Genomic DNA, 57,671 nt, shown 5'->3' with positions numbered 1-57,671 from the left:
TAGAAACAACCGGCACGAAAGCTTCAGCGTGAGCGCGAGAAGCAATTTCCGGAATTACGCCACCGTAGCGCGCGTGCTCCTGCATTGAAGATGCCACCACATTTGACACCAGCGTGCGTCCGCGCACAATAGCTGCGGCAGTTTCGTCGCAAGTTGATTCAATTCCTAATACGATTGCTTCGCTCATTTTATTCCTCAGTTCCGTTATTTTTTGCGGTTAAATCAGCGCACATCGTGTACGCGTCCACGCCTTCCGGCTGATAGTAGCGTTTGCGCAAACCCATTTTCGTAAAACCAAAGCGATTATACAGCTCAAGCGCAGGAACATTGTCAACTCGCACTTCTAGCAGCATGCGTTTGGCACCAATTTTTTCTGCGGTTTTGATCATAGTTGATAAAAGTTCCGACGCTAGGCCTTTTCTTTGATATTTTTTCGCAACTCCGATTGTCATTATTTGCGCATCGTCGCCATCAAACCAGTATCCGGCGTATCCACATAAAGTATTTGAATTTTCGTCAATTTCTGCATAATACGCTCGCATAGGAGCTTGCAATTCTTGCGAAATCATGCGCTCATTCCACGAGCCTTTGCCAAATAATTCGGCTTCGATAGGCGCTATTTTTTGCGCTAAATCATCGCACGTAAAATCGCATTTCTGCACTATATTGCAATTTTCGACTACTGCTGGAAATTTAGAATGCGTTATATCAACAATCATAATTACTCAAATCGTTAAAACGCTTCTATTTTTCTTTGGCTTTATTTGCCACTCCCGAGCCAAGCACATGCTTAAGCGGATTCGGCACGGAAACGTCCGGACGGCGCAAATACAGCGGCTCAACAGCTTTTACGCGCTCATTCTCGTCGGAGCAATGCTCAGCGCATTCTAAAGCGCACTGTTCGAAAATTTGCAAACCTTGTATACCCAAGTCAAGCGCGCAAACTTCTGCAATAACGCCAACGTGAGCAATATTTTGCCAATCTTCAACGTATTTTTTAGAGCCGTGACCAAGCACGTCAACGCAATAATTTTCGCTAGTTTTGCTTGCTAAATACTCGTTTACGCGAGACACAACATTCTGCGGATAGTCAATATCCATATCGATTAACGCATTTCCTTCGCAGTCATACAAAGCCATGTACACTTGGCGGCGACGCGCATCGTTTAGTGAAAGAACGTAATGATGAACAGTCGAATCGCAAGAATCGCAAGAAGTAGCAGAATTCGTAAGTTTTAGTAGCAAATCCTTTTCTATAACGCCATTTTTGCGAGCTTTTTCAAACGCACCAGAGCGCATCATCAAACTTTGAGGAAGAAGACTATCGCAGCCCAAAATTTGTGCGTTATTTGCGAAAGCGATTGCTTTTGCTGCAACTAATCCTGCGCGAAGTCCCGTAAAAGGAGCAGGTCCTACTCCCACAACCACGCGATCAATATCCGAAGGCTTAAGCCCCGCATTTTCCACAACTTTCGCAATATTTACTTGCAAACGCTCAACGTGAGTGCGAGAGTCGGTTTCAACAATCGGCTCATTGCCCACAATTCCAACAGTAGAACCAAATGAAGTGTCAATAATCAGCGTATTACTCATGTTTATTCCTCGAAGTCACGTACCCGACTAGCTTACTCGCTTAGCACAACTTGCGTTATTTACTTGCGTTTATTGCGATATTTATTGCGCATTTCTAATTACAATTTTTCAATTCGATTAAGCCAATCTTTACCAACAGCTTTTAAAGTTACGATTCGCTCGCCGTCGCTAGTAAAGTCGTCAACTTGCGAAGCCTCAACAGGCCTTTCAATATGAACTTCTAAGCGCTCAGATGCCAGCACTCCAGCCATTTGCTCACCCCACTCCATAAGCACAACAGTGCCATCTCCCGGCTCTTCCAAAGCTTCGTCAAGACCCAAAGATTCAAGCTCGTCAAGCAAACGCGAAACAGTATCTTGACCCGGAGCAAAATCTTCGCCACCCAAACGGTAAGCATCAACGTGAATTAGCGTTGCAGGCTTACCATCCGCAAAAGTGCCGTGCAATTCGCGCGCAATCGTAAAAGTTGGAGACACAATCGGCTCGCTAATTGAAAGACCTGCTCCAAAACCTTGAGCAAAAGTTGTTTTACCAGCACCAAGAGGACCTGAAAGCAGCAGAACGTCGCCTTCTTTAACAAGTTTTGCTACAGATTTACCAAGCTCGCGCATATTAGTATCCGTAGGCACAGTACGCACTTTTTGCTGTTCTAACACCATTTTGTTAATGCTCTTTCTTTTACGTTTTTTATTTACGATTTTTATTTACGATTTACGATTTGCGATTTTTATTTACGATTCCTAATTTCCGTGAGACGCAATTAGCATAATGCTTTTTTCAAGCGCATAATTTGCGTCACTAGCACCACCTTTGCACTGCTCATCCGCCCATGCTAAGGATTGAAAACATTTAGAAATACCCTCACTATTCCACCCAGGAAGTTGACGCATTGCCATCTTAAGCGCCCACGGGTTTACTTTCGCTTCAGCACTAGAAATCGTGCCGTTACGAACCGCCATTGCGAGCGCAATAAAACGAATTTTTGCAGCCAATGAACCGATTAACGCTATTGGCTCCACTCCTTGCGAAACTGCAGTGCGCGCTGCAAGAACCGCAGATCCCGCATGACCTGTAACTGCTTTGTCTGCAACGAAAAAGCCCGTAACTTGCGGATCTGCAAGCAAATAGCGGTCAACAATATCAAGAGTTATTGGATTATCGTCATAATCGAAACATAATTGCGAGCATAATGCTGCAAGCTCTCCTGTTTTACCGCCCAAAACTGCCACAAGTCGTTGCGCTGCTTGAGGCTCAATATTGCGCTTATTTTTCTCAAATATGCTTACTACAAAATTAAGTTTTGCATCGTCTTTTTTAAGATCCGGCACAGTAATTGTGTTTGCGCCAGCTTTTGTAAGACGCGTAATAATAGATTTTCCTTTAAGACCACCTTCGTGGCGCGCAATAACCCAGGTTGAGGAAGATTCTGCAAAATTATTTTCGCTATTTTCGCTATTTTCGCTATTTTTCGCTTGTTTGCAGAATTTTTCGATTGCTTCTACTAAAGTTTCATCCGCACTTTGCAAATCGTTAATAAGCACAATTGTGCCGTCGCCAAAAAGCGAAGGACCTGTAGCTTCATCAAACGCATACTTATCTGCACTAGATGCGTCAAGCTCAATAATTTCAGCATCCGGAGCACTTTGCTGTATTTTTTCGCGCAAAGTTCGAGCGTTAAGCTCGTTTAAGTAATCATCCCCTCCAACTACAAGAGTCACAGGCATAACACGTTCCGCACGCTTACTACTTGCTGCCATAATGCTCCTTAACGCCCCTTAATTTCCAACTTTTACCAATCATAATATTGCACACGAATATGCGCGCATGTTCATTCATCGGCATATTCATTCCTCGAAAATTTTCGAAGCATCCTCCACCATGCGCTTTCCCGAAGAAGCCCAAAGTTGCCCAATTATGCTCATTCGCTGCACATAAGCTCGATTGTGAAAAACGCGAAAAGCAATCATAAAAGCAGCAAAAAGTGCCACTTCCACACCAACCATAAGCCAAGCACCTGCAGAACCTTTCATCCACGGGAAAACCCCAAAAGCCGCTTCATCGCACAAATAAGCGCATTTTTCCATAAAGTTAGTTCCAATTGACGAAGCTCTGGCAAAAATAAGCGACAATCCTTCACTAAAACTTGCGCAAGTAAGCGAAATTAATCCGCAAACGGTTGCCCAATCCATAAGAGGAGCAACGATTAAATTCGCGGGAACAGACATAAACGAAACTTCCGGTTGCATAAGAATTTGCACAGGCATTGTCCACAATTGTGCAGCAAAAGTTATAGAAAGTGCTGAAGAAATCCAGTTTGGCATATATTTCGAAAGTATTTTCGTAGCCGGCACTCCCATAACCACAATTCCCAATGTTGCTGCAGAAGAAAGCGCGAAGGCATAATCCCAAGCGTATGAAGGGTTCACCACAAGCACGCCTATAACAGTCCAACTTAGCGCACTTACAGACTGGTATGGTCTTTTGAAGCAAAACGCTACTGCGGCTATTATTCCCATAATTAGCGCTCTGAGCACCGATGCTGAAGGGTAAACTACTGCAGCTAAAAGTATTTGCAGCGCAATTTGCAAAAAAGATGTGAACCATCTAGGAAGCAGCAAGTAAGAGCAACATTTGTAAATAAGCATGCTTAATAGTAAAAAGTGACCGCCTGAAACTGCCATAACATGCATAATTCCTGCGTGCTGAAAATGGTTACGCGTCATCGTTGCGTAAGTTTCATCAATTGGCTCATGCGAACTTGTCTCTTCTGCCTCCACATATTCCTGCCCGAGCATTCCAACAGTTACTCCTGGAACCAGCATGCTTCCTTGCGCATCAAGCTTTCCGGTTACGTTATGAAAAGACTGCCATAATGCGGTTAAAGATTTGTGAAAAATATCCGCGCTTTTAGTAATTACTAAAGAATTTTGCGATTTTGAAATATAAATTTCTGGTTTATTGTAATCAAAATGCGAAGATTTAATGCTTACCGGCACGCGCACGCTAGATCCGTAATCGAGCCGCTTGCATATTGGCGAATACGCGTAAAATTTCGCTTGAACGTAGCTTATTTGCCCAGCAAATTTATGCACTTGAGCTACAGCTTGACAATCTCCCATAAAACTTTTAGAAGTGCGAAGTGGCGTAATTATTGTAAATTCAGCAACGCGATCAGATTTTTCGGCGCTACTTTCAGCATGTGCTGTTTTAACTCCAGTTTCCGCATGTATTTCGCGCATCACAACGTCATTAGAAATTACGCATTGCGTTACGTAAGTAATTGCGCATGCGGCTATGCAAAAGCATGCAGTAAGCGAAATTGTGCGATTCCAAGTGAATAATTTACAGCGCATACTTTTTAGCAAATTAACCAGTGTTGTAGTGCGCCTGTTAGCACAATGCTTCACATTCTTAGCAAAAATACGCAATAATATCCACGCAAATGCCAACAAAATAAGTATTACTACTGCGCTAGCAATAATTACGTTCGCTCCGTAAAAACTATAAGTTTCCCAGAAAAACCTTCCAAGCAAGCAGCCAGCCCAGCAAGCGATTGCCACCGGCAGCATGCGAAAATCGCGGCTTCCGCGAACTCGTTGCAAATCATCACACATAATGCACCTAACTCACATACACAATTCCGCGAAACTTGTTCAAAGTTTTAGGACCGATGCCCTTGATTTGCAGCAAATCTTCTAAACTTTTAAAACTTCCTACTCTTTTTCGCTGAGCAATAATTCGTTCAGCAGTTTTAGGTCCCACTCCTTTTAAAGTTTGTAGTTGCGTAAGCGTTGCAGTATTTAGATTGATGCGAGAATTGTTGTTTTTACTAAAAGCAGATTTGCTTTCGCTGCTTTCGCTGCTTTCGCTGCTTTCTTTTCTTTCGCTGCTTTCTTTGCTTTCTATAGCTTCGCTGCTTTCGCCACTATCTTGACTTTCGTTACTTTCGCTACTTTCTTGACTTTCATTGCTTTCTTTACTTTTTTTAGAATTACTATTTTCTAAATTCTTAAAAGATTTTTTTGAATAATTAGTATTATTTTTTATTTTTGGCAATAATTCAGACTGATTATTTTGCATTTGCTGATACGTTAGCGATTGCGAAATAAGCATAGTAAGACTTGCACATAATGCCACAACCAGCACAAACATAATCGCCAAAGTATGAATAGGTTTCATATGAAATCTTGCGGAAGATTTGCTGCTTTTTAGCGCGGAGTTAAAAGAATTAAAGTTATTTTTAATATTATTTTCGATATTATTTTCGATATTATTTTCGCTAAAAGCGTCGTTAGAAAATTCAGACAAAGACGAAGCGATTCGCCTATGCGGCAAATAAGTTTTAGGCTCAGGAACCTTGCTCCCCGGCTCGTAATATTCCATGGCATCCCCCAAATTCAAACAATTCCCCAAATTTTGAAGCGATACCTCCCACTATTAACCAACTTTCACACGCTCGCAACAAAAACCACCCTCTGTGGTTAAAACCTTTAACAGCCAAAGCGACTGAAGGAACGCTCGCGCGGTTAACGCGCTCGCTACGAAACTCGCGTTGGAAGTCCACTGGACTTCCAACTTAAGCGAGTTTCCGCTCCGAGTTGCTTTCGCGCGCGCAATGCTGCGCGAAAGCAGGTCGTCGCGCCCGCGCAAACACAAATTTTCCAGCCTCGTCAAAACCAAAAGACTAAATCAGTTACAAAACTCATAGACGATACGCAAGAATAAAAAAGTGCTGTTAGGCGCGAAAAATCGCGCTTAACAGCACTAATTAAGCCGAATTTTACCTCTCGTCAGGCACAATAGACACAATCTTCGGCGCCTTCACAATCACCTTAAGCGGAGCTTTGCCGCCTAAGCGATCTGCAACAGCTTCCAAAGCGAGCTTTTCAAGCTCCGAAGCGTCAATATTCGGGTCAACTTCGAGTTTGGCACGAACTTTGCCCTTGATTTGCACAACAGCTGTTACGGTATCCGCGCCAACGTAGCGAGAATCTGCAACAGGCCAATCGGCGTGAGCAATCGACTTTGCGTGTCCAAGCTTGCTCCACATTTCTTCGCAAATATGCGGCGCAATTGGAGAAAGCATAAGAACCAGAGGCTCAACTGCTGCGCGAGGCACGTGAGGAAGAGAAGTTAAGTGGTTGTTAAGCACAATCAGCTTAGCGATTGCAGTGTTTGGACGCATTGCTTCCATTTCCACAGTCACTTCTGCAATTGTGTTGTTAAGAAGCTTAAGCGTTTTTTCGTCGAGTGCGTCGTCTGTTACTACGCAAGCGCCAGTTTCTTCGTTAACAACGTTACGCCACAAGCGCTGAAGGAAGCGCATGCCGCCAACAACGTTGCGTGTATTCCAAGGGCGAGACTCAGAAAGCGGACCCATGCTCATTTCGTACAAGCGGAACGTGTCTGCACCGTAGTTTTCGTACATGTAGTCTGGCGTCACAATATTCTTTAAGCTCTTGCCCATTTTGCCGAACTCGCGGTTTACTGCCTCGCCATGCCATGTAAAGGTTGGCTCACCAGCGCCGTTTGAAGCGCCTTCTTCAACTTCGTCGGCTGGCACGTACTGTCCGCGCTCATCCGTGTAAGCGTAAGCCTGAATCATGCCCTGGTTAAACAGGCGGTGGAAAGGCTCAGCAGAATCCACGTAACCCAAGTCGTAAAGCGCCTTATGCCAGAACCTTGAGTAAAGCAAGTGCAAAACTGCGTGCTCTACACCACCAACGTAAAGGTCAACGCCGCCAGAAACGTGCTCTTTGCCTGGGCGGTTTGTGCCCATCCAGTAGTCGTATTCGTCGCTGTCAACCATGTGCTCAGCGTCGTTTGGATCCAAGTAGCGCATGTAGTACCAGCAGGAACCAGCCCAGTTTGGCATTGTGTTGGTGTCGCGGTAGTAGGTTTTTACGCCGTCGCCAAGATCGAGTTGAACTTTTACCCAATCATCGTTTCGGCTCAAAGGCGCTTCAGGCTCCGAATTTGCGTCGTCTGGAGCGTAAGTTTTTGGCTGATAATCTGGAACGTCCGGCAAAGCAATTGGAAGCTCGCTATCCGGCACCAAGTGAGCTACACCATCCTCATCATAAACGATTGGGAATGGCTCACCCCAGTAGCGCTGGCGAGAGAACAGCCAGTCGCGAAGTCGGTAAGAAACCCTGCCTTTTCCTACGCCTGCAGCTTCAAGCCAAGTCGTCACCTTTTTAATAGCTTCGTCTACGCGCAAACCGTTAATAGACAATTCGTCACCAAGCTTGTGCGTATGCTCTACTGCAGAGTTGATAACAATTCCGTCGTGAGATACGAAAGGAGCATTTCCTTCGTAGTCTGCTAACTTTTCGTCAGAATCAGGCAAAGGCTCCACAGTGTAGATTACTGGCAAGCCGAATGCTTTTGCGAAATCGTAGTCGCGCTGGTCGCCGCCAGGAACTGCCATAATTGCGCCTGTGCCGTAATCCATAAGCACGTAGTCTGCAGTAAAGAGCGGAAGTTTTGCTCCAGTTACAGGATTAATCGCATAAAGACCAGTGAACAAGCCGGTTTTAGCGCCCGCGTCTTCCGTGCGATCTTTAGCAGTTTTTGCGCGAGCTTGAGCTTGATACTCTGCCAAGCCTTCTTTAAGACTTGCGTATCCGCCCTTCCAGCTTTCTGGAACATCCGCACCCCAAGCTTCTGGCACATGCTCAAGAATTGGGTGGTCTACAGAAACAACCGCAAACGTTGTGCCAAAAAGCGTATCTGGACGAGTTGTGTACACTTCCAAATCGCGCGTTTCGCCGTCTGCGCATGGCACTTCAAAGTGCACGGAAGCGCCGTGAGATTCGCCAATCCAGTTGCGCTGCATAAGCTTAACTTTTTCTGGCCAATCAATAGTGTTCAAATCTTCTACCAAGCGGTGTCCGTAAGCTGTAATTCGCATGGACCATTGGCGAAGGTTGCGTTGGAATACTGGGAAGTTTCCGCGCTCAGACTTTCCTTCTGCAGTAACTTCCTCGTTTGCAAGCACAGTTCCCAAACCTGGGCACCAATTTACAGGAGATTTAGAAATATAAGCAATACGGAAGTCGTTTAAAACGTCCGCCTGCTCTACTTTATTAAGTTCTTCCCACTTTTTGCCGGCAAATCCCGGAATTTCGCGCTTGCCGCTCTTAAACTCGTCAACAAGCTCAGCAATTGGTCGAGCAGAACCTTTTCCGCCGTCTTTGCGCACAAAATCAACGTCATACCAAGCGTCGTAAAGCTTTGAGAAAATCCATTGCGTCCAACGCACATAATTCGTGTCAATTGTTGCAAAAGATCTGCGATCGTCGAAGCTTAAGCCCATGCGATGCAGCTGCCTGCGCATATTTGCAATATTTGCTTCAGTTGTGATGCGTGGATGCTGGCCTGTTTGCACAGCATACTGTTCAGCTGGCAAACCAAAAGCGTCGTAACCCATTGCATGAAGCACGTTTTCACCCTTCATGCGGTGGTAGCGGCTTACCACGTCTGTTGCCAAGTATCCAAGAGGATGCCCAACGTGCAAGCCTTTTCCGGAAGGGTACGGGAACATGTCCATAGCAAAGAAAGAAGGACGACCATCAGCAAGCTTGCCTTCGCCATCCTTCAAATCGCCTTTAACATTAGCAGCCCAGAACGTGCCTTGCTCGTCCCAGGTTTTTTGCCAGCGCTGCTCAATGTCTTGTGCGAGCTGCGCGTTGTAACGAAAAGCTGGCTCAGCAATAGTAGCTTTATTGTCAGCTGTTGCATACTGTTGATCGTTGTCGTTCATACCCTAGGACTATAGCGTCTTATGCAGTCATTATGCAACACTTTTTACAAGTTTTATTGATATTTATTTAAGAAAATACGTAGTTTTAGCGTAAGTTTTCCTAATACGCGCACAAAATTAAGCTTTTATGCTTATTTCGCAAAATAAATCATTACAATAGTAAATAAAGTTTTTAAGCAAATAAAGATTAGAAAATTAGGTAAAATTCAATAAAACTATAAATATTAAAGAGGTTGTGAATTGAAAGTACAAAAAAATACGTTACTTCTTATTGCTTGCTTAGTTTGGAGTGCTGCCGGTTTTAATATTCTTAAGATTGGCTTGTTGGCTTACCAGAATTATTTGCAACCACTAAATTACGCTTTGTCGCTTATTGTTTTTGCAATATTCCAATTCCTTATTTTTGGAAAACTCGTTAAAAAACATACTCAAAGAATCCTCGCATACAAAGAAAAACAATTTTTCCTTAAATTCTTTGACGTAAAATCTTTTATAATTATGGCTTTTATGATGACTGGCGGAATTGCTTTGCGCGCAACTAACGTAGCTCCCGAACAGTTTATTGCAGTGTTTTACACAGGTTTGGGCGCAGCCCTATTTTTAGCAGGATTGCTTTTTGGTTACCAGTTCGCTAAAACTTTCTGCCCTGCGTTTAAACACAGCTTGCCTGATTGTGCTAATACTTCAGTAAAATAGTTTGATTGGGAATAATTTAGTTTATTCGTCAAATATTTACTAAGTGTGTAAGCATAAAGCGTAATATTGCATGATTTAACGTAAGAAGGTTGCTATGAACAATAATGTGTACACGAAAAGTAGATCATACGCACCTGAGCGTTTTTTTGAATGCGAAGGCAAGGGACTTCAATGGCTTGAAGAAGCTCACAAGTTTGGCGGTCCTAGAGTTGCAAAAGTTTTCGACTGGGGTAAGGATTATTTAAATATTGAGCGCATCGATACCGTTTCCCCAACTCCTTTGGCTGCTTTCGAGTTTGGAGCCTCTCTTGCTCACATGCACGACTATGGTGCTAAATATTTTGGTCAAGCTCCGGCAAGTTACGACGGCACATGCTATTTTGGACCTTTAAGTGACCCGGTTGATATGCCAACAGGCACATGGAGCAATGTTATTGACTACCTTGCGGACGGTCGCTTGCGCCCTATGGTTGAGCTTGGTATTTCGCGCGGAGAGCTTACTAAAAGCGATTTAAATCTTACAAACGAAGTTATTGATGCGTTGCCTAATTTATTGGGCCGAAGCGCAGAAGATAAGCCTGCGCGCGTACACGGCGACCTGTGGAGCGGAAATGTTTTGTGGACTAAAAGCGAGGATGGAGAGCATACGGAAGCTGTGCTGATTGATCCTGCAGCTCACGGCGGCCACCGCGAAGAAGATTTAGCTATGCTTCATCTGTTTGGAATAAGTTACTTTAAGCAGATTTTGGATGGATACCAGTCTGTGCATCCGCTTAAGGCAGGTTTTGAAAAGCGCATGATTATTTGGCAGCTTTACCCTATTGCCGGCCACTGCGTATTCTTTGGAGGAGGATACGTAAGCGAATATCGCGATATGTGCAGAAGAGTAATAAACAGCTAATTATTGACGCACGAAAGCACAAAACTAACAAAAATTTTATAAATTTACCGACTTAATCGTAAAAATTACGAAAGGCCATTACTATTATGATTCGTTTGCGAAACCGCATTTTGCATCGTACGCTTATTACGCTAACAGCTTTAGTTTCTATGCTATTTGTTGTTAGTTCATGCGGAACACCGTCGCAAAGCGCTTCTAACCAAGAAAATTCTACACAGAAAAATAGCGGCAATGTAGTTATTTTTACGCCTGCTGACGGTTTGGCTTTAATGCGTCATAAGCCATTAAGCACATGGGATACTCTTGTTCCAGAACTCGTAAAAGATTTAAAAACTAAAGGTTTTAGCGATAATTCTATTGTTACGAAAACTTCTTCTAGTCTTGAGCAACAAAGCCAAGATGTGCAAGATTACGTAGTAAATTTGCTTACACCGTTACGTTTAGAAAATCAAAATAATAAATCTAAATTAGATTTTGAAAAAGCAAACGCAAAAATTAAAAAGCAGCTTAGTAAAACAACTATTGTTATTGCTCCTTGGGCAAATAAGAATGGCAATAATAATTACGGAGACTACACTACGCTTCCAGATACTAGCAGTGATGAAGAAGTAAAAGACGATCAAAAAACTTCGCAAAATAAAGAAGATAAGAGCGAAAACAGTAGCAAGAATAATAGCGAAAACAGTAGCGAGAATAGTATCGAGACTAATACGATTCGCGCAGAAAAACGTTTAGCTTCTTCTCTTCTACTTGCTAAAAAAGCAGGAATACATGTTGTAATGCTTTCTAGGTTCGTTCCTGGATTCCAGCCTGACGTGCTATTCCACCTTTCTGACGCAAAAAGTATTGGCGAAACTCAAGCAGCAACTTTGGCACAAAAGCTCGCTCTTGATCGTGCTACTCGCGAAAATCCGCGCTATATTGAAATACTTTTGCCTTGCCATAATCAAAAAAACACGGATTCGCAAATAGTAAGCTTTAAAAACAGCAATTCTAGAACATCGCAAGATAATAATAGCGATAATAACGGCAATAATTCCGCAAAAAATGGTTTGAATAATACGGAAAACAATACAGAAAATGACGAAACGCACGATTTTAAAGACGATTTCGCAAAAGAAGCTTTTGCAGGAATGTGGAAAGTACTTAGACCATATTTTGCTTCTGGAACTTTGCTAACAACTTCTGGAAAATTGCACGCAAATAGCACAGAAAAAGATTGGGCTAATGTAGCTTTTGATGCCGACGACGCGGATTCTGTAAAAGAAGAATTAACGAAGCGTATTACGCACAAGAATAATTTGCTTTCTAAAACACCTATGCGCGTGGACGGAATTATTGCTCTTGACGATCAAGTTGCTTTACAAACAGTGCAAACGTTAAGCGATTTAGGATACGAAGGAAGTGCAGCAAACATAAATCCTTCATTCACTTTGCCGGATGTTATTGGCAATTTTATTGGAAAGCGCAATCTTACTAGGCGACCTGTTCCAGCTCCTCGCAGCAAAACGAATAATGATGAAGAAAAGTCTAAGAATCAGCAAAATAAAGCTGAAGATCAAGATGCTTCGCGTGCAAAACAATGGCCAGCAATTACAGGTTACGGCGCATACAAGAACATTATGCCGAATATTGTAAGCGGCAAGCAGTGGATGACAACAATTGAGCATCAAACGCAAATTGCTCACGACATTACTTCTACTTGCTATTCGTTGAACATGTACGGAATGCTAGATAAAAAAATCGCAACAACGCAAACAATGCTTGCTAAAGGCGTAACAGTTCCAACGATTAACGAGCAGCTTCTTGCAGTAAGCGCAACTAATTTGAAATCGCGACTAATTGACCCAGGCTATATTTCTTTAGCAGACGCAGGATTATAAGCTTCAAACACAAACTATCGCTTGCGCGGAGCATAAATAACATGCTCAATAAGGTCGTTGTATCGCTCTACAACCGCTTGACGGCGTGCCTTCATACTTGGAGTAATCAAACCGTTAGCTTGCGTAAAAGCGTCCGGAACTATTTCAAACTTGCGAATAGATTCAGCTCTAGAAACTAAGGAATTAGATTTAGTAACAGCACGCTCAACTTCCGCTCGAACAATTCCGTTTTGTGAAGCTTCCTTCAACGAACGAACTTTTAAAGCTCCACGAGAAGAAAGCCAAGAATTTACTTCAGCTAAATCAAGCGCAATAATAGCCGCAACAAAAGGCTTTCTGTCTCCAATAACAACAGCTTGAGAAATAATTGGTGAAGCCATTAGTGAAGCTTCCAAAGCGTTTGGAGATAAGTTTTTGCCGCCGGCTGTAATAATAAGATCCTTTTTTCTGCCAGTAATACGCACAAAACCGTCGGAATCCAAAGAACCAAAATCGCCTGTATGCAACCAGCCGTTTATAATCTGCTGGCGCGTAAGATCAGGATTGTTGTGGTAGCCTTTGCAAACAGCAGGGCTTTTAATACACAGCTCACCATCGTCCGCAATCGCCACAGAAACGCCTTTTACAGGCAAGCCAACAGTTCCAATACGGTATCCAGTTGTTGGATTAACCATAGAAGGCGCACAAGTTTCGGTCATGCCATAGCCTTCCAAAAGCGGCAATCCGATTCCGTTAAAGAAATGCGCAATCGACAAATCTAAAGGAGCGCCACCAGAAATTGCGTAAGAAACAGATCCTCCAAATACTTGCAAAAGTGGCTTATACACTAATTTTTTGCATAATGCGTGGCTTAAAGCAAGCATAGGCGGAACCATTTGCTCAGACTGCTGGGCTCTTGACCATTGACGCGCAGTATTTGCAGCGTAAGCAAAAATAAAACCTTTAACTCCCCTACCTGCTTTTTGAGAAGCAGCATTATAAATTTTTTCAAAAATACGCGGAACGCCAAGAATAAACGTTGGTTTAAAAGTTTTAAAATCATTAAGAACTGTTTTTAAATTACTAGTTAAACCAAGCGTAACATTTCCAGAAAAACAGAATAATTGCATAAATCTTGCAAAAACGTGCGCAAGAGGCAAAAACAGCATAAGTCTAGGATTTCCCTTAAACGCAATATCCGGCATAGAAATAACACCCGACTTAGCAATAAAAGCGAAATTACTGTGAGTAAGCTCAATACCTTTTGGCTCGCCCGTTGAACCAGAAGTGTACACAATTGTTGCTAAATCACTTCCACAAACCGCGTGAACACGCTCATAAAACTCAGAATCTGTAACAGATTTGCCGTATTCAATGCAAGCGTCAACAGCGCCTCGAGTAATAACATACACGTCGTGAAGCGTAGGACATTCTTCTTGAGCAGCTTCTACTTTTGGAAGCATATCGGAAGATTCAACAAAGATTGAGCTAACTGAAGAATCCTGAATAATATGCTGAATTTGCAAAGAAGAACTTGTTTCGTAAATTGGCACTGTTACGGCACCAATAGACATAATTGCCATATCTAAAACGGTCCACTGCCACGAAGTATGCGCAATAATCGACACAGTGTCTCCTGGCATAACTCCTCTAGCAATAAATCCTTTAGCAACAGCAATTACCATATCTCGAAACTCTTGCGCAGAATATGATTCCCAAGAGCCGTTTGAACCAACGTATTCAATCAAGGAACTATTAGGGGTTCGAGATGCTCTATCTTCCAGCAGCGAGAAAACATTAACATCTGTATCAAGCGTCTCATCAAGTGGACGAGAATATTCCTTCATATGCGCTCCTCTATCTGCTGAAGTTGAGTATATCTTTACTATACGCAACACACAGCACTCACACTATGCCGATATCTACAAGATTGGCATAAATTTTGTTAAGTTTTCTACAAATTATTTTTTATTCTACTGGCTTTAATACTATGCGTCGACGCGCTGTCATACCTACAGGATTTGCATAAGTGCGATTTTTACGCTTAAGACCCCATTGCACGCAAGTATTTTTGCAATGATCCGAACCTCCTTCAACATGAGCAAAATTTTGGCCCTGTTTTACAGAAACTCCAACACTGAACTTAGTTACTGCAGGCTCAAAAGTTGAAGTTAATTCTCCATGGCGAATTGTTACAACAGATTTACCAGCAACTTTTCCAGCAAAGCTAATAACGCCGTCTGCAGGCGCAAACAAGGGCGTGCCAGTGGGAGCTGCTAGATCAACTCCGCGATGACCTGCCATCCACGGTTTTGGAGGCGGATTAAAGGATTTTACAATACGCGGATGTTTTACAGGCCACTTAAAAGCCGAATGACATGTTTCATCACTGGCAGATTTTTTAGCAAGAGCACATTTATGGCAACATACTCCAGCAGATTTTGAAACATAATATTGCAAATGATGATTATTTTGCGAAATCTCCGATTGCCAAAATAATACAGTTAATAAAAAAGCAAGTATTACAAAAATTCCTAAACTGGCAATCAATCGGCAAAATAACTCGTAATTTTTTCGTTTTTTTAAATCTTCACGCAACAATTTCTTAAGTACTGCTTTAATACGAAAATATTTATTATAAAAACTACGCATATACCCCCCTTTTATGCGACTTGCTTTAGCTTGCTTTATAAACGAGCTTTTATAAGTCTTACAATCCATCCGCAAAAAGCCTAGTATTTTATGCAATTGTGGATAAAACATTTATATTTATAAAACATTCGAAACAACAATTAATCGCGACACGCCCAAACACGCAATATTTGCATCTTAAAAAATTTGGTGTAATATAAATGTCTTGTGCGCGGCACACAGCCAAACACAGCAGATATTCCTGCGTAGCTCAGTTGGCAGAGCGTTCGACTGTTAATCGAATGGTCGCTGGTTCAAGCCCAGCCGCAGGAGCCACGAAGCCACTGGTTATCCAGTGGCTTTTTTTGTTTTTGTTAAAAGAAAACAGGTGTGGCTAAATAAACGCTTCGGCGTAGTATATACATGTTACGTATTGCAAAATACGAATATTGAGAAATTACTAATAAACAGAGGATGCATATGGTTCAGCACGTATCTTCAAGCACAGGAAAAAATGCTAACAACAAAAAGCTGATTACTCTTGTTGTTGGCATTGTGGTGCTTGCTGTAGTACTTACAATTTGCGGAACGTTATGGTACGTAAAGCAAACAGAAAAAACTAAGTTAGCAAGAAGACAGTGCGAAGTTAAAGTAGCACAAGTTATGAAGGCCAGCAATACTTGGAAAACTTTAATTCACAATGATATTTTCACAAGTCTTGCAGATGACTCTACCCCAGAAGGAATGGCGCTTACAAAAATTCTTAAGGAAAAAGCTCCTTCTGCAGTAGCTTGCACAGCAAATTCGCCAGAAGAACTTGGTGCTCAAGGCGCTCAAGCAGTTGCAGCATCTGAATGGTATGTTAGCAGAGCAAAAGAAGTTAGAAAAATAGCTTTTGATATTCTTAACAAAGACAACGATTACCTCGATAGTCTTGGAAAAGATCAGGATAAAGATAGCGGAGACGCGGATAGCGCAGCAAATCAGAACGCTGATAAGAAAGAAAAAGAAAAGCAAGAGATTAGGAAGCTTACCGGAAACGTAATTCGCAGGGCAAAGCTTACTCCAGGCAAAAATCAGGTTCCTTCAATAATTAGCAATAGCAAAGATGAGCCTAGCAAAGTCGAAGAAAAGACTGACGGCAAAAAAGACGGTAAAGCCGATGGCAAGGGTGACGGAAAAGACAATAAAGACGGTAAAGGCGATGGCAAGGGTGACGGAAAAGACAATAAAGACGGTAAAGGCGATGGAAAGGGTGACGGAAAAGACGGTAAAGATCCTAAGAATCCACAGCTAGATCCTAAAACTCTAGAACCTGAAAAAACTGATACGAAGCCAGGAACAGCCAAGCCATCTACCGCGAAGCCAGGCACGGCCAACCCATCTACCGCGAAGCCAGGCACGGCCAACCCATCTACCGCGAAGCCAGGCACAACCCCGACGACTCCACAGGCTAACCCATCTACCGCGAAGCCAGGCACAACCCCGACGACGCCACAGGCCAACCCATCTACCGCGAAGCCAGGCGCAAACAACCCTCCAGCAACAGCTCCAAAAGATGGTAAGAAATCATCAGAAACTGGAGTACAAAAAAGGCCAGATATAGTAGACAATGGTAAAGCAACGAAAAAGAACTAAATAAAATCTAAACTGTTTAATAATTTCTCAATAAAAAAACTCCCAACGGATTTACCGCTGGGAGTTTTTATTATATGAATTATGTTATTTATTTAACGCATCTACAGATTGTTCAGCTCTTGCTTTATTAGCAGCTTTAATACCTGCCAAATCAACTTCATCAAGCGGAATAACCTTAGTATGATTCTTAATCTTGTAACCAACGTACAAAATCAAGAACAGCGGCACAGACATGTACGTAATGCCAATAGCTTGCCAATTAAGAGTTGCGAAGGAATGCAAATCCTGACCAATAATAACCAAAACGCACAGAAGGAATGCAACAATCGGTCCGAACGGATACCACTTTGCGCGGTAAACTAAATCGTCCAAAGAATGTCCTTGAGCCACATACGCCTTACGGAAGCGGTAGTGAGCTGCTGCAATACCAGCCCAAGCAATAAAGCCTGTTAAACCACTTGCAGCAACAAGGAACATGTATATTTGCGAACCAAAAATACTCATGAAGAAAGTAAACAAAGCAACTACAAAAGTTGCAATCAAAGCTGGAACTGGAATACCGCGCAAGCTAACCTTTCCAAACAACTTTGGAGCATTACCATCTTTTGCGAGCGCATAAAGCATTCGCGTAGAAGCATACATGCCGGAATTTGCTGCAGAAATAACAGAAGTCAAAATAACAGCATTCATAACTGCTGCAGCGGCTGCAAGGCCTGCACGCTGGAATACGAGCGTGAATGGGCTAATAGCAATATCGCTTGCTTCAGATCCAAGAAGATTTGGGCTGGTGTAAGGAATAATGCATGCGATAACGAAAATTGCGAGGATGTAGAAAAGAAGAATACGCCAGAACACCTGCTTTACAGCCTTTGGAATGCTCTTTTCAGGAGTTGCAGACTCGCCTGCTGTAATACCAATAAGCTCAGTTCCTTGGAACGAGAAGCCTGCAATAGCAAACGCACACAGAACTGCAGGAACGCCTCCAGCAAACGGAGCATCCTTATGAGTGAAGTTTTGCAAGAACGTAGCTTTACCGCCAATAATGCCAACAATCGTAAGGGAACCAACAACAAGAAATACTATTACTGCAAGAACTTTTACAATAGAAAGCCAGTATTCTGTTTCACCAAAGCACTTAACTGTAAGAACGTTAATAAGCAAAATAAGCATAAGAACCGAAAGTGAGAAAATCCATATTGGTACTTTCGGGAACCAGTATTGCAAAACAATTGCCGCAGTACTAACGTCAACCGCAACTGTAATAGCCCAGTTAAACCAATAATTCCATCCCATTGCAAAGCCGAGCGCAGGATCAATAAAACGTCCGGAATACGATGCGAACGAACCGCTAATAGGCATAAAAGTGGCCATTTCACCAAGAGATGTCATAAGGAAATAAACCATAATGCCAATTGCGCCGTAAGCAAGCAAAGCGCCGCCAGGACCAGCCATGTGAATTGTGGCACCACTTGCAACGAATAAGCCGGTACCAATACTGCCGCCTAAAGCAATCATGGAAATATGTCGCGTTTTTAAAGCGCGGTGAACATCGTGATTTTGCTCAGCAGTTTGTGTATCAGCAGATGATAATGAATTATCACTCATTTTTTCCTCCTTTTGTGTCGTATCAGAGGCAAAAACAAGCATCAGCATGCATGTCGATAGCTCTCCGCAGCGAATGCCGACTCGCTGCGACAGTCCTTGGCATATTAAACCAAGTCCCAGCTCACTGCCTTCGGGAATCAGCAGTAAACTTCGGCGCTCTCCCCTTTCACAAGCATTCAACGCTTTCCCTAGCTCATGCTCGCTACTCTTGTTAAGCGCGACCTCTGGTCGATGGTGTTCATTATTAGTACAACTTAGCGACAAACGCAAAACAATGCGGCGTGGCGCGAAATTGAATAAAAAAAAATCTCGGCAAATTACTTAACTTGCCGAGATAAATTGTGGAGCTAGGGGGATTCGAACCCCCGACCCCCTCCATGCCATGGAGATGCGCTACCAGCTGCGCCATAGCCCCGTTTTTAATTGTGCGGTTCAAACGAACCTTTGATAGAATACAACAAATACGCAATCTATCCAAATGGGCGTGTCGAATTTAGTTGAATACGCAAAATTCTTAACTTAAGAATTTCCGTTCGCACCGCCAGCACTTTCGCCGCTTCCAGCGCCAGCTCCGCTTCCAGCGCCAGAGCCAGCGCCACTTCCAGCACCCGTGCCACTTCCAGCACCAGAGCCATCTGCGGAATTATCTCCAGAACTACCACCAGCACTACCACCAGAGCCGCCTACAGAGCCACTTCCTCCTCCAAGCGAATCTCCCGAATTTGCGCCAGTACCTCCGGCAGCTCCTTCTCCTCCAGTCTCGTTTTCAGAATGACCAGATGAAGAATTATCCCCGTTTTCGTGGCCATTAGACTTATTAGAATCTTCATCATTTAAATCGTGATTTTCAGAATCGCTTTCGTTGCGTTTTTGTTTATTGTTATTTTTATTTACGCGCGGCGATTGCTGATTTTGCGGCTGAGGCTGCGGCTTTTCTATAGTAGGCTGATTTATATTATCCGTTCCCCTGCCTTGCGTTATAAACAGCACAACTCCAGCTGTAAGAATAACCGCAACAAGAGCGCTGATAATTGCAATAACAATAGTTGCGCTACGGTTACTTCTGTTAGTACGCTCTTGTAAATTTGCTCCATAAGTTTCACGAACCGCTTGAGATAACGGCATTGGCTCCGAAACTGAGCCTTCCGAAAGCGCAATATCTTCTTCACGCTGCTTTCGTAACGCTGAAAGCTCTAAAACGCGCGTATTTTCTAATTCTGGGTTACTAGTTTTAGAGCTTATTGTGCGGCCAGAATTTGTTTCATTATTCTGTTGAAAATATGCCATACTAGCGTCATCTCCAGCGACTTTATAACCAGCTTTTCTTGCTTCAGCACTACTTGCAGGATACATATTAAGAGTTTCAGCTTCATCATTAGCTTCATCATTAGAAAGCTTGGAAGAATTATTAGGATTTACTTCCGATAATTTTTTAGACGAAGCGTGAATAACATTTTGGTACAGTTGAGAAGCTACAGCCGACACAATCGAACCAATAGCAACGCCTATAACAGAGCCAGCAATACCGATTTTAGAAGCAAGTAAAAAGGATGTCACAGCAGCAAGCGAACCAGCTAACACTTGCGTAAACGATATACCTTTAAAGAAATTCTTCACGTATGTACCTTAGCTAATATGTCAATTGCATGCCAAAGATATTAGGCAAAATGCACAACACTATTACAAACATCATTACTACAATGATGGTATCACTCAGCGTAAGAATTGCACAGCATTTTCTTATCTTCATAATGCTCTCCCAAGCCTGCAATAACAATAGCCGCGAATATTAATGCGAACCCCACAAAAGCCATTCCAGACACGTGCTCATGATAGAAAACAGTCGAAAACAGTAAAGTAAACAAGCTTTCAGTGCACATAATTACGGAAGCATTTGCAGTAGAAAGATTAACCAAACTGTAGTTTTGCAGAATTTGCGCAACTACTGTTACTACTACTGTTAGGTAGAACATATTGGCAAAAATAGAAAGATGATCTGCGCCGTTAAAATTAGGCAAAGGCTCGTATAAAAGAGCGCCAGCAACAAAAAGCACTCCTGAAACAACAAATTGTCCAAAAGTTAAAGTTACAGGATTATATTTACGAGAATAATACGCAAGGAACGTAAGATTAAACGCAAAAACTGCAGCGCATAAAAGAGTTAGAATATCGCCATAAGATAGCGTTAGCACAAGCATTCCCGGTTTTAACGCCACAAATCCAACGCCCGCAACACACGCAACAGCAGCAAGCAACCCCAAAAGCGTCGGCTTTTTCTTAACAATTAGCCACGCAGAAAATGGCGCAATAACGCAATAAGCTGCAGTAAGAAACGCGCTACGACCAGGGTCAATAAAACGCAAGCCTTCAGTTTGCAAAACTAAAGTCGCGTAATATGTGACTCCAGTTAAAAGCGAAGGAATAATCAATTTTTTAGTAAAAGTTTTGCGAAGAGTGCCGAAAAAAATAACAGCCATAATTGCGCAAGCACCAACCATGCGAACGCCCATAAGCCATTGAACAGGGAAAACTTCGAGAGCATATTTTGAAGAAACGTAGCTGCCACCCCAAATAGCAGCGCAAGCCAACAACATAAGCTGAGCAGTATGAACACTTTTGCCTTTAGGCATGCCAGAGCAATCAACTAGCTTTTTAGCTGTTTCATCATTAGCTTTCATAATGCCTCCCCCTTCAACTATAAAAGTTGCTTCATTAATAAAAGATGCTTCACTAGAAATGCTTCAATAAAGATGCTTACTTAAGTAACTTACTTCGGTAACTTACTTCCCTAAAGTCGCTTCCTTAAAATTTTCTTTTATTAAGTGAATTTAGTTTATAAAATACACAGAATAGCCACAAAATCGGGAAAAGTACAGCTTTTCGGCGTTCCTCCGGAAAATTTCCGATATACACTTCATAAAACCGGTGTACTTGAATATTTTGCTTTATATATTTCACTTACGTAACTTTTAGAAAATTCGGTGATTTATATCACAACTGCTTAATTTTTTGCAATACGCACTCGTATACGATTCTAAATCAGCGTAAGGTAGCAGTGTAGGCTTATAAATTGCGTACGAAGAAAGTACGCAATGATTTTTTAAGAAAGGAAATATTATGGCAACACTTAACTCTGATATGAAGGAATTTATTGCGAATAATTTGGCTTGGATTGCAACGATTAGCAAAGACGGCGAGCTTGATTTAGGACCGAAGATGTCTATGTTCGTGCTTGACGATAACCACTTGGCATACCACGAGCGCACTGCCGGCCAGCATTTTAAGAACTTGCAAGACGGCAGCCAGCTAGTGGTTGCTTTTGCTAATTTGGCAGAAAAGAAGGGCTATCGCTTCCGTGGAACCGTAACTCTTCACACGGATGACGCGATTTACGAGGAGCAAGTGCGAGTGGCCGAAGAAAAAGGCACAAAGAAGCCAGCTGCAGTTCCAGTTATGGAAATCACTGAGATTCAGGACTTGACTTCTGGAGCTACTGCCGGCAAAACAATCGCAAAGGACTAATTCGTAGCTTGCGCAAAACGCCGAATTAGTACGTTTCAAGCAGGCGGCATACAATATCGAGTGGCGTTCGTCCTCAACGGCGAAGATGAACACCACTCAATTCTTTACTTCAATTATTTACTTTGAAATTTTACTTGCTTTCTTTACGCAATGCGCACAATCTAGCGTTCATTTCTTCCGCTTTCTTCTTCTCGAAGTAATAAATTACTGCAGCAATTGCAATCGGGAAAATAACAGTGAACGCAATCCATCCGCAAATCACAGCTGGCTCATCTTTGAATGAAATCCATCCAACAATCACCGACACAATAAATTGAATAGCAATTGGTGGAACTAGCGCAAAAACGAATTTTGCGAGATTTGACATACGCTCATTCGACCAAAAAATAGCGAACACTCCATAGCCTATGCCAATAACAAACGACGCTACAGCATAAGATGCAATTCTGTTTCCCACCGCGGTATGCGCTAACAGGCTTGACACAAAACTGATTGCAGTAAAAATAGTGCATCCTATGCCAATGCCTTTAACAATGTTTTTTACCATTGTTTTGCCTATTGTTGTAACTTGCTTTTCCATAATAATCGTCTCCTTTTTAAGTATTAAAAAATTAGTATTAAAATTTAGTATTAAAAAATTAGTATTAAAAAATACGTTTAAAACTACATTCCTAAGCGCTTTTTGAACCCAGATAAGCATCTGCGACTAATCCACTCAACGCTTCCGTCGTCCATTTTTACGCTCATACTTCCGCCGAATCCTGGATCGACTCGAACAATGCGATTTAAGTTCACAATTGCGGATTTAGATATGCGCACAAACGACGCGAATTGCGGATTGTCGAAATCCATTAGGCGCTTGTAAGACACGCACTCGCCTTTATCACTGTGAATGATTACGCGCGAATTTTCTACGCAAATCATAATCACATCCGGCTCGTGCATAACAATAATCGAATCATTAATATAACCGTATATGAATGAATTATTGTTGCTATTTGCCGCATTCGCAGTATTATTTTCGGCATTATCAGTATTATTTTCGGCGTTGTTTGCTTCTGCATTTTTAGAATCAACGCTTTGCAAATTTGCTATAATGCGTTTAAGGTTATCGTCAATATTGTGAACCGACAATTGAGCGGACTGCTCTTCTTCTGGCGGCACAATAGCAATTGTTACTTTCATAAAGCCTCCTTTCCGTAATACTACCGTTAGCGTTTGCTAGCTTTTTCTAACTTTTCTTAAGCTTTGCTAGCTTTTTGTTTTGTAATTTTGACTATACGGCACTGTAAATAGTCTGTCTTTACAAAATCGCTAAACGGTAGTTTTCGAAATATAAGCGGTAAAAAGGAGAGATTACGCAGATTAAGCTGCTCCCCAAATGCGAATAAGACGCTGGCTTGTAGGATCAGCTGCAGGACCTTGATCGTAAGCATCCAAACGCCAACGAATCGAACCATCCGCGTTAAGACTTGGAATTAAGCGCGCCCAGCGGCCGTTTCCCATTCCGCCAATCGTCTTATAAGAAGGATCCACCTTGTCTAATCCAAGAAGCTTATGAACAGTTTGAGAAAGGCAAGAGCCGTGCGAAAACACTAGCAAATCGCGGTCAGAACCGGTTTTGCGCGCCCACTGTTCAATAGTTGCAGCTGCGCGCTCTCCAACTTCCTGCTTAGTTTCTGCACCGTGGTTTAGCTCACCGCCTTCGCCTTTTACCCAAGCGTTAAAATCTTCCGGCCATTTTTCGCTAATCTGCTGACGGTTCAAACCTTCCCACTCGCCAAAAAAGCGCTCGCGCACGCCATTTTCAACATGCACATTAAGCCCAAGCTTATCCGCAAAAGCGTGAGCTGTTTGCTGCGCACGAATAAGCGGAGAAACAATTGCCACAAAACTAGCGTCTGCTTCCTCAGGCGTAATACGCACATGCTCTTCGCTATTCGGATCCTTTGGATCTTCCAAATCAGAAGCGCCAAAAAGCACGCGCAAAGCCTTGCCAGAGCGAGTCACCTGATCCATTCCCGACTCGTCCAAAGCAATATCAATCATGCCTTGAAGTCGAAACTGCGCATTATAAGGCGTCTGGCCGTGACGAACAAGCATAACAGAACGCGCAAGTCCTTCATGATTACTATTTAAATTCACATTGTGAGACTTAGTTGCGTTTTCAACAAAATCAACCATAACCTACCGCCTTTTAAAGCCGTTTTATAAATAATTTAGCGTTCCCAAGCAGGCTTCCAGCCTTCAATTACGTGCTGCGTATTTTCCGAATACACCATAGAATCAGCCGGAACATCGTGACGCACAACAGAGCCAGCACCAGTAGTTACGCCATCCGCAACATTTACTGGAGCAACAAAAAGATTACCTGCACCAACGTGAACGCCAGAACCAATACTCGTATGATTCTTATGCACGCCATCATAGTTTGCTGTAATAGTGCCGCCACCAATATTCGTATGCTCACCCAAGTCAGCATCGCCAATATAGCTTAAATGCGGAACCTTAGTGCCGTTACCAATATGCGCTTTCTTCATTTCCACGAAAGCGCCGGCTTTACTTTCTTCACCAAGCACGTTTCCTGCGCGCAAATACGTCCACGGACCAATGTTAGCAGCCCTGCAAATATGCGATTCTTGCACGCGCGAACGCTCAACTACAGCATCCTCGTCAACTTGCGCATCAATAAGAGTTGTGTAAGGGCCAACAACAGCGCCGCTTAAAACAGTAGTATGACCTTGAAGGAAGCAGCCAGGAAGAACCGTCACATCTTGAGCAAGAGTAACGTCGTCTTCAATCCAAGTAGTATCCGGATCAAGAATAGTTACGCCTTCAAGCATCCACTTCTCGCACACGCGCTTATTATAAGCTTTTGCGAGCGCAGCCAATTGCACTCGCGTATTTACGCCTTCTACAGTAAGAGAATCTGGAGCAGACATTGCGCCCACATGACCAAACTTTCGAGCATGTTCCAAAGCGTCCGTTAAGTAGAATTCGCCTTGAGCATTTTGAGAATTGAGATTTGCGATTGCGTCACTTAGCACATCGGCATCAAACACGTATACGGAAGTGTTTACTTCTTTAATTGCAAGCTCTCCAGCATTTGCATCCTTATGCTCTACGATTCGCAAAACGTCACCGTTAGCTTCGCGAACAATACGACCGTAGCCAGTAGAATCGTCTAATACTGCTGTAAGAACCGTTGCTACATTGCCGTTATTGTTATGAAAATCTACTAAAGATTGAAGAGTTTGAGTGTCCAAAAGAGGCATATCGCTTGCTGCAATTAATACAGCTCCTTTTAGTGATTCTCCAGTTTCTTTTTTTGCGATTTCGTTAAGATCTTTAATAGCGCACTGCACTGCACGGCCAGTTCCTGGAGTTTCGTCCTGATTTACAATATGCACATTCTTGTTATAGCTAACAGCGGCAGCGGTTACGAGTTCAGCTTGCGCATGCACAACTACAGCAAGTTTATTAGGATTTACGCCAGCCATAGCATCCATAACACGATTTAAGAAAGTTTTTCCAGCAAACGGATGCAAAACTTTCGGCATTGCAGAACGCATGCGCGTCCCCTCACCTGCTGCCAAAATAATTGCTGCAGCTACCTCATGCTTTTCCACGCAAGCTCCTTCACTTAAATTCACTTAAAAAATTTATACCGTATTTAATTCTATTACGTCTTACCGCTTACACAAAGCAAAAACGCTACCCGGTTAAACCAAGTAGCGTTTATACAAGCTCCCTCACCTGGATTCGAACCAAGACAAAGGGTTCCAAAGACCCGTGTGCTGCCATTACACCATGAGGGAACGGCGGAAAAACCGCCAAGTCACCATTATGCCATAATAATAAAAAACGTCAAATTGGCGTGGCGCACACGCACATTATTGGGTTTATGCAAATAGGAAGCCTTGGCCGTGATGCTCTGGGTAAGTGTCGAAAAGCTTTGCAACAGAACCATCTTCAAACACTGCTTTAATTGCGCTTGCAAGAAGAGGAGCAATTGAAAGAACAGTTAAACCATCCCAACGCTTTTCTTCAGGAATAGGCACAGTGTCCGTCAACACAACTTCGCGAGCGCCGCAATTCTTCAAACGTTCAACAGCAGGGCCAGAAAGCACACCGTGAGTTGCAACAACCGTAACCGACTTAGCGCCAGCTTCCTTCAACACGTTGCAAGCACCAGCAATAGTGCCAGCAGTATCAATCAAGTCGTCAACCATAACGCAATCGCGACCAGCAACGTCACCAACAACGCGGTTTGCAACAGTCTTATTCGGGCATGTAATATCGCGAGTCTTATGCACAAATGCCAAAGGACCGCCGCCCAAACGCTGCGCCCACTGTTCTGCAACGCGAATACGACCAGCATCTGGAGACACAACAGTTACATTTGCAAGATCGTCACGGAAACGATCACGCACGTAATCAACCAAAACTGGCATAGCAATCAAGTGATCAACTGGACCATCGAAGAAGCCTTGAGACTGAGCAGCGTGCAAATCAACGCTCATAATGCGGTCAGCGCCAGCAGTCTTAAGCAAATCAAACATCAAACGGCAAGAAATAGGCTCACGTCCGCGATGCTTCTTATCTTGACGAGAATAGCCAAGAAGTGGGCAAACTGCGGTAATAGAACGAGCAGACGCACGCTTCAAAGCGTCAATCATAATCAACTGTTCCATAATGGACTTGTTAACAGGGTCGCTGTGACTTTGCAACACGAACACATCCGTACCGCGCACAGACTGCGTATAACGAACATACATTTCGCCATTAGCAAAATCGTAAGCCGTTGTTTCAAGTACATCAATGCCAAGCTGATCTGCTACATCGCGCGCAAGCTTTGGATGGGCGCGACCGGTAACAAGAACAAGGTTTTTATCTGGCTTTCCTTCAAGGACGATGCTCACCATATCTCCAAACGTTAGTTCGCTTTAGTTCGCGAAATGAACATAATTAATAGTAACTTTTTGCGAAGACTTGCAGCAACAAGCCGAAGATATCAATTAAAATACGATTAAAATACCGACGAAAATAAAGTTAGGAACGATACAATCCGTGCTTAACGATGTATTGCACAACGCCGTCAGGAACTAAATACCAAACTGGCTCACCGTGTTCAGCGCGACGACGAACATCCGTAGAAGAAATCGACAAAGCCGGAATCTCCAAAATATCAACCGGTAAATGTTTCGAATCACAATGAACCATGTCATCACAGTGCATTACAACGCCAGTGTCATTCGTTAACGGCTCTCGAGGAAGCAAAAGCGAATTAGAATCAGCCAACTTTTCCGGCCTTGAATACCCCGGGCGAGTAACAGCCACGAAACGCGCCAAATTCCACATTTCGCGCGCATTCTTCCATTGCATAATCTCCGCAACAGCGTCCGCGCCAGTAATAAAGAACAATTCCGCATCCGGATGCTGAGCGCGAATATCTCGCAAAGTATCAATAGTGTAAGTCACTCCCGGACGGTCAATATCAACTCTAGAAACAGTAAATTTAGGGTTAGAAGCCGTTGCAATAACCGTCATTAAATAACGATCTTCAGCATTCGTAACTTTTTTATCAAGCTTAAAAACAGGCCTACCGGTTGGAACAAAAATAACCTCGTCCAAATCATAAACCCACGCAACTTCCGAAGCTGCAACCAAGTGGCCATTATGAATAGGATCAAAAGTTCCACCCATAATACCAATTCGTTGACGCTCATGAACGTTACCGCGAGCAGAAGTGCGCTTACGAGTTGAATTTGCTACAGCAGGAGGAACTGATTCTTTTCCAGTGAACGAGCCCTGAAACAAGTCAGACATTCGACGCTCTTCATCCGTGCGAGCTTCAGGATTCATACGATTCAGATTCCTTATCTTCCTCTTGCGTTTCGTTCACTACTCCAGAAGCAACATTCGCACTATCCGGATTAATATTGCCGATTTCCTCACTCCACTCATCTTGCACAACGCGCTGAATTTCAGAAAAAGTCGGCAACGGGAAACCAGGCTCGTACACGCTACGAATATTTGCCACAGACTCCGTGATTTGAGCAAGCATATCTGTCATGCCATTAACATCGTGCGCGCGCTCTAATTCACTAAATTTAGTAATTTGCGTCTCCATATTGCGCATGTGCAAAAGAACATTTTCGAATGTATCTTCTTCCGGAAGAGTCACATCGTTAGAATCTGAATCCGGCCAACCCATTAACACGGCATCTGCATACTCGAGTGAAGAACGCTGTTGCGCGGAGGCAATACCATCCTCAATTTGCACTAAAAACACGTAGCGCACAATCGACAAGCGCTCAGCTGCAATATCAAGCGCTTCAGCAGGAGTCATATTCACATTATTCTCAGGCATACTATTAGGCATACTCTTACATTACCGCCACGTAACTATTAAAACCAGTACATATAATTTTTACTTGCTTGGTGTGGCGCGCCGCTCCAAACACGAGGAAACTATCTCGCATTTGGAGGGTTTAAGGCCACTCATCGCTCCAAACGCGGGGAAATCATCTCGCATTTGGAGGGTCTAAGGCCACTCATCGCTCCAAACGCGGGGAAATCATCTCGCATTTGGAGGGTCTAAGGCCACTCATCGCTCCAAACACGAGAAAACCACCTCACATTTGGAGCGCGCGAACGTACACGCTCAGTGCAAAAACTATAAACGAACTTGACCGCTGCCGTAGCCGATCCATTTGGTTGTGGTCATTTCGCGCAAACCCATCGGGCCTCTTGCATGCAATTTTTGCGTCGATATTCCAAGCTCCGCACCAAAGCCGAACTCCCCACCATCCGTAAAGCGCGTCGAAGCGTTCACCATCACTACTGCTGAATCTACATTCGCAATAAAACGCTGAATAGTAGCGTAATCTTCAGCAATAATTGTTTCAGTATGCCCTGTGGAATATTTAGCTATATGATTTGCAGCCTCGAAGTCATCTTCCACAATTTTTACACCCATATTTAGCGACAAATACTCGCGCTTCCAATCATCGCCGTTTGCGTGCTCAAGTTGCAAACCAGCAATATTAGCATTTTGCAAAATTTCGTAAGATTTCTCGTCAGCATGCAAAATAACATTATGTTCAGCTAAAGCAGCGCCAACTTGCGGTAAAAATTCTTGCGCAATATTCTTATGCACCAGCAATTTTTCTGCAGCATTGCACACGCCTACGCGCTGAGTTTTTGCATTAATAACAATCGGGATTGCTTTTTTAATATCAGCGCTTTCATCAACATAAATATGCACGTTGCCAGCTCCAGTTTCAATAACCGGCACTGTAGACTCTTGGACAACCGTAGCAATAAGATTTGCGCTGCCTCGAGGAACCAGAACGTCAATATGCCCGTGCGCGTGCATCATTGCCGTAGCTCCCGATCTTCCCAAATCGTCAACCGACTGAATTAAATTCGCACTAAAATTAGCTTCTTTAAGAACCGACTGAATAACCTCAATGCTGGCATGATTCGTATGCTGAGCTGCACTTCCACCGCGCAAAATCGCAGCATTACCGGACTTTATGCACAAAGCTGCAACATCAATAGTTACATTCGGGCGAGCCTCATAAATCATTCCCATAACGCCAATTGGCACGCGCACTTGCGAAAGCTTAATTCCATTAGGAAGAGTGTACCCACGAACTACTTCCCCAACAGGATCTTGCAATTGCGCAATATTTCTAACGCTTTGAGCAGATTTTTTAATGCGCTCTTCGTCAAATTTAAGCCTGTCGAGCTTTCCTTCATCCATGCCGTGCGCTTTAGCTTCATTTAAATCTTTTTCATTAGCGGCAGCAATACGCGAAGCTGCTAAATCCAAAGCGTCTGCCATTTTTTCAAGAAGCTCATTTTTTGTTCTAGTATCCGTTTTGGAAAAGTCTCGCCAAGCAAGCCTTGCTGAATCTGCACGCTCATTAACTAAATCGTCAACGCTCAACGTTCCCCCTTGTAGATTATTGACGTTATTTTCCTGTTTAGAATCAAAAGTTGTCATAAATATGAGATTAGCACACGCCCGTTCGCCCAGCGCTTCAGGTACCATATTTTATAGCAGACTTGCAAATAATTTGCTAAGTATTCCATATAAACACTTGGTTACGGAGACATTATGGCAAAAGATACAGCTACTTTCCATAGCACGCGTTCGCAAAAGCCAACATGCACAGCCAAACAGGCAATTCGTCAAGGTATTGCTGAAGATGGCGGATTATTTGTAGACGATAGTCTAGGAAGCGTACGTTACGATATTTCTAATTTGCCAAACAAAACGTATCAAGAAATTGCGCAAGATGTTTTGCAAATTTTGCTTCCTGATTATTCTAAAGAAGAACTTTCTGATTGCATAAAACTTGCTTACGGAGATCAATGGTCGGATTCTGCTATTACGCCTCTTGCGCAGCTTGGTTCAACTAAAGATTATGTTATGGAACTTTTCCACGGGCCTACTTGCGCTTTTAAAGACGTAGCTTTGCAAATGTTGCCGCAATTAATGTCTCGAACCCAAAGCCAAAGTGAAACCCAAAGCCAAAGTGAAGATGGCGAGTCACAAAGCAATCAAAAAGTTATGATTCTTACCGCAACTTCTGGAGATACTGGAAAAGCAGCTTTGGCTGGTTTTGCGGACGTTCCTGGCACTTCTATGATTACTTTCTACCCAGAAGGCAAAGTTAGCCGCGTTCAAGAATTGCAAATGACAACTCAAACCGGCGAGAACGTGCGAGTTTGCGCAGTTCGCGGCAATTTTGACGATGCTCAAACTGGCGTAAAGCAAATATTTACTAATAGTGAGCTTACTAAAAATCTGAAGGAGAACGAAAACACTTCGCTATCTTCAGCTAATTCGATTAATGTTGGCAGGCTTGTGCCGCAAGTCGTGTACTATTTTGCGGCTTATAAGCAGCTTGTTGAGCGTAAAGCAGTAAAGCTTGGTGACGAAGTTGAGTTTTGCGTGCCGACTGGCAATTTTGGCGATATTCTTGCAGGATATTACGCAAAAATGCTTGGTCTTCCTGTAAAACATCTTATTGTTGCAAGCAATAGCAATAACGTTCTATTTGATTTTTTGGTAAGCGGCACTTATAACCGTCAGCGCACTTTCCACCACACTGTTGCTCCTTCTATGGATATTCTAGTTTCTTCCAATTTGGAGCGAATGCTTTATTACATGTGCGATAAAGATACGCGTTTGATTCAAATGCTTATGAACGATTTAGCTCAGTGGGGTGCGTTTGAGATTCCTGAAGATTTGCTCGCTAAAATACGCAATCTATTTGGTTGCGGATGGGCAAATGAGAATCAGATTCGTGACGCTATTAACGATTGCTGGAACAAATATAAGTATATGATTGATCCTCATACTGCTTGCGGCTACTTCGTTATGCAACATATTCCACATGACGAAAGCGTGCCGCGAGTGCTTTTAAGCACTGCAAGCCCGTATAAATTCCCACGAGTTGTGGCTCAAGCTTTGTCTCTTCAAAACGTGCAAGATATGAACGATTTTGAGTGCATGGATGCTCTTAGTAAAGAAACTAATACGAAAGCTCCTAGTATGCTTCGCAATCTTGAAAAGCAAACGCCAAGATTTACTGACGTTATTGATATTGCAGAAATGCCTGATTACGTTAAAGAGCACTCACATAATTTTGCGCAAATTTAGTAAGTAAGATTTAGTTAGGAAGATTTAGTAGCTAAATCTAATAGAACAGGCCGGTTTATAATAAGCCGGCCTTTTTCTATTCTTCTTCGCTATTCGTAAATAAAGCGTTATACACTTCGTTAATAATGCTTAAATCATGCCCTTTTCTAGCGGCTGTAGCGAAAAATCTTCGCCTTCTAACTAAAGGCTCAAGATTTTTTGTGCGTTGAGCAGTTTTTCGCCCAAGTTCCCAAGCAGCTTCGGTAAACATTCCTAACTCTTGAGCTTCAGCCATACAACTAGAAATTGCCGCAGAATCAACATTTTTACGATGCAATTCCATGCGAGTAGCTCTAACTCCAAGCATTCTAGCAACACAAGAGCGGATTACTGCTTTTGCATATTGATTGTCGTCAAGAAAACGCAATTCCAGCAAACGCTGAATAACCGTGTTAACAACTTCCTCATCATAGCCTTTTTCTTTAAGACGTTGACGCATATCCGCTACTGAGCGTGGCGCATAGTCCAAAAGACGCAAAGCAGCTTCTTTGCAATCATCTTCGTTAGTTTTAACGACTTTACTTCCGCTATTTTCACTGCTTTCGTAAGGCTTGTCGTTTTCGTAAGGCTCATCGCTTCCGAAGTACGTATTGCTTTCGCAAGACGCATCGCTTCCGCAATATTCACTACTTTCGTAAGGCTCATCGCTTCCGCAAATCTCATCGCTTAAATCACATGCATTCGTGCTTTTTACATACGGCATGTTATTTGTATAATTTTTCGCACCTAGCAATTTCGATTTATGCGATGCACGTTTAGCATTGCGCTTACGAGTATTGAGAGTGACGTTATTACTTTCGTCACTCTCTTCCTCGTTAAGCACTACAGGATGATTGCGAAGAAAACTTGCTACACTAATCACCATATTGCGTTCGCTTTATTTAATTTCCGCTACTATTTTTCAGCTACTACTTTTCAGCAGTAGTTTTCCGCTAGTACTTTTCTGCTACTACTTTTCTGCAGTAGTTTTTTCCGCAGTAGTTTTTTCCGCAGAAGACTTGCTAGTAGCACCATCTGTATCAGCATCTGGTTTATCCAATTCAGGATCTTCAGCAAACTGATCTTCCGGATGCATTAAGCCTAATGCGGCTTTAATCTTTTCGCTAATCTCTTCCGTAATAGCCGGGTTATCTTTCAAGAACTTACGAACGTTTTCTCGACCCTGTCCAAGCTGTTCACCTTCATAAGTGAACCAAGAACCGGATTTCTTAATAACATTAGCTTGCAAGCCCATGTCGATAACAGAACCTTCTGTGGAAATACCTTCGCCGTAAAGCACATCAAATTCAGCAGTCTTAAATGGCGGAGCCATCTTATTCTTAACAATCTTCACTTTAGTGCGATTGCCAATTGCTTCTTCGCCTTCTTTAATAGTGGAAACTCTACGAATATCCATACGCACAGACGCGTAGAATTTCAAAGCTTTACCACCAGTTGTTGTTTCTGGATTTCCAAAGAACACACCAATTTTTTCACGAAGCTGATTAATAAAAATAGCAGTAGTTCCAGCTTGAGAAAGAGCACCAGTCATTTTTCGCAATGCTTGGCTCATTAAACGAGCTTGCAAACCAACGTGACTATCCCCCATATCACCGTCAATTTCAGCTTTAGGAACAAGTGCTGCAACAGAATCAACAACAATAACATCTAAAGCTCCAGAACGAATAAGCATATCCGCAATTTCCAAAGCTTGCTCACCATTATCTGGCTGAGAAACAATAAGCGCATCAGTATCAACACCAAGCTTACGCGCGTATACAGGGTCCAAAGCGTGCTCAGCATCAATAAACGCTGCAACACCGCCGTTTCGTTGAGCGTTGGCAACAATATGCAACGCCAATGTTGTTTTACCAGAAGATTCCGGACCATACACTTCAACAATACGTCCGCGAGGCACACCGCCAATGCCCAAAGCGGTATCCAACGCAATAGAACCAGTAGGAATAACTTCTACATCTTGCATAGGCCTATCACCTAAACGCATTGCAGAACCTTTTCCATATTGACGTTCTACATTAGCTAACGCAGTTTCCAACGCTGCTTGACGGCGTGGATCTGCTTTATCGGCATCAATAAGGCGATCAATACTGCTTTTACCTTTTGCTTGCGCCATGTTTACTACTCCTTTCGCATGCCGTTATGTATCGAACGACCTTAGTTCCATACACGATGCTAATGCAAGCGCTTTTGAGCAATGTGGATAAAAGCTAAAGCTAAATATTCACCATGACGCTTGATTGCGCTGCAATTATTTCAACAACTACAAGTATACACTTTATACGAACATTTGTTCGATACTGCGTGTCTTGCTTATTTTCCGCGAAAAATACTTAAAAACACATTCAGCAAGCTGGCATAGGAGGGGCGTTATGATCCTTACCCCAACGCTTACTATCCGGAATGCCCATATGATCACACAGAACATTCCACACTACTCGAGGCTCAATTCCAGCTTCTAAAGCCTCACAAACACTCATACCACCAAGCTTTTGCAAACCTTGATCACGCGCAATACTGCGTCCTAATTCTCTACCAAAAATCTCTTCAAGCAACTGCCAAAATTCGCGCTCGCGCATAACAATCCCCCTACTTATTGCTTAATAGAGACAGCAAATCATTCAACATTCCTAATAAAGTATGCACTGTAGAGCGACGCACTTGTTCACGACTGCCATCTAAACGCAATTCAAAAACAAGAACGATATTGCCGTTAGAATCATAATTCCAAAAATCACTCACGCAATCAAATTCAAGAAAGCTTCGAGATTTTTGCAAAATGCAGTCACTAAAATCGCAAACTTTAGGCAAACGAATTCCCACATAAACCAATCCTGCAGGCTTATTGCCATCAGGACCAGGGCCTGCAACACCAGTTGTTGACAATCCGATTATAGGGAATCGAGAATCATCTGCAGAATCATCTGCAGATTGATCTTCATACTTCCAACCAGCGCCACGGTATATGCGGGATGTTCCAACTGCCATTTGCATAGCAACATCTTTATAAACGGCACCTTCAGTTTGTAAAAGATTAGCGTCAACGCCTAAAATTTTAGATTTTGCGTGAATATCATACGTAACAGCAGATCCGCAAAAAACTTTAGAAGCGCCCGGAACAGACACAAAAGCGTCAGCTAAAAGTCCGCCGGTTAAAGATTCAGCTGCAGAAATATGAAAACCTAGCTGCACACTATTATCTAGTATGTGCGCAGCTAGGATTTCAGTAGATAAAGATGAAATATTACTCATTGCAACGGTGGCAATGGAGCCGGTGCGCTTTGTGAACTAAAGCGAGAATCATTCAAACGAGACTCATCCGCGTGAGAATCATCGGAATTTTTCTCAAAGAAAGCGCTATAAACGTACAACACTGCAGAATAGAATGCAAAGCCCAAAGAAATACCAAGCAAACCAAAAGCTACAGCATAGTAAGAAATAACCCAAGAAGGAAGCTGAACATCCTGGAACATCGCAACCATTGGCAAAAGAATCATCGAAATGCCAACTGTTTGCGTAAGAGTCTTATACTTTCCAGCGGAAGATGCAGGAATAACCTTGCCACCCCTCTTGATCACGTAAAAACGCACTAAAGTAATGCTAATTTCACGAACTAGGAACAAAATTGTTATCCACCAATAAATCTCATTAAAGATTGAAGCAATCACTAATGCAGACAAAACAAGGATTTTATCCGCAATTGGATCAAGCAATTTTCCCAATTCTGTAACTTGGTGATATTTACGAGCCATCCAACCGTCAAGTTTATCGGTTACAGCTGCAATAACAAACAAAGCAAAAGCAGCCCAACGCAACGAAACAGACTGGAAGCCCCACTCACCTGAAAGCAAATATAAAACAATAAAAACAAGTGACAGTACAATACGTACATAAGTCACGATATTAGGAGCACAATTCCAGCCATCGAAAAATGACTTCTTTGCATTCTTTCTCATACGCATGTTTTTATCCTATCGCAAACTAAAAACTTATAACTGCCACTAAAGAGTGCTTCAACATATAATACACTACTTTATAACGTATTTTATAACGTATTTTATAACGTATTTTATAACGAATCCGACTCACCGCGAATAAACGCCAAAACTTTAGGCAAATCTTCCGGCTGAACCAAAACTTCGCGAGCTTTAGAACCTTCAGAAGGCCCCACAACTCCTCGAGATTCAAGCAAATCCATAAGTCGGCCAGCCTTAGCAAAACCAACACGCAGCTTTCGCTGAAGCATCGAAGTTGAACCAAACTGCGAGCCAACCACAAGCTCAGCCGCTTGAAGCAGCTCGTCCATATCGTCGCCAATATCGCTTGTTTTAAGCTTGTTTTGAGCTTGAGCATCCGCTTTTTGAGCCATTTGCTCAATATCTTCACGATACTTCGGCTTGCGCTGAGTGCGCACGTATTCCACAGCTTTACGAATCTCCGACTCGCTCACCCACGAGCCTTGCACGCGCTGAGGCTTAGCAGCACCCATTGGAAGGAACAAAGCGTCACCTTGACCAATCAATGTTTCTGCACCAACAGTATCCAAAATAACTCTGGAATCAGTTGCAGAAGATGTAGCGAAAGCCAAGCGAGAAGGAATATTCGCTTTAATTAAGCCCGTTACAACGTCAACAGATGGACGCTGAGTAGCAAGAACCAGATGCACGCCTGCAGCTCGAGCAAGCTGAGTAATGCGCTGAATAGAACTTTCCACGTCGTTCTTTGCAACCATCATTAAATCAGCCATCTCGTCCACAACCACAAGCAAATACGGGTATGGAGCAACTTTTCGCTCAGATCCAGCAGGAGCGTGAACTTTGCCTTCGCGCACAGCCTTGTTGAAATCCTTTACATGACGGAAACCAAAGAATTGCAGGTCGTCGTAGCGAGCATCCATCTCTTTAACAACCCACTCAAGAGCTTGAGCTGCCTTCTTAGGATCCGTAATAATCGGCGTAAGCAAATGCGGAATACCAGCGTACGCAGAAAGCTCCACGCGCTTAGGATCAACCATAATCATGCGAACTTGCTCAGGAGTTGCACGCATAATAATTGAAGTAAGCATTGAGTTAATAAAACTCGACTTACCAGAGCCTGTAGCGCCAGCAACAAGCAAATGCGGCATTTTATCTAGAGCTGCAGTTACGAAATGACCTTCAACATCTTTTCCAACGCCTGTAAGCATTGGGTTAGGATCGTTCATGGCTTTTTGCGAGCGCAAAACATCTCCCAAATGCACAATTTCGCGGTCGACGTTTGGAATTTCAATACCGATTGCCGACTTTCCTGGAATTGGAGACAAAATACGCACATCCGTACTTGCTACAGCGTACGCAATATTTTTTTGCAAATTCGTAACTTTTTCAACTTTTACGCCAGGTCCAAGCTCAACCTCGTACTGCGTAACAGAAGGACCTCTTAGGAATCCGATTACGCGCGCATCAACATCAAACTGCTCAAAAGTGGAAGTTAGAGCACGAATAACATTGTCGTTTGCTGGAGTTCTAGCAGCATGAGGCTTTCCATAAGCAAGAATGTTCAAATCAGGAAGCTGGTACGGTTGCAAAGAAGAATCGTCATAAGAGTTTAAATTATTTTTGGCACTTTCGTCGTCGCAATTATCTTCGTTTTCTTGATCTTTTCGATACTGATCCATACGTTCCGCTGGAATGCTGGACCACGGGTCGCTAGCAGAGCTAGTAGGACCGCTCATAGGAGCTTTTGGCATAGTATCAATAGACATTACTGGCGAAGAGGAAGCAGTTCTTGGAACAACGCGCTCAGAATCCTCATCTTGCTGTGCGCTTACATAATTATTTTGGATTCCAGCATCGCTACTTACGGTTCGCATACGCTTCGGCTCATCGCTTTGGATTTCCTCATTCGCATCCCCATGTACTGCTGCAGCATGAGAAAACGCGTCATCGCCTGCGTATTCGTCAAGAAGCTCGTCTTTATTATTATTTTTCTTGCGATTAAATAACGAATTCCACAGTTTAGATAAAACAGAATTTTCAGCAGTTTTATTATTTTTTTCAGAAGATTCGTCATGAGTTGGAACACCTTCTGCGAATTCCAAAGGTTTTTGACTATCTTTATTATCATCTTTTGAAACGCTATTTTCTGTATTATCAGACGAGTTAGCTGAATTTTTAGTCTTATTTGCAAAAAGTCCAACCAAAAATTGAGCTACATCCGTTACGTGAAGACGAGTTATTAGCAATATTGAAAAAAGAGCAAAAATTACAAAAATTATAAGAGCAAAAATACGCGAAAGACCCCAAGATATAGGAGATCCCAATGCGAAACCTATTAAACCACCATATTTTTGTACGGTTTCGAAACTAAAAGCGTGATGTTTAGCAGCAAAAGCAATATCAATAATCGAGCATATGGAGCATAAAAGCGTCACAAAACCGCCAATAACATAAGGATTTCCGGAACCGGAACCACTATTTCGCATTAAACGAATTGCAACAACGCTTAACCATATTGGGAGCACAACGCTCATAACACCAAAAATGCTAGAAGCTATAGTATGCAACCAAACGCCAATAAAACCGCTTACATGGAACCATTCAGAAGCGCAGAATAATACGGCAAGAACTAGCATAACAAAGCATAAGCCGTCTCTGCGGTAAGCTTCATCGTACTCACCTACTCCAAAAAGTGAGCGAACTGTTTTGCCTAAAATTCGTGGCACAAACAGAAGTGCAGTTTCCCACCATGGTTCTTTAGGCGCTGCCTTACCAGCCATACAATACTCCTTCTGCACCATGCGCTATTAGTACGCAATGTCATCATCAACAACACACATGTGTAACCATACCAGTTTACTCCATAGCTGAATTTATTTAAATGAAGCGCCTGCTGCTTGCCGCTTACCCCTATTACCCCACCATTTCGCAAAACAAAAAAACGGCAGGTATTTACCTGCCGTTTAAGTGGGGTGGCTAACGCGGCTTGAACGCGCGACCTTCTGAACCACAATCAGATGCTCTACCGACTGAGCTATAGCCACCATGTGCACGAAACATAAAGAATCACACAACAGAGGAATACTATACACGATTTCCTCGATTTACGCTAGCGCAACACACTTCGGCGCGTCGTAATATATATTTCTATTCATCATACTCATATTCGTGTTGTGGAGATTTGAGATTTTTCGCACTGAGCGCATACGCTCGCGCCACACCAAACAAAAATTGCTTAGTTCGACAATAGCAAATGCAACAATAGAAGCATGAGTTTTTCTGAGCAAAATCAGCGCATATTTGGCGTAACTGAAAACAGCAACAACACGACGGCACTTCTTCTTGGCTCAGGCGAGCTTGGCAAGGAAATTGCGATTGAGCTTATGCGGTTAGGCGTGCGCGTTTGCGCAGCAGACAGCTATAAGAACGCTCCTGCAATGCAAATAGCTCACGAATACAGAGTGCTAGACATGTCTGATGCTACTTCTCTTCAAAATCTTATTGACGAAGTGCATCCGAATATTATTATTCCGGAAGTTGAAGCAATCGCAACTAAAGTTTTGAAATGTGCTGCTCGCAATAATATCCAGGTTGTTCCTAGCGCAGATATTGCAGCAATTGCAATGGATCGCGAGCGCTTGCGTAGAATTGCTCACGAAGATTTAGGTTTGCCTACTACACCGTACAGTTTTGCGTCTTCTTACGAGGAATTAAATGATGGCGCAAAAAGCGTTGGCTACCCTTGCGTTGTTAAGCCTGTTATGAGCTCTTCCGGCCACGGCCAGTCTATAGTTAGAAGCCCAGAAGCGCTTAAAGCTGCGTGGGATGAGGCTCAGCATGGAAGGCGTGCGGCAGCTGGACACGAAAACGAGTGTTCTCGCATTATTGTTGAAGCTTTAGCTCCGCTTGACTACGAGCTTACAGTTTTGACAATAAGCTCTTGCGCAGGAATTACTACTTGCGAACCGATTGCGCAACGTCAGCAGGATGGCGATTATAGGGAATCTTGGCAGCCTGCAAATATTCCGGAAAAAGTACTAAATAATGCGAAAAATATTGCGCAACGCGCCGTAGAAGGTTTAACTAATATTGCGCATGATGCAAACGAAACCGGTTGGGGTGTTTACGGCGTTGAGCTGTTTGTGTTAAAAGATGGCTCGTTGCTTTTTAATGAGCTTTCCCCTCGCCCGCACGATACTGGCATGGTAACTATGATTTCGCAGCATTACAGCGAGTTTGCGCTTCATGCGCTCGCTATTTTAGGTGTGCCTGTTACAGCAAACTACACTTCGCTTTCGCTAAAAGATAACGAGGTTGCTTCAAGTCATGCGATTGTTGTTAAAAGCGAAGGAGAAGTTGGCTTTACTAACATTTCCAATGCTTTACAAACGGACGAAAATTATCGAAGCAACTTGCGTATTTTCTCTAAGCCTTCAGTTCACGGACACAGGCGTATGGCTGTAGCTCTTGCTACGGGATGTAGCCAAGAGGAAGCAAGAAACAATGCGACACGCATTGCAAGAGCATTGCATACGGATAGTGCGAATGCTGCAATACTTTGAAAATAAAGGTATTAAACAATAATTTATATTGCGACTAGGCAATATTTATCGGAAATTTTGTAGGCAACAATTGTTACGCTAATCGTGCTGGCCAAGGTCAGGTAAACCTACAAATACTGTTGGTTTGCGCCTACAACTATGAGTGCACGGAGAGAGGGCATATCATGGAAAAACTTGACAAGTTGTATGAAGGCAAAGCCAAAAAACTGTACGCTACCGATGACACCAATGTGCTCTGGGTCGAATATATGAACCAGGCAACCGCTGGTAACGGTCTGAAAAAAGCTCAGATCGCCGGTAAAGGCAGTTTAAACAACCGGATTACTTCTTTACTATTCCATTTACTTGAGGCGCGCGGCGTAAAAAGCCACTTCCTCGGACGTATTTCCGATACTGAACAACTAGTAAAGCGTATGCGCATGTTCCCGCTGGAAATTATTATGCGCAATACTGCTGCTGGTTCTTTCGCAAAACGTTACAACGTTGAAGAAGGAACCCCATTAAAGAAGCCGCTGTTGGAGTTCTGCGTGAAGTCCGACGAGCTTGGTGATCCATTTATTAACCCTGAAGGCGTTGTGGCTTTAGGCTTAGCTACAGACGAAGAGATGGCGGAAATTACTCGCCAAGCTCACGCTGTAAACAATGCTTTGCTTGATATTTTCTCCAAGATTGATGTGCAACTTGTTGACTTCAAGATTGAAGAGGGCGTGGACGCGGAAGGAAATATTCTTCTTGCGGACGAAATTACGCCTGATACTTGCAGACTTTGGGATAAACGCAATGCTGGTGCAAATGGCGTAAGTCATTTAGATAAAGACTTATTTAGGCGCGATTTAGGCGATATTATTCCTGCTTATGAGGAAATTCACGGCAGACTTCTTGCTTTAGCTCAAAGCGAAGGCTTGGATGTTTCCGTGCGTCAGCCGGAAGATTGCGTCAAATGATACTAATTGTTGTGGCTCGTGCCTTTAGGGGTGCGAGCCACACATGTTCTTACGGACGTTTTCGAATAATTTAATAATTTAATAATTTAATACTTAATAATTTAATAAAAAATATAATTGAAAAACCAATACAACAACAAACACTGCATTCATACCGCACATTCAACAAGGTAGGTTTCTCGTGGTATTTCGCGTATATGTGGAAAAACGCACTGGTTTTGACGTTCAAGCACAACAGCTTTTACATGAGCTTAAGGAAATTCTTGGCATAAGCGCGATTACTTCCGCACGAATTATTAACCGTTATGACGTAGAAGGTATTGGGGAAGATTTATTCAACACTGCTGTTCAAACTGTGTTGAGCGAACCTCCAGTTGACAACACGTACGACTACTTGCCTATTGAAACAAACGAACACGTATTCGCAATCGAATTTTTGCCTGGTCAGTTTGATCAGCGCGCACAATCTGCAAGTGAGTGCATTCAGCTTATTAGTCAAGGCGAGCGCCCAACTGTGCGCACTGCTAAAGTAATTGCTTTAAAGGGCGATCTTGACGAAAAAGCTATGGATGCTATTAAGCATTACGTTATTAATCCTGTTGAGGCGCGTGAAGCATCACTTGACGAAGTAAAAAGCTTGCAGCGAGAAACAGTAGTTCCATCAGACGTTGAAGTAATTGATACTTTTAACAGTTTAGACGAAGCTGGATTGCAAAAGTTTATTGAGAATCGCGGCTTAGCTATGGATTTGGCTGACGCAAAGTTCTGCCAGCAATACTTCAGGGAAGAAAATCGCAATCCTACTATTACCGAGATTCGCGTTATTGACACGTACTGGTCCGATCACTGCCGTCACACGACTTTTGGTACGGAGCTTACGAATATTTCCATTGACGACACTACAGTGCAAAAAGCTTTTGAGCGTTATCTTTCTTTGCGAAACGAGCTTAATAGAGAAAGCAAGCCTGTTTGCTTAATGGATATGGCAACTATTGGCGCAAAATATTTGAAGCGTACTGGCGAGCTTAAAAATTTGGATGAGTCGGAAGAAATCAATGCTTGCACAGTAAAAGTTAAGGTTGATGTAAACGGCCACGATGAGGATTGGCTGTTCCTGTTTAAGAACGAAACACATAATCATCCTACAGAAATTGAGCCTTTTGGTGGAGCTGCAACTTGCATTGGTGGTTGCATTCGTGACCCTCTTTCTGGCAGATCCTACGTTTACCAAGCTATGCGCGTAACTGGTGCTGCAGATCCTCGCACTCCTATTAGCGAGACTTTAAACGGTAAGCTTCCGCAGCGAAAAATCGTAACTTCTGCTGCAGCAGGCTACTCTTCTTACGGAAACCAGATTGGTTTAGCTACAGGCGAAGTGCACGAACTTTACCACCCGGGCTATGTTGCTAAGCGCATGGAAGTTGGTGCTGTTGTTGCCGCTACCCCAGCAGACCACGTTCGTAGAGAAACTCCAGCTCCTGGAGACGTGATCATTCTTCTTGGCGGACGCACTGGTCGAGACGGCATTGGCGGCGCTACCGGCGCTTCTAAAGCGCAGGATGTTGAAAGTATTGAAGAATGCGGAGCAGAAGTTCAAAAAGGTAACGCTCCTATTGAACGCAAATTGCAACGACTTTTCCGCCGCAAAGACGCATGCCAGCTTATTAAGCGTTGCAACGATTTTGGCGCTGGCGGCGTTTCTGTTGCTACTGGCGAAATTGCAGACGGTTTAACTATTAATCTCGACAAAGTTTCCAAAAAGTACGAGGGTCTTGACGGCACTGAGCTTGCTATTTCTGAATCCCAGGAGCGCATGGCTGTTGATGTTGCTGCCAATGATGCTGAAGCATTTTTGAAGTATGCTCGTGAAGAAAATTTGGAAGCAGAAATCATTGCGACTGTTACCGAAGAAGCTCGTATGCGAATGACTTGGCGCGGAAAAACTATTGTTGACTTAAGTCGCGCATTCTTGGCTTCTAACGGCGCTGCAAAACAGCAGGTGCTTCATATTGAATCTGGTAAGTCTTACGAAAATCCTTGGCAGAATCAGTCAGATTTGCCGTTGCAAAATCGCATGCAAAACTTAGTTAGCGATATTAACATTGCTTCTAATAAGGGTTTGGCGGAACGCTTCGATTCTACAATTGGTGCCGCAACTGTGCTTATGCCTTTTGGCGGACGCCGTCAGCTTACTCCAGCTCAAGCTATGGTTGCTAAATTCCCAGTATTTGGCGATACGAACACTGCTTCTGCAATGGCTTGGGGCTTTAATCCGTATTTGATGGAAAAGAATCAGTTTACTGGAGCTTATGTTGCGGTTGTTGAATCTTTGGCAAAGCTAGCAGCAAGCGGTTTTACTAAAGAACGCGCTTACTTGAGTTTGCAAGAGTATTTTGGCAAACCTCACGATGTTCCGGAGCGTTGGGGCAAGCCAGCTGCGGCTGTTCTTGGCGCTTTGAGTGCGCAACTTGATTTTGGCGTTGGCGCTATTGGCGGCAAGGATTCTATGAGCGGCAGTTTTGAGAATTTGGATGTGCCTCCAACATTAATTTCCTTTGCTGTTTCTACTGGAGATGCGCGTTTAGCTGTTTCTCCAGAATTTAAGTGCGTAAATAGTCGAGTTTTGCGAATTGCGCCGCAATATAAATCCGACGGAATTACTCCACAAAAAGAAAGTTTCCTGAAAGCACTAGAGTTAATCGAAAATATTACGAAGAACCAGCAGGCTCTTGCTGTTGCAACTCCTGGCTACGGTGCAAGCGCAGAGACTTTGTTCAAGATGACTCTTGGAAATCATATTGGACTTAAGTTATTTAATAGCTTAAGTAACGACGACTTGTTTAAGCCAGCATACGGTACTTTCTACGTAGAGCTTAAAGAAGATTCGGAAATTCCTTCTTTGCAAGATAGCAGTTTGATTAATATTGAGCTTGTTGGCGAAACAACAGAACAGTACATGCTTGCTTCCGCTTCTGGCGAAGAAATTAACTTAACTGATTTGCAAAAGATTTGGGAAAGCGAACTTTCTTCAATCTTCCCTTATAAAAATCCTGGCGAAATTGTAGAAACTATTAATAGCGAAACTAATGTTTCTACTACAAACCGCGTTCACACGGGAAATCTAAAGCCGCTTTCGCATCCTCGCGTTATTATTCCAGTTTTCCCTGGCAATAATTGCGAATACGATACTCAAGCTGCTTTCGAACGCGCAGGTGCCGACGCTCATACGCTTATTATTAATAACTTAAGCGCTAAGGATATTGCTGAGTCTGCTAATAAGCTAGTTGAAGAAATTAAGAAGAGCCAGATTGTTATGATTCCTGGCGGCTTCTCCGGCGGCGATGAGCCGGACGGTTCTGCAAAGTTTATTACAGCATTCTTTAGGAATCCGGAAGTTACGGATGCTGTGCGCGATTTGCTTAAGAATCGAGACGGCTTAATGCTTGGAATTTGTAACGGTTTCCAAGCGCTTATTAAACTTGGCTTGGTTCCTTTTGGTGATATTGTTCCTATGGATTCTAATTGCCCAACGCTTACATACAATACGATTGGTAGGCATCAAAGTCGAATTGTGCGCACGCGTGTTGCTTCAAACATGTCTCCATGGCTTAATAACACTAAAGTTGGCGACGTCTACACTGTTGCTATTTCTCACGGCGAAGGTCGTTTTATTGCAACGCCTGAAGTTATGGAAAAGCTTATTAAAAACGGCCAAGTAGCTACGCAATACGTTGATAGCAATGGTGTGCCGAGCATGAGTTTGAACGTAAATCCAAACGGATCGATTATGTCCGTTGAAGGAATTACAAGCCCAGACGGACGAGTTTTTGGAAAGATGGGTCATTGCGAGCGAGCTGGCGAAGGCTTGTACGTGAATATTCCTGATTTCCAGGAGCAACCGCTGTTTGAAGCTGGCGTTCAATACTTCACGGCATAACTTTTAAGAATATATTACTTTTAACTAAGCGTGTTAAATAATTACAAATTCAACGATGGCTGCAATCGGCAACAATCATCGGTTACAGCAATCGACTACTAGGGGGTATGAATGTCTGCAGAACTTGAGGATATTCACGAAGAGTGCGGCGTATTTGGAGTATGGGGTCATAAAGACGCCGCTAGACTCACATATTTTGGCTTGCACGCTCTTCAACATCGCGGCCAAGAAGGCGCAGGAATTGTAACTAACGATAACGGCGCGCTTCACGGACACCGCGGACTAGGCTTGCTTACTCAAGTTTTTAGTAACGAGCAGGTTATGGAGCGACTAACAGGAAATCGTGCTATTGGTCACGTTCGTTACGCTACTGCAGGATCTGGAAGCGTTGATAATATTCAGCCTTTCTTATTCCGTTTCCACGATGGAGATGTAGCTTTAGCTCATAACGGCAATCTGACGAATTGCACAAGCTTACGAAATTCTTTGGAAGATAATGGCGCTATTCTCCACTCAAATTCCGACACTGAAATATTAATGCATTTGATTCGTCACTCTAATAAACCAACTTTTATGGATCGCTTAAAAGAAGCGTTACTAACTGTTCATGGCGGTTTTGCTTATTTGCTTCTTACTGAAGATTCTTTAATTGGCGCTACGGATCCAAATGGGTTCCGACCGCTTTCTCTTGGTCGCATGCAAAACGGAGCGTATGTGCTTTCTTCCGAGACTTGCGCTTTTGATATTGTTCGCGCCGAATTTATTCGAGATATTGAGCCAGGCGAAATAGTTGTTATTAACGACGAAGGCTACACGATTGAACGTTATACGGATCATGTGCAACAAGCAGTTTGCTCAATGGAGTTTATTTATTTTGCACGCCCGGATTCTAATATTTACGGGATTAACGTTCATTCTGCAAGAAAGCGCATGGGATCGCGCTTAGCTAAAGAATCTCCTGTTGAAGCAGACATGGTTATTGGCGTTCCTAACTCGTCGCTTTCTGCAGCCGCAGGATACGCTGAAACAAGTGGTCTTCCTAACGAAATGGGTTTGATTAAAAACCAATATGTTGCTCGCACTTTTATTCAACCTACTCAAGAATTGCGCGAGCAGGGCGTTCGTATGAAACTTTCTGCAGTTCGCGGAGTAGTTGCAGGAAAGCGCGTAATCGTTCTTGACGATTCAATCGTGCGCGGCACAACTTCTAAGCGAATTGTGCAATTGCTTCGAGAAGCTGGCGCTAAAGAAGTGCATATGCGTATTTCTTCGCCTCCTCTTAAATACCCGTGCTTCTACGGTATTGATATTCAAACTACTAAAGAATTAATTGCAGCAAAGCATTCTGTTGAGGAGATTCGCGAGTATATTGATGCTGATTCTCTTGCGTTCCTGTCTTTGGACGGTCTTGTTGAGTCAATTGGATTAAATAAGCCGGCTCCTTACGGCGGCTTATGCGTCGCTTATTTTAATGGCGACTACCCTACTGCACTTGACGATTACGGTGAAGAATTCTTGGCTTCACTTACTCCTGAAGAACGCGAACATTTGCAGGAAGTAAGGAAACGCAGTAAATATTCGCACGAAAACCTTATATAACTTAATATTTTACTTATTTACGGCAATTTATTAATAAAATTTAAGAAAATACGTATAACAATTTAGGAAAGGAACCAACATGCCGCACGCATATGAAGAAGCTGGCGTAAGCGTAGAAGCAGGATACGAAGTAGTGCGTCGCATTAAATCGCATGTGAATCGCACGAATCGTCCAGGAGTTATGGGTGGCATCGGCGGATTCGGCGGCTTATTCGACTTGGCTTCCCTTGGTTATAAAGAGCCGGTTCTAATTTCCGGCACGGATGGCGTTGGAACCAAGCTTATGGTTGCCAAAATGATGAATAAGCACAATACGATTGGCATTGATTGCGTTGCTATGTGCGTAAACGATATTGCAGCTCAAGGTGCAGAACCACTTTTCTTCCTTGACTACATTGCTTGCGGCAAAAATAATCCTGCACTACTTGAGCAGGTTGTTGCAGGAGTTGCAGACGGTTGCGTTCAAGCAGAAGCAGGTTTAATTGGCGGAGAAACTGCTGAAATGCCTGGAATGTACGCAGAAGACGAGTACGATCTTGCAGGTTTCGCAGTTGGCGTTGCAGAACGTTCAAATATTGTTGACGGCTCCACAATTACCGCAGGCGACGTTCTCATAGGCTTGCCTTCTTCTGGAGTTCACTCGAACGGTTTCTCGCTTGTGCGTAAAGCTTTGTTTGAAGAAGCAGGCTACGACGTAAACACCAAACTTGAAGAGCTTGACGGAAAAACTATTGGCGAAGTTCTGCTTGAACCTACGCGAATTTATGTAAAAGCTTTGAAACCGCTTTTTGCGAAGCATCTTATTAAGGGAGTGGCTCACATTACAGGCGGCGGATTTATTGAGAATATTCCACGCATGTACTCGGATGATTTGGCTGCAAAAATCGATACGTCAAGCTGGAATGTTCCGCCTATTTTTGACGTTATTGAAAAAGCTGGCAAAGTTGCTCATGCAGAAATGTTCAACGTTTTTAATATGGGCATTGGCATGGTTTTGGCGGTTGATGAAAGCAAAGCCGAAGAAGCACTAAGCACACTGAGTGAAAATAACGAAACAGCTTATGTTATTGGCAAAATGATTGAGCGCGAAAACGCTGCAGTTGAGTTGCAATAAAACTATAAAGGACAAAAAATGAAAGTTTTAGTTGTTGGTTCCGGCGCACGCGAACACGCTATTGCACACGCACTTCTTAAAGGCGAAAGCGTTGAAGAAGTAACTGTTGCACCTGGAAACCCTGGTATTGCAGCAGACGGAATTAAAACCGTAAACATAAGCCAGTCAGATCACGAAGCTCTTATTAACTTCGTTAAAGAGCACAACTACGATTTCGCTTTTATTGGCCCAGAAGTGCCGCTTATGAACGGAATCGTGGACGATTTTGAAGCTCACAACATTCCCGCTTTTGGCCCAAACAAGGCTGCGGCTCAAATCGAAGGCTCTAAAGATTTTGCCAAAAAGCTTATGTCTCGCCACAACGTTCCAACAGCAGCCTACCAAACTTTTGACGCTTTGGAGCCGGCACGCGCATACGTTCTTGAGCATGGCGCTCCAATTGTGATTAAAGCAGACGGCTTGGCAGCAGGAAAAGGCGTTACTGTTGCTATGGACGAGAAAACTGCAGTTGATGCTTTGGAAGATATTTTCGTCGACCACCGTTTTGGCAAAGCTGGAGCAAAAGTTGTTATTGAAGAATTTTTGCAAGGTCAAGAGTTTTCGCTTATGAGTTTCGTAAGCGGCACTGATTTTTGGGTTATGCCAATTTCGCAAGATCATAAGCGCGCTTACGACGGCGATAAAGGTCCAAACACAGGCGGAATGGGAGCATACAGCCCAGTTCCACAAATCAGTGATGAAACAGTTAAGCGCGCTATTGACGAGATTGTGCGCCCAACCGTTGAAGGCCTAGCAAAAGAAGGAACGCCTTTTACAGGCATACTTTATGCTGGTTTGATTGATACATCTACAGGTCCTAAAGTTATTGAGTTTAATGCTCGCTTTGGCGACCCTGAAACAGAAGTTGTGCTTCCTAGGCTTACTTCAGATTTTGGGGAAGCAATATGGAATATTTTGCAACACAAAACACCAACTTTTACGTGGCAAAATAGCGGCGTTACTCTCGGCGTAATAATTGCAAGCGAAGGCTACCCTGGCACTTTAGTTACAGGCACTCACCTTCCGCAAATTCCTGTTGACGAAAATCAAGGTCAGCACGTGTACTTTGCAGGAGTTAAAAGCCAAGAAGAAACCGGCAATCTCGTAACTTCTTCCGGTAGAGTTGCGCTCGTACAAGTGCACGGAAAAGACGTAGAGGATGCGCAAAACGCAGTCTACAGCATATTGGATAACCTAAATCTTCCACATATGTTCTTTAGACATGACATTGCTTCAAAAGCGCTTAAATAAAATCTAACATTTCTAGTAGTTGCTAGTACTTGCTAGCAGCTACTAGAAACTTACAAAATCACGGCATAGTAAAGAACTTGGTATTGCGCATATAGCCTTTACCAGCAGTAATATCGTACTGTATAAGCTTATAGTCATCCAAAAGCTGCTTAGTTTTCTCATCCATTGCTGAGTAAACCATTGGCCTACCTTCGCCATCTAAATAAATCGGCTGTCCTTCCGGAATCCTATCCCAACCTTGAATTGTGTTAACAACAGGCGGTTCCATTGCGCTAATATGCTTATGCAATTTAGTAAGGAAAGCAACGTACGGCGAAACTTTAGCATTCATATGACGAGCAACTTGAGCCACAAAGAAATTAGGCGAAGAGTACCCGTCGGTTTTAACATGCTTCTTTTGAGAATCGCTCATAGATTTTCTTGCAGCTTTATTCGACCAAATAAAGTAGTCAGTCAAATGCAACATAAGAGAATTATTCTTATTCATGCTGGCAGTTGAGTAAGCTCCTGGAAGATGATCTCCGTAGAACAAAACAGTAACAGGCTTATTAAGCTTGTCTAGCTTATTAAGGAACTTTTCTGTAGCTTTATCCGTATAGTTTGCGCCTTTAGCGTACGTTTGAATAATAGAAGCTTCTTCTTCACCTAAAGGCTTAGCATCTTCACTTGCAGAAACTTTGAAATCATTATTCTTATACCAATCGTTATAAGGCATGTGATTTTGCATCGTAACTAATTGAATAAAATCTGAAGTTTTCTTTTTCGAAACTGACTCAAAAACGCTTCTGTAAGCAGACTCGTCAGAAACATAAGGAGATAAATCAATATGATTCTGATGCTTAATAACATCAGGCTTACGCAAGGAATAAAACTTAGTAAAACCAAATTTCTTATAATTCTTAGCGCGCAAATACATGGATGGCTCAAACGGGTGGAAAGCAAGAGAATTTTTGCCATCATTCCAATACCTGTTAATAGTAGGAGTCCACGCCGCTTTTGGCACTAACTGCTGGTATGGGCTTGTAAGAGAAGGATCAAAATTAACCATACTCAAGCCTGTCATAGCCATGTATTCAAGATTTGCAGTTCCTCCACCGTAGCCAGACGAAAGCATAAGACCGCTGTCAGTAGACTTTTTAACACTGTTAATAAAAGGCGTAACCTGTTTATTAAACGATAGGCCAGGCACGCGCTCAGGATTAGCGAAAGATTCAGAAAGAACAACAATAAACGTGCTGCTGTTAATCTTATTTTTGCGAGAAGTATTAATTTTATTTGCCAGCTTTTCGTATCTCTTAAGCACATCTTTCATAGTTGCTTCGCTATAATTTGCCGGCTTGGACATAATTTTTGGATTAACTTGACGCATAAACGCCACAAGCGGTCCGTTAAGTTGCGCGTCGTATACAGAATCCCACATTGCAGGCTTATCGCCCATAAATTGGTTAAACGAGTTAGATACAGAACCAACAGTTCCAGCGGAAGCAACATAGAAAGCAAATATTGCAAAAATAACTACGAAAATTCCACCACGAAGACCATAGCGCAAATCTCTTCTTTTAAACCAAACTATTTTTCCCTGATTTTTATCGAGGAAATGAATAAGCGTAAATATAACAACAAAGAACAGTATCAAAATAATCGCGTATAAAATAACGCGTCCAGCATTAGGCGGAAGGAATGTTGAAATATTTCCGGTGTCGCTTTGCAAAAAGTTTAAATCTGCCGGAAGAATTGCCTCATTTCGCACAAAAATTTTCATGTACTCAATTGTGGAAATAAGCACAGCAACCGACAGCAATATCATTGATGTAATCCAAAAACGGTTAGTAATCAACAACAATAAAAGATAAATTGCAGAAACAATAAAAGCATTTAGCAGAAGAATAAAGTCTAATCTTTCCCAAATGCCTGTGAACATTCGAGTAATACTGTCTTGCAACGCTGAAAGCACTTGGCTTTTAGAACCAGTTTGTACGCCAGCATGGAAAATAGAGATTATTGCAATATTGTTAAGGACGAAAAATACTATGTAAAGCCAGCGTGGAATTGCTATTTGATATTTAGATAATAGCTTTTGTAAAGGCGCAAAGAAATTCTTAGAAGTACAGTGTTTTCCTTTAGAATTGGCACGTTTTACTTTAGGATTCCTCTTTTTATAGTCACCATCTTCTGTGCCGTTTTGTGAAGACTCCACTGCGATTTCTTCCATAATACATTCCAATCGTTCTACTAAGTGAACCCTTATGTTTTGCACAATAACTTTCTATTGTAGCTATTAGTGTCGTCATAGACGAATATTTATTAGTACCCCTAGTACCACTAGCTCGACATGCTGATATTTTTCATACTTCCGGTTGATTACAATAAGTAATTCGGCAACTACGATTAAAACAATAAAAACTATAAAAACTAAAGCAAATATTAAGAAAGAATTAAGATACGCGAACTATATTTCGGTTGGGTGAAATATTGCGCGTATGCTCACTTTAAAAAGTAGTTTGCACGTAGTTAAGCAAGAAAGTGTAGGATTCCTGCATGTTGCAATTAGAGAAAATAAGCCTCTTGGAAGGTTGGCTACCTACAAGCTTATTTAGCGTAACTGGTATATCTTTGCTAGCGCTAGTTGTTATGCGCTCTAAACCGGGCAAGCATTTGCTGCATTTGCTAGTAGAGATTGGCGTTGCGACTATATCGTTTTTTGTAGGCGGCGCAATTGCTTGGCTAGTTTCCGACGTATTTCTTGTGTTCGGAGTAAGCCTCGGTTGGCTTGTTATTCTTTCTATAGCATGCGGCTTCGGTCTTATTGGATTCGCAGTTACAGCTGTAGTTCTTTCTAAAGGCCTAAAAAGATTAATTGCCATAATATCTATTATTCTTACGCTTTTAAGCACAACATTGCGCGTAGATATGGTATACGGAGAGTTTACAAATCTTGGATCTATTTTTGGCATGAGTAATTTTCCAAAATTGGAGCTTAGTAAAGAAACTTTAGCTAAGGCAAGTATTAAAGAATGGCACAGATTAGCGCGAGAGCATAAGCTACCAAAATTACCTGAAAAAGGGATTGTAAGATCCGCGAATATTCCTAACACTCTTTCGAATTTTAAAGCGCGCACAGCAAATTTGTATCTGCCTCCAGCAGCTCTTGTTAAAAATCCCCCAAAACTGCCGGTTATGATTATGCTAGCCGGACAGCCTGGAAGCCCTAACCATTTTTTTGCAGCAAGTAATATTTCAAGCATGCTAGACGATTACGCAAAACATCATAACGGTCTTGCGCCTATTGTTGTCTCCCCTGATCAAAATGGCGACTCTATGAATAATTCTTTATGCGCGGACACTCACGTGTATGGGAAAGCAGAAACTTATTTAACTCGTGACGTACCAAATTGGATTCGTAAACATTTGCCAGTAAGCAATGATTCTAGCATGTGGCTTATTGGAGGATTTTCACAAGGCGGCACTTGCGCAACCCAACTTGCACCATCGCACCCTAATCTTTTTAGTGTTATATATTCTGCAGGCGGAGAATTAGAACCTACGTATAAAAATCGTCAAGAAACCATTAAACGTTATTTCCACGGAAATAGCGCATCATACGAAAAACATGTGCCTAGCAAAATAATGCGCAAAAATGCTCCACTTAAACAAGACTATTATGCTATTGCAGGTTCTTGGGATCCTAAATCTCAAGCAAACCAGGCAACTATTGCTATAAGCGCGCATCGAAGCGGAATGAACGTTCTTACTATGATTGCTCAAGGCTACGGGCATGATTGGCACACAGTTCAAACAGGATTACGAGTAGTTATTGACCGTTTTTGCAAGAAAACAGGTATTGCAACAACCGTACCTAAATTAAATACTTATCCAAATTTGCAAGTTCTTATTGATCAGCGAGTGAAAAGATAATAAATATGGCTTTGCATTTCTTACACAAACGCTGTAAGCAGAAGGATCCTAATCTTTCTAAAAATACTCAAGTTAAACATGCGAAAATCTTGATGAAAGATTTTATTGCGTGGATTGGGCAGCGCGTTTTTGCACTTGTTATAACATGCATTTTTGTTGTTATTAATTGCATTCACTGGCTTAGCATAACGCTTATGCACGTATACACTTACGGCACAAGCGCTACTCTTTCGCAATTATTTGTAAAGCACAACCCTAGCAAAGGACCGAGCTTATTCTTCGGCCACGCAAACGTTTCTACTTTGCTTATGAAACTTTGCCATTCGCTGTTTTTTGTAAACAGCATGCCGTCTATGCTTGTTAACTGTTTTCTTGCTGTTATTTTGATTGGTGTAGCAGAAACGCGTATAAGTCGTTTTAGAATTATAGCTATTTCAATACTAAGCACAATTGTTGGAATGGTGATTGGACTTGCGATTATTGGCAATCTTTCTTTCATTATTCGCAATATGCATTGGATTAGCAAAATTCCTATTAGGCTTTCTCCATTTACGCTGTTTATTGGCGCTTTTATGGCTTCAGCCGCTTACGAATCAATTTTGTGGCATAGGCGATTACTTGTTATCGGTTACGCAATCACTTCTGCAATGATGCTTTATAGTGGAAATCCTGGAGATTATTGCACTATTATTGCAGCTTTTACAGGGCATATTATTGGCAATATTATGTGCAAGTCCGAAAGCAAATTAGAAGAGAATTTAGAAGAAAATTCGCAAGACAATTCGCAAATAAATAAGCAAATCAAATCAAAAATTAAATCAAAAAACGTAAATTGGTGGGAAGGAACCGACTACGAAATTCGCAGGCTTTTTGCTGTAGCGCAAAGCATTCTAGCCTTAGGTCCTCTTCTCGCATTATCTTCGCGCTCGCACGCGGGTATTCTTACAACATTAGGCTTATTCATGTCTCCACAAATGGGCTCTAAACCGTGGATTACTCGATGCATAGCGAATTACAGCGCAAATAACTGCCTGCTTCATTCAGGACTACATCACGTAGCTATCGGCAGCTTGTGGATTCGTATTCTTCTGCCAATTATTACGCTGATGGTTATTGCTTGGGGAATGCTACGAGGACGTCGTCTTGCAGCGTTGACTTCAATTACAATTAACTTAATTACAGTGTTATACGCAGGAATGTATTTCACTATTTTGCCATTAATTGCAAGCAAACAGCATATTTCAGCGCACCAACATAACGCAGTAGCAGTCGCTTTTATGCTCACAGCACTACCACCTTTGCTAATGACAATACTGCTTTTTATTAATTTGAAGCATTTTTCAATTCACACAAACAAATTAAGAGTGCGCGTAGGATTGCTCGTAATTATCGTAACGCTTTGGATTACAGCTACAGCGTACATTACTTTCGGCCTTATGATAGCAGACAACTTTAGGCCTGCAGCCGACATTAATCACTTGCTACGCGATTTGCCTGGACGTTGGATGCCTATGGGATTTGGCAACCGTTCTAACGCAATGCTTCGCACAGAAACACCATTAGCTTCCTTCCTCGCACAAAGCGTTGGCTTAGTTCTTTGGGCAGTATTGTTCGCAGTATGCTTTACTTGGTTTAAAATCCAAATTTCCACAAACGACAACGACAGAAATAAAGCAAGCGAACTTGTGGAACTCGGCGGAAACACAATGAGCTTTATGACCACTTGGCCAAATAATCATTACTGGTTCTCGCAAAGCGGAAATTCTGCAATCGCTTACAGGCAAAGCTACGGAATCGCTTTAACTCTTACAGGACCTTTTGGAGATTCTAAAGAATACAGGCAGGATTTAAAAAACTTCATACAAACGTGCAGGCAAAACTCGCTATCTCCAGCATTTTACGCAGTACATGATCAAGTGCGTCAAGAGCTAGAAAAGCTTGGATTTACGTCTATTAAAGTCGGCACCGACATGCTCGTAAACCCAAACACTTGGCAAACTCGAGGCAAAAAATGGCAGGATATTCGCACAGCTATTAATAAAGCAAAACGAGACGGTATTAGCGATGTTTTAACAACTTATAAAGAAGCACCGTGGGATGTTCAACAGCAAATCGTAGAAATTTCCGAAGAGTGGGCTGAGCTTAAAGCGCTTCCAGAAATGAAGTTCACTTTGGGCGGACTTGACGAGCTTATAGATAAGCGCGTAAAAATTCTTTACGCTATTGACGAAAATCAGCGCGTTCTTGGAGTAACAAGCTGGATGCCAACGTATAGAAATAAGCGCGTTATTGGTTGGACTCTTGATTTTATGCGGCACCGCACAGATAGTCCAAACGGAATTATGGAATTTTTGATTGCTAGAATGGCAGAACGCTTGCAAGAAGAAGGATTGCAAAATCCAGAATCTGCAGTGGAATTCATGAGCCTTTCCGCAGCACCATTAGCTGGCATAGATGAGCATTCGTTAAGCGACGAATCGCAACAATCATCTAATGTAATCAACCATGCGCTCGCAATGATGTCGGATATTTTGGAACCAGCTTACGGCTTTAAATCACTGTATTTCTTTAAGAAAAAGTTCCAGCCAGAAGCAAGTTCCGTATACGTTTGCTATATGGATTCAGCAAAATTAGCGCAAATATCGCTAGCTGTAACTCACGCATATTTGCCAGAAACAAGTCCAAAGCAAATATTAGAAATGGCGAAATCATTAAGACCAAAAAGTAACGAAACTAACAAATAATTTGTTAAGTTTTAATAAACTTCGGCGAGTTCTCCCTACTGTTGCGTAAAGTAACAATTGCACGTCAGGGAGGTTCATCGTGTCAGAATTAAAGCCAACCGTCGCTGTCGTAATGGGATCTTCAAGTGATTGGGAGACCATGCGTCATGCTTGTGAAATCCTAGATAAATTCCAAGTTCCTTACATGAAACGAGTTATTTCTGCACATCGCACGCCAGAACTTATGGCTGATTTTGCGCATAATGCTCGAAAAGAGGGCTTCCATATTATTATTGCAGGAGCAGGTGGAGCAGCTCACCTTCCTGGCATGATTGCAGCGCAAACCACACTGCCTGTTATTGGCGTTCCAGTGCGCTCACATGCGCTATCTGGATGGGATTCGTTGCTTTCTATTGTGCAAATGCCAGGTGGAATTCCTGTTGCAACAACTGCAGTTGGAAATTCTGGCGCAACTAACGCAGGACTTCTAGCCGTAAGCATTCTAAGCACAACCGACGAGCGTCTAGCTAACGAACTTGCAGAATATCGCGAAGAACTTAAAGCGAAAGTTGAGGAATCCAATGCCAACCTTATCTGAAGTCACTAATGGCGCTGTGGAACGCTTAATGCCGGGCGCAACTATTGGAATTATTGGCGGCGGTCAGCTTGGGCGCATGATGGCTATTGCAGCACGTCATATGGGCTTTAGAATTGGCGTTCTCGACCCAACTCTTGACTGCCCAGTGTTCCAAGTAGCAGATTTACAGGTTGAAGCAAATTACGATGATCCAGAAGGCTTGCGCGAGCTTGCAGAACGTTGCGACGTTTTAACGTACGAATTTGAAAACGTAAACGCAGACGCGCTAGATAAAGTCCGTCATCTTACTGCTATTCCTCAAGGCACAGACTTATTGCGAGTTACGCAAGATAGAGTAAGCGAAAAAACGTTTATTAATGATCACGGAATCGAAACCGCTAAATGGCGCGAAGTTAATAATCTTGACGATTTAGACGCAGCTATTGACGAAATTGGATTGCCTGCTATTTTGAAAACTCGCCGAGGCGGCTATGACGGCCACGGACAAGACGTTCTTCGAACTGAAGAAGACGTTGCCAATATTCACCATCGCGCGGATCGCGGCGGAAAATTCCCTCCTTCTATTCTTGAAGGTTTTGTTGACTTTGCTTTCGAAGCTTCAATTCTTGTTTCCGGAAATGGCAAGGATTTTGTGACTTATCCTCTAGTAAAGAATGTGCATCACAATAGTATTTTGCACATGACTTTAGCTCCTGCTGTTGTTAATCCAGAAGTAGAAAATGCAGCTCACGAGCTTGCGCTACGATTAGCAAAAGGTTTCGAACTTGCAGGCACTTTGGGAATTGAGCTTTTTATTACGAAAGATAACCGCGTAGTAGTAAACGAGCTTGCGCCTCGTCCTCATAATTCTGGACATTACACGATTGAAGCTTGCGATATGGATCAATTCGAAGCGCATATTCGCGGCATTGTTGGATGGCCTTTAAAGAAGCCGAAGCTGCTTTCCCCTGCTGTTATGGTGAATGTGCTTGGTCAGCATGTGGCTCCTACGCGTTCGCTGATTTTGGAGCATCCAGAATGGCATGTGCACGATTATGGCAAAGCTGAAGTTCGCAAGAATCGAAAAATGGGTCATATTACTGTT

Annotated in this window: 44 protein-coding genes, 4 tRNA genes and 1 riboswitch (2 of these 49 running past the window's edge); of the genes, 17 read left to right on the top strand and 31 right to left on the bottom strand. The window is 42.7% G+C overall.

What is annotated here, in order from left to right:
• The 8 genes from tsaD to leuS all read right to left on the bottom strand — a co-directional run.
• On the bottom strand, positions 1-187 hold the start of the coding sequence (gene tsaD, locus ACTJLE_RS01965) for a tRNA (adenosine(37)-N6)-threonylcarbamoyltransferase complex transferase subunit TsaD (protein WP_004106430.1). Its footprint begins 857 nt before the window's first position; 187 of the gene's 1,044 nt are visible here — the first part of the coding sequence; it begins with the start codon at positions 185-187; the stop codon falls past the left edge of the window.
• A 1-nt stretch (position 188) separates the two neighbouring features.
• A complete protein-coding gene (rimI, locus tag ACTJLE_RS01960; protein ID WP_481267207.1) occupies positions 189-719 on the bottom strand; it encodes a ribosomal protein S18-alanine N-acetyltransferase in 531 nt (176 codons plus the stop codon).
• Between the two features lie 25 nt (positions 720-744).
• Positions 745-1,593: a tRNA (adenosine(37)-N6)-threonylcarbamoyltransferase complex dimerization subunit type 1 TsaB gene (gene tsaB, locus ACTJLE_RS01955; protein WP_481267206.1), complete on the bottom strand. Its 849-nt coding sequence runs from the start codon at positions 1,591-1,593 to the stop codon at positions 745-747.
• Positions 1,594-1,691: 98 nt separating this feature from the next.
• The gene (gene tsaE / locus ACTJLE_RS01950; protein ID WP_481267205.1) at positions 1,692-2,252 is read right to left on the bottom strand and encodes a tRNA (adenosine(37)-N6)-threonylcarbamoyltransferase complex ATPase subunit type 1 TsaE; all 561 of its coding nucleotides are present in this window, start codon (positions 2,250-2,252) and stop codon (positions 1,692-1,694) included.
• 81 nt (positions 2,253-2,333) lie between these two features.
• Positions 2,334-3,350 carry a DNA polymerase III subunit delta gene (holA, locus tag ACTJLE_RS01945; protein ID WP_481267204.1) on the bottom strand — a complete coding sequence of 339 codons (1,017 nt, stop codon included), beginning with the start codon at positions 3,348-3,350 and terminating at the stop codon, positions 2,334-2,336.
• 87 nt (positions 3,351-3,437) lie between these two features.
• Positions 3,438-5,207: a ComEC/Rec2 family competence protein gene (locus ACTJLE_RS01940; RefSeq protein ID WP_481267203.1), complete on the bottom strand. Its 1,770-nt coding sequence runs from the start codon at positions 5,205-5,207 to the stop codon at positions 3,438-3,440.
• Positions 5,208-5,214: 7 nt separating this feature from the next.
• On the bottom strand, positions 5,215-5,976 hold the full coding sequence (locus ACTJLE_RS01935) for a ComEA family DNA-binding protein (protein WP_481267202.1): 762 nt from the start codon (positions 5,974-5,976) through the stop codon (positions 5,215-5,217).
• Between the two features lie 397 nt (positions 5,977-6,373).
• Complete coding sequence (gene leuS, locus ACTJLE_RS01930; RefSeq protein WP_481267201.1) at positions 6,374-9,358, bottom strand: leucine--tRNA ligase; 2,985 nt, start codon at positions 9,356-9,358, stop codon at positions 6,374-6,376.
• Positions 9,359-9,598: 240 nt separating this feature from the next.
• On the opposite strand from leuS, the gene ACTJLE_RS01925 reads away from it, so the two are divergent.
• The 3 genes from ACTJLE_RS01925 to ACTJLE_RS01915 all read left to right on the top strand — a co-directional run bounded on the left by ACTJLE_RS01925 (position 9,599) and on the right by ACTJLE_RS01915 (position 12,838).
• Positions 9,599-10,054, top strand: coding sequence for a hypothetical protein (locus ACTJLE_RS01925; protein ID WP_481267200.1), 456 nt, complete (start codon positions 9,599-9,601; stop codon positions 10,052-10,054).
• A 94-nt stretch (positions 10,055-10,148) separates the two neighbouring features.
• Positions 10,149-10,955 (top strand): fructosamine kinase family protein, encoded by an 807-nt coding sequence (locus tag ACTJLE_RS01920; RefSeq protein ID WP_481267199.1) that lies wholly within the window; start codon positions 10,149-10,151, stop codon positions 10,953-10,955.
• A gap of 86 nt (positions 10,956-11,041) precedes the next feature.
• Positions 11,042-12,838: a substrate-binding domain-containing protein gene (locus ACTJLE_RS01915; protein WP_481267198.1), complete on the top strand. Its 1,797-nt coding sequence runs from the start codon at positions 11,042-11,044 to the stop codon at positions 12,836-12,838.
• 14 nt (positions 12,839-12,852) lie between these two features.
• Here the strand turns inward: ACTJLE_RS01915 and ACTJLE_RS01910 are convergent, their stop codons facing one another.
• Together ACTJLE_RS01910 and ACTJLE_RS01905 are read right to left on the bottom strand one after the other, a co-directional pair.
• The gene (locus tag ACTJLE_RS01910) at positions 12,853-14,664 is read right to left on the bottom strand and encodes an AMP-dependent synthetase/ligase (protein WP_481267197.1); all 1,812 of its coding nucleotides are present in this window, start codon (positions 14,662-14,664) and stop codon (positions 12,853-12,855) included.
• A gap of 121 nt (positions 14,665-14,785) precedes the next feature.
• Positions 14,786-15,469, bottom strand: a complete 684-nt coding sequence (locus ACTJLE_RS01905) for a M23 family metallopeptidase (protein ID WP_481267196.1) — start codon at positions 15,467-15,469, stop codon at positions 14,786-14,788.
• A 239-nt stretch (positions 15,470-15,708) separates the two neighbouring features.
• On the opposite strand from ACTJLE_RS01905, the gene ACTJLE_RS01900 reads away from it, so the two are divergent.
• A tRNA-Asn gene (locus tag ACTJLE_RS01900) sits at positions 15,709-15,784 on the top strand.
• Between the two features lie 144 nt (positions 15,785-15,928).
• Positions 15,929-17,086, top strand: a complete 1,158-nt coding sequence (locus ACTJLE_RS01895) for an ATPase (RefSeq protein WP_481267195.1) — start codon at positions 15,929-15,931, stop codon at positions 17,084-17,086.
• Between the two features lie 84 nt (positions 17,087-17,170).
• Here ACTJLE_RS01895 and ACTJLE_RS01890 read toward each other — a convergent pair whose 3' ends face one another.
• The 4 genes from ACTJLE_RS01890 to ACTJLE_RS01875 all read right to left on the bottom strand — a co-directional run bounded on the left by ACTJLE_RS01890 (position 17,171) and on the right by ACTJLE_RS01875 (position 21,369).
• Complete coding sequence (locus ACTJLE_RS01890; RefSeq protein ID WP_481267194.1) at positions 17,171-18,691, bottom strand: amino acid permease; 1,521 nt, start codon at positions 18,689-18,691, stop codon at positions 17,171-17,173.
• A gap of 49 nt (positions 18,692-18,740) precedes the next feature.
• Positions 18,741-18,927: riboswitch (Lysine riboswitch) on the bottom strand.
• Between the two features lie 106 nt (positions 18,928-19,033).
• A tRNA-Ala gene (locus tag ACTJLE_RS01885) sits at positions 19,034-19,106 on the bottom strand.
• Between the two features lie 104 nt (positions 19,107-19,210).
• A complete protein-coding gene (locus ACTJLE_RS01880; protein ID WP_481267193.1) occupies positions 19,211-20,308 on the bottom strand; it encodes a hypothetical protein in 1,098 nt (365 codons plus the stop codon).
• A 92-nt stretch (positions 20,309-20,400) separates the two neighbouring features.
• Positions 20,401-21,369 carry a DMT family transporter gene (locus ACTJLE_RS01875; protein WP_481267192.1) on the bottom strand — a complete coding sequence of 323 codons (969 nt, stop codon included), beginning with the start codon at positions 21,367-21,369 and terminating at the stop codon, positions 20,401-20,403.
• Between the two features lie 439 nt (positions 21,370-21,808).
• Here ACTJLE_RS01875 and ACTJLE_RS01870 point away from each other — a divergent pair, with 439 nt between their 5' ends.
• Entirely contained in the window at positions 21,809-22,213 is a 405-nt protein-coding gene (locus ACTJLE_RS01870; RefSeq protein ID WP_119487258.1) for a pyridoxamine 5'-phosphate oxidase family protein, read from the top strand.
• 130 nt (positions 22,214-22,343) lie between these two features.
• On the opposite strand, the gene ACTJLE_RS01865 is transcribed toward ACTJLE_RS01870, so the two are convergent.
• The 9 genes from ACTJLE_RS01865 to ACTJLE_RS01825 all read right to left on the bottom strand — a co-directional run bounded on the left by ACTJLE_RS01865 (position 22,344) and on the right by ACTJLE_RS01825 (position 30,227).
• A complete protein-coding gene (locus ACTJLE_RS01865; protein WP_481267191.1) occupies positions 22,344-22,793 on the bottom strand; it encodes a DUF3021 family protein in 450 nt (149 codons plus the stop codon).
• Positions 22,794-22,876: 83 nt separating this feature from the next.
• Positions 22,877-23,398, bottom strand: coding sequence for a LytTR family DNA-binding domain-containing protein (locus tag ACTJLE_RS01860; protein ID WP_481267190.1), 522 nt, complete (start codon positions 23,396-23,398; stop codon positions 22,877-22,879).
• Positions 23,399-23,578: 180 nt separating this feature from the next.
• A complete protein-coding gene (locus tag ACTJLE_RS01855) occupies positions 23,579-24,397 on the bottom strand; it encodes a histidine phosphatase family protein (RefSeq protein WP_481267189.1) in 819 nt (272 codons plus the stop codon).
• A 35-nt stretch (positions 24,398-24,432) separates the two neighbouring features.
• The gene (glmU, locus tag ACTJLE_RS01850; protein WP_481267188.1) at positions 24,433-25,842 is read right to left on the bottom strand and encodes a bifunctional UDP-N-acetylglucosamine diphosphorylase/glucosamine-1-phosphate N-acetyltransferase GlmU; all 1,410 of its coding nucleotides are present in this window, start codon (positions 25,840-25,842) and stop codon (positions 24,433-24,435) included.
• Positions 25,843-25,960: 118 nt separating this feature from the next.
• Positions 25,961-26,031: transfer RNA gene (locus tag ACTJLE_RS01845), tRNA-Gln, on the bottom strand.
• An 84-nt stretch (positions 26,032-26,115) separates the two neighbouring features.
• Positions 26,116-27,138: a ribose-phosphate diphosphokinase gene (locus tag ACTJLE_RS01840; RefSeq protein ID WP_481267187.1), complete on the bottom strand. Its 1,023-nt coding sequence runs from the start codon at positions 27,136-27,138 to the stop codon at positions 26,116-26,118.
• Between the two features lie 127 nt (positions 27,139-27,265).
• Entirely contained in the window at positions 27,266-28,078 is an 813-nt protein-coding gene (gene nadD / locus ACTJLE_RS01835) for a nicotinate-nucleotide adenylyltransferase (protein ID WP_481267186.1), read from the bottom strand.
• A complete protein-coding gene (locus tag ACTJLE_RS01830; RefSeq protein WP_481267185.1) occupies positions 28,068-28,586 on the bottom strand; it encodes a phosphoribosylglycinamide synthetase in 519 nt (172 codons plus the stop codon). Before ACTJLE_RS01830 ends, nadD begins: the two co-directional genes overlap by 11 nt.
• 306 nt (positions 28,587-28,892) lie before the next feature.
• Positions 28,893-30,227, bottom strand: a complete 1,335-nt coding sequence (locus tag ACTJLE_RS01825; RefSeq protein WP_481267184.1) for a glutamate-5-semialdehyde dehydrogenase — start codon at positions 30,225-30,227, stop codon at positions 28,893-28,895.
• 114 nt (positions 30,228-30,341) lie between these two features.
• On the opposite strand from ACTJLE_RS01825, the gene thrC reads away from it, so the two are divergent.
• The gene (thrC, locus tag ACTJLE_RS01820) at positions 30,342-31,892 is read left to right on the top strand and encodes a threonine synthase (protein WP_481267183.1); all 1,551 of its coding nucleotides are present in this window, start codon (positions 30,342-30,344) and stop codon (positions 31,890-31,892) included.
• Positions 31,893-31,968: 76 nt separating this feature from the next.
• On the opposite strand, the gene ACTJLE_RS01815 is transcribed toward thrC, so the two are convergent.
• The 7 genes from ACTJLE_RS01815 to ACTJLE_RS01785 all read right to left on the bottom strand — a co-directional run bounded on the left by ACTJLE_RS01815 (position 31,969) and on the right by ACTJLE_RS01785 (position 38,949).
• Positions 31,969-32,796, bottom strand: a complete 828-nt coding sequence (locus ACTJLE_RS01815) for a regulatory protein RecX (protein ID WP_481267182.1) — start codon at positions 32,794-32,796, stop codon at positions 31,969-31,971.
• Between the two features lie 84 nt (positions 32,797-32,880).
• Entirely contained in the window at positions 32,881-34,044 is a 1,164-nt protein-coding gene (gene recA, locus ACTJLE_RS01810; RefSeq protein WP_481267181.1) for a recombinase RecA, read from the bottom strand.
• Between the two features lie 229 nt (positions 34,045-34,273).
• A complete protein-coding gene (locus ACTJLE_RS01805; protein WP_481267180.1) occupies positions 34,274-34,507 on the bottom strand; it encodes a DUF3046 domain-containing protein in 234 nt (77 codons plus the stop codon).
• 10 nt (positions 34,508-34,517) lie between these two features.
• On the bottom strand, positions 34,518-35,180 hold the full coding sequence (locus ACTJLE_RS01800) for a CinA family protein (protein ID WP_481267179.1): 663 nt from the start codon (positions 35,178-35,180) through the stop codon (positions 34,518-34,520).
• Complete coding sequence (gene pgsA / locus ACTJLE_RS01795) at positions 35,177-35,884, bottom strand: CDP-diacylglycerol--glycerol-3-phosphate 3-phosphatidyltransferase (protein ID WP_481267178.1); 708 nt, start codon at positions 35,882-35,884, stop codon at positions 35,177-35,179. The genes ACTJLE_RS01800 and pgsA overlap by 4 nt, the downstream gene beginning before the upstream one ends.
• A 113-nt stretch (positions 35,885-35,997) precedes the next feature.
• On the bottom strand, positions 35,998-38,685 hold the full coding sequence (locus tag ACTJLE_RS01790; RefSeq protein ID WP_481267177.1) for an FtsK/SpoIIIE family DNA translocase: 2,688 nt from the start codon (positions 38,683-38,685) through the stop codon (positions 35,998-36,000).
• Positions 38,686-38,873: 188 nt separating this feature from the next.
• Positions 38,874-38,949 (bottom strand) — tRNA-His (locus ACTJLE_RS01785).
• A 225-nt stretch (positions 38,950-39,174) separates the two neighbouring features.
• Here ACTJLE_RS01785 and purT point away from each other — a divergent pair.
• From purT to purD, 6 genes are all read left to right on the top strand, one after another.
• Entirely contained in the window at positions 39,175-40,467 is a 1,293-nt protein-coding gene (gene purT, locus ACTJLE_RS01780; protein ID WP_481267176.1) for a formate-dependent phosphoribosylglycinamide formyltransferase, read from the top strand.
• Between the two features lie 164 nt (positions 40,468-40,631).
• The gene (gene purC / locus ACTJLE_RS01775) at positions 40,632-41,411 is read left to right on the top strand and encodes a phosphoribosylaminoimidazolesuccinocarboxamide synthase (RefSeq protein WP_481267175.1); all 780 of its coding nucleotides are present in this window, start codon (positions 40,632-40,634) and stop codon (positions 41,409-41,411) included.
• 181 nt (positions 41,412-41,592) lie between these two features.
• A complete protein-coding gene (locus ACTJLE_RS01770; protein ID WP_481267174.1) occupies positions 41,593-45,348 on the top strand; it encodes a phosphoribosylformylglycinamidine synthase in 3,756 nt (1,251 codons plus the stop codon).
• A gap of 111 nt (positions 45,349-45,459) precedes the next feature.
• A complete protein-coding gene (gene purF, locus ACTJLE_RS01765; protein WP_481267173.1) occupies positions 45,460-46,947 on the top strand; it encodes an amidophosphoribosyltransferase in 1,488 nt (495 codons plus the stop codon).
• Between the two features lie 79 nt (positions 46,948-47,026).
• Entirely contained in the window at positions 47,027-48,061 is a 1,035-nt protein-coding gene (gene purM, locus ACTJLE_RS01760; protein ID WP_481267172.1) for a phosphoribosylformylglycinamidine cyclo-ligase, read from the top strand.
• 18 nt (positions 48,062-48,079) lie between these two features.
• A complete protein-coding gene (purD, locus tag ACTJLE_RS01755; protein WP_481267171.1) occupies positions 48,080-49,351 on the top strand; it encodes a phosphoribosylamine--glycine ligase in 1,272 nt (423 codons plus the stop codon).
• Positions 49,352-49,409: 58 nt separating this feature from the next.
• On the opposite strand, the gene ACTJLE_RS01750 is transcribed toward purD, so the two are convergent.
• The gene (locus ACTJLE_RS01750) at positions 49,410-51,563 is read right to left on the bottom strand and encodes an LTA synthase family protein (protein ID WP_481267170.1); all 2,154 of its coding nucleotides are present in this window, start codon (positions 51,561-51,563) and stop codon (positions 49,410-49,412) included.
• Positions 51,564-51,907: 344 nt separating this feature from the next.
• On the opposite strand from ACTJLE_RS01750, the gene ACTJLE_RS01745 reads away from it, so the two are divergent.
• The 4 genes from ACTJLE_RS01745 to purK all read left to right on the top strand — a co-directional run.
• Entirely contained in the window at positions 51,908-53,266 is a 1,359-nt protein-coding gene (locus tag ACTJLE_RS01745; RefSeq protein WP_481267266.1) for an alpha/beta hydrolase-fold protein, read from the top strand.
• A 5-nt stretch (positions 53,267-53,271) separates the two neighbouring features.
• Positions 53,272-56,010, top strand: a complete 2,739-nt coding sequence (locus ACTJLE_RS01740) for a bifunctional lysylphosphatidylglycerol flippase/synthetase MprF (protein ID WP_481267169.1) — start codon at positions 53,272-53,274, stop codon at positions 56,008-56,010.
• A gap of 112 nt (positions 56,011-56,122) precedes the next feature.
• On the top strand, positions 56,123-56,587 hold the full coding sequence (gene purE, locus ACTJLE_RS01735) for a 5-(carboxyamino)imidazole ribonucleotide mutase (RefSeq protein ID WP_479691697.1): 465 nt from the start codon (positions 56,123-56,125) through the stop codon (positions 56,585-56,587).
• Positions 56,571-57,671, top strand: partial view of a 5-(carboxyamino)imidazole ribonucleotide synthase gene (gene purK, locus ACTJLE_RS01730; RefSeq protein ID WP_481267168.1) — the 5' portion only. Its footprint extends 72 nt past the window's final position; the window shows 1,101 of its 1,173 coding nt (coding positions 1-1,101); it begins with the start codon at positions 56,571-56,573; its stop codon lies beyond the right edge, outside the window. The genes purE and purK overlap by 17 nt, the downstream gene beginning before the upstream one ends.

The sequence above is a fragment of the Gardnerella sp. CCPDSM genome (assembly GCF_056754715.1).
Note: the sequence above shows the minus strand (reverse complement) of the source record. Positions and strands in the feature narration are given on the sequence as shown.

Bases quoted from the DNA above. Each gene is read 5' to 3' on its own strand.
- ACTJLE_RS01815 (WP_481267182.1), bottom strand. From the start codon at position 32,796: ATGGTGATTAGTGTAGCAAGTTTTCTTCGCAATCATCCTGTAGTGCTT.
- leuS (WP_481267201.1), bottom strand. From the start codon at position 9,358: ATGAACGACAACGATCAACAGTATGCAACAGCTGACAATAAAGCTACT.
- purF (WP_481267173.1), top strand. From the start codon at position 45,460: ATGTCTGCAGAACTTGAGGATATTCACGAAGAGTGCGGCGTATTTGGA.
- ACTJLE_RS01740 (WP_481267169.1), top strand. From the start codon at position 53,272: ATGGCTTTGCATTTCTTACACAAACGCTGTAAGCAGAAGGATCCTAAT.
- ACTJLE_RS01940 (WP_481267203.1), bottom strand. From the start codon at position 5,207: ATGTGTGATGATTTGCAACGAGTTCGCGGAAGCCGCGATTTTCGCATG.
- ACTJLE_RS01935 (WP_481267202.1), bottom strand. From the start codon at position 5,976: ATGGAATATTACGAGCCGGGGAGCAAGGTTCCTGAGCCTAAAACTTAT.
- ACTJLE_RS01915 (WP_481267198.1), top strand. From the start codon at position 11,042: ATGATTCGTTTGCGAAACCGCATTTTGCATCGTACGCTTATTACGCTA.
- ACTJLE_RS01750 (WP_481267170.1), bottom strand. From the start codon at position 51,563: ATGGAAGAAATCGCAGTGGAGTCTTCACAAAACGGCACAGAAGATGGT.
- ACTJLE_RS01825 (WP_481267184.1), bottom strand. From the start codon at position 30,227: ATGACAACTTTTGATTCTAAACAGGAAAATAACGTCAATAATCTACAA.
- ACTJLE_RS01855 (WP_481267189.1), bottom strand. From the start codon at position 24,397: ATGGTTGATTTTGTTGAAAACGCAACTAAGTCTCACAATGTGAATTTA.
- purC (WP_481267175.1), top strand. From the start codon at position 40,632: ATGGAAAAACTTGACAAGTTGTATGAAGGCAAAGCCAAAAAACTGTAC.
- ACTJLE_RS01805 (WP_481267180.1), bottom strand. From the start codon at position 34,507: ATGCGCGAGCGCGAATTTTGGCAGTTGCTTGAAGAGATTTTTGGTAGA.
- ACTJLE_RS01890 (WP_481267194.1), bottom strand. From the start codon at position 18,691: ATGAGTGATAATTCATTATCATCTGCTGATACACAAACTGCTGAGCAA.
- ACTJLE_RS01870 (WP_119487258.1), top strand. From the start codon at position 21,809: ATGGCAACACTTAACTCTGATATGAAGGAATTTATTGCGAATAATTTG.
- ACTJLE_RS01790 (WP_481267177.1), bottom strand. From the start codon at position 38,685: ATGGCTGGTAAGGCAGCGCCTAAAGAACCATGGTGGGAAACTGCACTT.
- ACTJLE_RS01905 (WP_481267196.1), bottom strand. From the start codon at position 15,469: ATGCGTAGTTTTTATAATAAATATTTTCGTATTAAAGCAGTACTTAAG.
- ACTJLE_RS01865 (WP_481267191.1), bottom strand. From the start codon at position 22,793: ATGGAAAAGCAAGTTACAACAATAGGCAAAACAATGGTAAAAAACATT.
- tsaB (WP_481267206.1), bottom strand. From the start codon at position 1,593: ATGAGTAATACGCTGATTATTGACACTTCATTTGGTTCTACTGTTGGA.
- thrC (WP_481267183.1), top strand. From the start codon at position 30,342: ATGGCAAAAGATACAGCTACTTTCCATAGCACGCGTTCGCAAAAGCCA.
- purD (WP_481267171.1), top strand. From the start codon at position 48,080: ATGAAAGTTTTAGTTGTTGGTTCCGGCGCACGCGAACACGCTATTGCA.
- pgsA (WP_481267178.1), bottom strand. From the start codon at position 35,884: ATGAGAAAGAATGCAAAGAAGTCATTTTTCGATGGCTGGAATTGTGCT.
- nadD (WP_481267186.1), bottom strand. From the start codon at position 28,078: ATGAATCCTGAAGCTCGCACGGATGAAGAGCGTCGAATGTCTGACTTG.
- purE (WP_479691697.1), top strand. From the start codon at position 56,123: ATGGGATCTTCAAGTGATTGGGAGACCATGCGTCATGCTTGTGAAATC.
- ACTJLE_RS01875 (WP_481267192.1), bottom strand. From the start codon at position 21,369: ATGAAAGCTAATGATGAAACAGCTAAAAAGCTAGTTGATTGCTCTGGC.
- ACTJLE_RS01800 (WP_481267179.1), bottom strand. From the start codon at position 35,180: ATGAGTAATATTTCATCTTTATCTACTGAAATCCTAGCTGCGCACATA.
- ACTJLE_RS01840 (WP_481267187.1), bottom strand. From the start codon at position 27,138: ATGGTGAGCATCGTCCTTGAAGGAAAGCCAGATAAAAACCTTGTTCTT.
- tsaE (WP_481267205.1), bottom strand. From the start codon at position 2,252: ATGGTGTTAGAACAGCAAAAAGTGCGTACTGTGCCTACGGATACTAAT.
- ACTJLE_RS01830 (WP_481267185.1), bottom strand. From the start codon at position 28,586: ATGCCTGAGAATAATGTGAATATGACTCCTGCTGAAGCGCTTGATATT.
- ACTJLE_RS01860 (WP_481267190.1), bottom strand. From the start codon at position 23,398: ATGAAAGTAACAATTGCTATTGTGCCGCCAGAAGAAGAGCAGTCCGCT.
- purT (WP_481267176.1), top strand. From the start codon at position 39,175: ATGAGTTTTTCTGAGCAAAATCAGCGCATATTTGGCGTAACTGAAAAC.
- purM (WP_481267172.1), top strand. From the start codon at position 47,027: ATGCCGCACGCATATGAAGAAGCTGGCGTAAGCGTAGAAGCAGGATAC.
- holA (WP_481267204.1), bottom strand. From the start codon at position 3,350: ATGGCAGCAAGTAGTAAGCGTGCGGAACGTGTTATGCCTGTGACTCTT.
- ACTJLE_RS01910 (WP_481267197.1), bottom strand. From the start codon at position 14,664: ATGAAGGAATATTCTCGTCCACTTGATGAGACGCTTGATACAGATGTT.
- rimI (WP_481267207.1), bottom strand. From the start codon at position 719: ATGATTGTTGATATAACGCATTCTAAATTTCCAGCAGTAGTCGAAAAT.
- ACTJLE_RS01920 (WP_481267199.1), top strand. From the start codon at position 10,149: ATGAACAATAATGTGTACACGAAAAGTAGATCATACGCACCTGAGCGT.
- ACTJLE_RS01895 (WP_481267195.1), top strand. From the start codon at position 15,929: ATGGTTCAGCACGTATCTTCAAGCACAGGAAAAAATGCTAACAACAAA.
- recA (WP_481267181.1), bottom strand. From the start codon at position 34,044: ATGGCGCAAGCAAAAGGTAAAAGCAGTATTGATCGCCTTATTGATGCC.